The sequence below is a fragment of the Elusimicrobiota bacterium genome (assembly GCA_026388075.1).
GTDB lineage: Bacteria > Elusimicrobiota > Endomicrobiia > Endomicrobiales > JAPLKN01 > JAPLKN01.
On the sequence record JAPLKN010000074.1, the window covers coordinates 1 to 57,671 of the forward strand.

At 38.8% G+C, this 57,671-nt stretch carries 35 protein-coding genes and 1 tRNA gene (1 of these 36 running past the window's edge); 5 read left to right on the top strand and 31 right to left on the bottom strand.

The annotated features are described in order from the left end of the window. Both NT145_04255 and NT145_04260 read right to left on the bottom strand, forming a co-directional pair. A partial coding sequence (locus NT145_04255; GenBank protein MCX5781902.1) for a hypothetical protein occupies window positions 1-3,420 on the bottom strand: 3,420 nt, incomplete at its 3' end. Then, the gene (locus NT145_04260; protein ID MCX5781903.1) at window positions 3,401-19,381 is read right to left on the bottom strand and encodes a hypothetical protein; all 15,981 of its coding nucleotides are present in this window, start codon (window positions 19,379-19,381) and stop codon (window positions 3,401-3,403) included. The genes NT145_04260 and NT145_04255, both read right to left, overlap by 20 nt. Window positions 19,382-19,884: 503 nt before the next feature. Here NT145_04260 and NT145_04265 point away from each other — a divergent pair. The 4 genes from NT145_04265 to NT145_04280 all read left to right on the top strand — a co-directional run bounded on the left by NT145_04265 (window position 19,885) and on the right by NT145_04280 (window position 26,596). Next, the gene (locus NT145_04265; protein ID MCX5781904.1) at window positions 19,885-20,535 is read left to right on the top strand and encodes a TetR/AcrR family transcriptional regulator; all 651 of its coding nucleotides are present in this window, start codon (window positions 19,885-19,887) and stop codon (window positions 20,533-20,535) included. A gap of 245 nt (window positions 20,536-20,780) precedes the next feature. Then, window positions 20,781-22,121 (top strand): TolC family protein, encoded by a 1,341-nt coding sequence (locus tag NT145_04270; GenBank protein ID MCX5781905.1) that lies wholly within the window; start codon window positions 20,781-20,783, stop codon window positions 22,119-22,121. Window positions 22,122-22,333: 212 nt separating this feature from the next. Next, complete coding sequence (locus NT145_04275) at window positions 22,334-23,236, top strand: efflux RND transporter periplasmic adaptor subunit (protein MCX5781906.1); 903 nt, start codon at window positions 22,334-22,336, stop codon at window positions 23,234-23,236. Window positions 23,237-23,446: 210 nt separating this feature from the next. Next, window positions 23,447-26,596 carry an efflux RND transporter permease subunit gene (locus tag NT145_04280; protein MCX5781907.1) on the top strand — a complete coding sequence of 1,050 codons (3,150 nt, stop codon included), beginning with the start codon at window positions 23,447-23,449 and terminating at the stop codon, window positions 26,594-26,596. A 130-nt stretch (window positions 26,597-26,726) separates the two neighbouring features. On the opposite strand, the gene rlmD is transcribed toward NT145_04280, so the two are convergent. The 6 genes from rlmD to NT145_04310 all read right to left on the bottom strand — a co-directional run bounded on the left by rlmD (window position 26,727) and on the right by NT145_04310 (window position 31,405). Continuing rightward, on the bottom strand, window positions 26,727-28,076 hold the full coding sequence (gene rlmD / locus NT145_04285) for a 23S rRNA (uracil(1939)-C(5))-methyltransferase RlmD (GenBank protein MCX5781908.1): 1,350 nt from the start codon (window positions 28,074-28,076) through the stop codon (window positions 26,727-26,729). Window positions 28,077-28,098: 22 nt separating this feature from the next. Continuing rightward, complete coding sequence (locus tag NT145_04290) at window positions 28,099-28,959, bottom strand: deoxyribonuclease IV (GenBank protein MCX5781909.1); 861 nt, start codon at window positions 28,957-28,959, stop codon at window positions 28,099-28,101. A gap of 18 nt (window positions 28,960-28,977) precedes the next feature. Further along, window positions 28,978-29,064 (bottom strand) — tRNA-Leu (locus tag NT145_04295). A gap of 383 nt (window positions 29,065-29,447) precedes the next feature. Continuing rightward, the gene (locus NT145_04300) at window positions 29,448-30,152 is read right to left on the bottom strand and encodes a polysaccharide deacetylase family protein (GenBank protein MCX5781910.1); all 705 of its coding nucleotides are present in this window, start codon (window positions 30,150-30,152) and stop codon (window positions 29,448-29,450) included. Beyond that, a complete protein-coding gene (locus NT145_04305) occupies window positions 30,153-30,743 on the bottom strand; it encodes a hypothetical protein (GenBank protein MCX5781911.1) in 591 nt (196 codons plus the stop codon). It lies immediately after the preceding gene. Then, window positions 30,716-31,405, bottom strand: a complete 690-nt coding sequence (locus NT145_04310; protein MCX5781912.1) for a hypothetical protein — start codon at window positions 31,403-31,405, stop codon at window positions 30,716-30,718. The genes NT145_04305 and NT145_04310 overlap by 28 nt, the downstream gene beginning before the upstream one ends. A gap of 511 nt (window positions 31,406-31,916) precedes the next feature. Here NT145_04310 and NT145_04315 point away from each other — a divergent pair. After that, window positions 31,917-32,438 carry a DJ-1/PfpI family protein gene (locus tag NT145_04315; GenBank protein ID MCX5781913.1) on the top strand — a complete coding sequence of 174 codons (522 nt, stop codon included), beginning with the start codon at window positions 31,917-31,919 and terminating at the stop codon, window positions 32,436-32,438. 362 nt (window positions 32,439-32,800) lie between these two features. Here NT145_04315 and NT145_04320 read toward each other — a convergent pair whose 3' ends face one another. From NT145_04320 to NT145_04430, 23 genes are all read right to left on the bottom strand, one after another. Further along, a complete protein-coding gene (locus NT145_04320) occupies window positions 32,801-34,867 on the bottom strand; it encodes a Na/Pi cotransporter family protein (protein ID MCX5781914.1) in 2,067 nt (688 codons plus the stop codon). Window position 34,868: 1 nt separating this feature from the next. Continuing rightward, window positions 34,869-35,273, bottom strand: coding sequence for a cytidine deaminase (gene cdd, locus NT145_04325; GenBank protein MCX5781915.1), 405 nt, complete (start codon window positions 35,271-35,273; stop codon window positions 34,869-34,871). A gap of 115 nt (window positions 35,274-35,388) precedes the next feature. Continuing rightward, complete coding sequence (locus NT145_04330) at window positions 35,389-36,300, bottom strand: PfkB family carbohydrate kinase (protein ID MCX5781916.1); 912 nt, start codon at window positions 36,298-36,300, stop codon at window positions 35,389-35,391. A gap of 109 nt (window positions 36,301-36,409) precedes the next feature. Then, the gene (mtnP, locus tag NT145_04335; protein ID MCX5781917.1) at window positions 36,410-37,285 is read right to left on the bottom strand and encodes an S-methyl-5'-thioadenosine phosphorylase; all 876 of its coding nucleotides are present in this window, start codon (window positions 37,283-37,285) and stop codon (window positions 36,410-36,412) included. Between the two features lie 14 nt (window positions 37,286-37,299). Further along, on the bottom strand, window positions 37,300-39,417 hold the full coding sequence (recJ, locus tag NT145_04340) for a single-stranded-DNA-specific exonuclease RecJ (GenBank protein ID MCX5781918.1): 2,118 nt from the start codon (window positions 39,415-39,417) through the stop codon (window positions 37,300-37,302). Further along, on the bottom strand, window positions 39,414-40,724 hold the full coding sequence (locus NT145_04345; protein ID MCX5781919.1) for a thymidine phosphorylase: 1,311 nt from the start codon (window positions 40,722-40,724) through the stop codon (window positions 39,414-39,416). The genes recJ and NT145_04345 overlap by 4 nt, the downstream gene beginning before the upstream one ends. 187 nt (window positions 40,725-40,911) lie before the next feature. Continuing rightward, complete coding sequence (locus NT145_04350) at window positions 40,912-41,775, bottom strand: purine-nucleoside phosphorylase (protein ID MCX5781920.1); 864 nt, start codon at window positions 41,773-41,775, stop codon at window positions 40,912-40,914. Window positions 41,776-41,795: 20 nt separating this feature from the next. Beyond that, window positions 41,796-42,989 carry a phosphopentomutase gene (locus tag NT145_04355; protein MCX5781921.1) on the bottom strand — a complete coding sequence of 398 codons (1,194 nt, stop codon included), beginning with the start codon at window positions 42,987-42,989 and terminating at the stop codon, window positions 41,796-41,798. Window positions 42,990-43,008: 19 nt separating this feature from the next. Beyond that, window positions 43,009-43,959, bottom strand: coding sequence for a transketolase family protein (locus tag NT145_04360; GenBank protein ID MCX5781922.1), 951 nt, complete (start codon window positions 43,957-43,959; stop codon window positions 43,009-43,011). Window positions 43,960-43,976: 17 nt separating this feature from the next. Further along, the gene (locus NT145_04365) at window positions 43,977-44,792 is read right to left on the bottom strand and encodes a transketolase (protein ID MCX5781923.1); all 816 of its coding nucleotides are present in this window, start codon (window positions 44,790-44,792) and stop codon (window positions 43,977-43,979) included. A gap of 197 nt (window positions 44,793-44,989) precedes the next feature. Beyond that, a complete protein-coding gene (locus NT145_04370) occupies window positions 44,990-47,926 on the bottom strand; it encodes a GAF domain-containing protein (GenBank protein ID MCX5781924.1) in 2,937 nt (978 codons plus the stop codon). A gap of 78 nt (window positions 47,927-48,004) precedes the next feature. After that, complete coding sequence (dnaA, locus tag NT145_04375) at window positions 48,005-49,789, bottom strand: chromosomal replication initiator protein DnaA (protein ID MCX5781925.1); 1,785 nt, start codon at window positions 49,787-49,789, stop codon at window positions 48,005-48,007. A gap of 17 nt (window positions 49,790-49,806) precedes the next feature. Further along, window positions 49,807-50,469: a deoxyribose-phosphate aldolase gene (gene deoC, locus NT145_04380; GenBank protein ID MCX5781926.1), complete on the bottom strand. Its 663-nt coding sequence runs from the start codon at window positions 50,467-50,469 to the stop codon at window positions 49,807-49,809. 31 nt (window positions 50,470-50,500) lie between these two features. Further along, a complete protein-coding gene (rpiB, locus tag NT145_04385; protein MCX5781927.1) occupies window positions 50,501-50,953 on the bottom strand; it encodes a ribose 5-phosphate isomerase B in 453 nt (150 codons plus the stop codon). Between the two features lie 7 nt (window positions 50,954-50,960). Continuing rightward, on the bottom strand, window positions 50,961-51,542 hold the full coding sequence (locus NT145_04390) for a phosphate propanoyltransferase (protein ID MCX5781928.1): 582 nt from the start codon (window positions 51,540-51,542) through the stop codon (window positions 50,961-50,963). Window positions 51,543-51,659: 117 nt separating this feature from the next. Beyond that, a complete protein-coding gene (tpiA, locus tag NT145_04395; protein ID MCX5781929.1) occupies window positions 51,660-52,418 on the bottom strand; it encodes a triose-phosphate isomerase in 759 nt (252 codons plus the stop codon). 39 nt (window positions 52,419-52,457) lie between these two features. Next, entirely contained in the window at window positions 52,458-53,294 is an 837-nt protein-coding gene (locus tag NT145_04400; GenBank protein MCX5781930.1) for an FRG domain-containing protein, read from the bottom strand. 132 nt (window positions 53,295-53,426) lie between these two features. After that, the gene (locus NT145_04405; GenBank protein MCX5781931.1) at window positions 53,427-54,434 is read right to left on the bottom strand and encodes a site-specific DNA-methyltransferase; all 1,008 of its coding nucleotides are present in this window, start codon (window positions 54,432-54,434) and stop codon (window positions 53,427-53,429) included. Further along, window positions 54,435-55,304 (bottom strand): hypothetical protein, encoded by an 870-nt coding sequence (locus NT145_04410; protein ID MCX5781932.1) that lies wholly within the window; start codon window positions 55,302-55,304, stop codon window positions 54,435-54,437. 270 nt (window positions 55,305-55,574) lie between these two features. Then, window positions 55,575-56,039 (bottom strand): 2-amino-4-hydroxy-6-hydroxymethyldihydropteridine diphosphokinase, encoded by a 465-nt coding sequence (folK, locus tag NT145_04415; protein MCX5781933.1) that lies wholly within the window; start codon window positions 56,037-56,039, stop codon window positions 55,575-55,577. Beyond that, on the bottom strand, window positions 56,033-57,190 hold the full coding sequence (locus tag NT145_04420; protein MCX5781934.1) for an LL-diaminopimelate aminotransferase: 1,158 nt from the start codon (window positions 57,188-57,190) through the stop codon (window positions 56,033-56,035). The genes folK and NT145_04420 overlap by 7 nt, the downstream gene beginning before the upstream one ends. Before the next feature lie 27 nt (window positions 57,191-57,217). Continuing rightward, a complete protein-coding gene (locus NT145_04425) occupies window positions 57,218-57,580 on the bottom strand; it encodes a hypothetical protein (protein ID MCX5781935.1) in 363 nt (120 codons plus the stop codon). Between the two features lie 11 nt (window positions 57,581-57,591). Then, window positions 57,592-57,671, bottom strand: the final stretch of a protein-coding gene (locus NT145_04430; GenBank protein ID MCX5781936.1) for a fumarylacetoacetate hydrolase family protein. Its footprint extends 673 nt past the window's final position; only the last 80 of its 753 coding nucleotides appear in the window; its start codon lies off the right edge, out of view — the gene reads right to left on this strand; its stop codon occupies window positions 57,592-57,594.

Sequence of the window (57,671 nt, forward strand, 5' to 3'; positions counted from 1 at the left end):
ATTATTTACAAAATTATAATCATAACTTACCGATACTTGCGTCTTTTGCAGGCTCCCGTCCCAGCTATAGCTATTACCGTTAATAGTTGAGCTTGTATCGTAGAAGTAATTTTCTTTCATTACAATTCCCGCAGTATTAACAGTACCATCAATTTTGGCAGGAGTTGTAATTTTTGTTTTTAAAACCGTTTGTCCGTATTCAGAAGCACCCCCGTAAACATTTCTTTCTAGTACATTTTTTGAGGAATCATTATCATACGTAATGTTTATACCGATCTTTTGCAGGCTTCCGTCCCAGTTAATAATGTTCCAGGGATGAGCTATACTTCCATCACTGCCGTTACCATCAAGATCGCCCGAACTGCCGGTCTCCGTAAAAGTAGTGCCATAACCATAGACTTCAGTCCTGTTTTGAGAGTTATCGGTATAATTAACTTCAATCCCATTAACTAGAACGCTAAACTGAAGGCCTTCATGACGCAGCTGTCTTAAAACAAGCTGATGATACGAAGCCAGGAGCGTCGCATCGCAATAAGTATAAATTTCTCTATACGATTTTGATTGATTGCCGTTAATACTATAATACAAAACGTCCATCTGAGTTTTTTGCAGGCTCCCATCTGATGCCCTTGTATATAAATAAGTTTCAATCCTGTTTTCCGAGTTGTCTCCTCCCGAACCTATAAATACCATCTGACTTTCTTTTATCTCGCCGCTAAAAGTACCGTAATTATAAGTTTCAGTGCCGTTTTGTATTCTGTTAAAATCATAATTTTTTGTCACCTTCCATGTCTGCCAACTGCCATCCGCCACTTTTACATATTGATGGGCCTCAGTTCTATCCTGGCTATGGTCAGCTTTATGAGAAACATCCAGATCAAAACCTTGGTAAACCATCGATGTCATAAGAGCTGAGTTGTATATTGTCATATCGCTTTCATAAGTAAAAGTTTTCGTATAGCTTTTTGCATAATCAATTGAATATTGAACATGAGCGGTTTCCATTTTTAGACTGCCGTCCGATTGGCGGTCAAAGGTGTAGGTCTCTGTCCTATCGTTTGAATTATCGTACAAACCATCATATACCAAATCCGTCTGAACAAGTTCGCCTGAGGTTAAACCATAGAAATCATAAATATAAGTTTCGTTATAATCCTTAATCCAGTTTAGGTTATACCGCACTGAGGACCCTGTTTTCTTTAGGCTGCCGTCCGACTGGCGATCATATGTGTAGGTCTCTGTCCTCGCATCTGAATGGTCAGTAACACCGTCACTAAACTTCGTAGTTATTTCAACACTGCCATGCACAAGGCCGTATATAAAACTTTCATTGAAATCCTTTTGGGAAGTTAATGTATATCTGGTTTGAACTCCCGTCTTTTGCAGGCTCCCGTCCCAGAGAAATAGAAGTTCACCTGTTACTCCGTTACTGTTTATGTCCTGCGCAGCACCTTCCTTAACTGTCCTTGAATATGTATAGGTTTCAGTCCTGTCATTTGAATTATCGGAAGTGCCGTCAAATGACATTACTGTCTGAACAAGCTCGCTTGAAACCAAGCCATAAGTGTAATTCTCAATATAATTTTTGCCCCAATCAACAATATAATTGACAGAATTTCTTGTTTTCTTCAAACTGCCGTCGTCCTGGCTTGAATATAAATAAGTTTCAGTCCTGTTTTCCGATTGGTCAGAAGTTAGGCTGATATGTTTGCTTTTCTTTACGACTAGCTCGCCGGATATCATCACGTAACCGTAGAATTCTGTATAACTTTTTTGTAGTATCGCAGGTAAAGAAATATAAAATTTTATCGCGCTATATTCCACAGGATTACCGTTAACAACCTTTACATACAAGTCAGGTCCGGAGGCGGAATAACCGTTAGCGGCGGTAGCAAGCTCATAACTGCCGGTATTATTTAAATCGCCGCTGCCTTTATAGACATAATCCGCACCAGTAGCAGAATCAATAAGCTTATATGCACCTGCCCCGTCAGAAACAGTAGTGGCTCCCATAAAACCAAAGTTTTTAATTGTTTGCACACTCATTGTGTCATTGAAATTGCTGCCTCCTTGTGAAAACCAAAAGTTTATACTCTGATTTTGTGAAATCGTATAAACTACCGAGACTTGAGTCTTTTGAAGGCTGCCGTCCCAGGTTATTAATTCATTCTGACTCGCATTCCCGTTTAGATCTCCGGTAGTCGCATTTTCCCGCAATGACCTTGCATACGTATAGGTTTCCAGCCTATCCTGTGAATGGTCAGAAAATAGCCCGACATATTCCATCCGGCTTTCTTTTACCTCACCAGAAAACGTACTGTAACTATAAGTTTCAATCCCGCTTTTTTCAATCGTGTAAATATAATCTTTCCTTATTGTATACTTTCTCCAGCTTCCGTCCGCCACTTGAATATATGTATATATTTCATTTCGGTCCTGGCTGTGCTCGGCTAGATGCAATGCATCCTGGTTCAAACCCGCAATATCCATCTCAAGAACTTGAACAGTTCCATAGAGGTATATATTTGTTGAATATATAAGGGTTTTTCTATAATTCTTGCTGTAATCTTCTGTATAACGAACTTCCGTTATGGTTGATTTTAAAGTTCCGTCCACTTGTCTGGCATATTGATAAGTTTCTGTCCTATCTTCAGATTTGTTAACTAAACTTGTTCCGCTATGAGTCATCTCTGATATAACAATTTCACCGGAAATAATTGAATATTTGTAGTTTTCAATGTAATCCCTGTGATTTGCAAATGATTCCTGAAAATATACAGGCGAATATATTTGGCCCGCTTTTGTATAAGTTCCGTCTCCATTGTTTATATAATTGTTGGCTAGAGTCGCAAGGACAAAAGAATTGCTCTCAAACACATAATCTATGCCATTTGAATTGACAATTTTATACCCGTTAGCCGTTGGAATAGTAGTTATTCCTGATAAGATATAGGATTGAATTGTCTGCAGATTTATAGGAGTGCTTACTACTTGCGAAGAATTCGAAATACAAGAAAATATGTTGCTAGAATAATCAAGCGGATAAGCTACCGAGACTCGTGTTTTTTGCAGGCTTCCGTCCCATGAAGCAATAATATTGCCGTTTGAATCTTTAATGTTTGTGCCAAATGTATAATCTTCTCTAACCGGGATTCCAACAGTTGCAGTTCCGCCATTGTTCATCTGATAGATAATTTTTGTTATTAGAACTGATTTACCGTACTCAGCAAGTCCTCCGTAAATACTTACTTCTAAAGTATTTTTTGCGGCGTCATTATCATAAGTAATTTTAATACCGATCTTTTTTAAACTCCCGTCCCAGGCATAGGTTGTAACTCCGTCATTTAAATTTATCCCGTAAGTATAAATTCCCGTTCTGTCTTGAGAATGATCGATAAAACTAGTGCCTGGAATGCACACTGCCGTCCGTAGACAGCTGCCTGGTATAAGTATAAATTTCAATTCTGTCATCTGATTGATCCGGATTCGCATATCCAGCAATTATTTGGGCCTTGTTAACCATACTCTTTTGAATAACCTGGCCTAACGAAGCGTTGTATTCATATGTATATTTCTCAATTCGGCTTTGTGTTTTGTCAAATTGATTAATAAAATCATCAAATACAGTAGATATTTTTTTAAGACTGCCACCCCATACAAAAGCATCCCAAGGAATAGCTGATCCATCGCTGCCGTTACCGTTTAAGTCGCCGGTAATGGCATCTTCCTGCAGTGATCTTGCATACGTATAGGTCTCAGATCTAACATAGGAACTATTAGCGCCTAGTCCGCAGTGGACCATTTTTGTCTGTACAACGTCTCCTGATATAAAATTATAATAATATACTTCGTAATAATTCTTATCAGTTAGGCCAGGGTTGGGAGTAATACCGTTTAAATTTACATATGTTACATCAGTTCTTGTTCTTTGAAGAGAACTGTCCGCTCCGGTTTGCCAATCGTAAGTGTAGGTTTCTGTCCAACACTGGGATTGATCCCAATATTGAGTCGCGTTAATTGTGTATTGGTTAATATGTGTCTTATTTAGCTGAACTAGCTGACCGTAATATGTACCACCGCTACTGCTAAGACCGTATGTATAACTTTCAGTATAATTATCTGCAATATTATAATGTGTTGCGCCGACTGAATAATCGCAATTCACTGAAGCTTTCTGAATTGATCCGTCTTCCGCTGTTAAATATGAATAAGTTTCGGTACGGCTCTCTGATTTATCGGTTACGCCGTCGTGAACCATTGTAACTAGCTTAATATTGCCTTGCCTAATGCCGTAAATATTGCTTTCATCATAATTTTTCTGGGAATTTAGCGTATATCTGACTTGAATCCCGGTTTTCTGAAGGCTCCCGTCCCAAGTAAAAGTAGTACCGGCTGAAGAAACGCTATTTGCATGGGAATATGTCTCAAACCTGTCTTGCGAATGGTCAGAAATTCCGATATGCTTTTTTATATATTCAACAATTTCTCCGCTTTGATTTTGATACGCTATTGTTTCCGTATAACTTCTCGGGTCAGGGTCCAAACTTTTTATGGGATTAACATTAAAAAACATTGCGCTGTATGTCTTATTATCTTTAGTATAGTATGCTGTACCTAAAGAACTATAGCCATTATCTGCTGTGGCAAGTTCATAACTATTTACATCATCAATAGGGCCACTTCCTTTGTACACATAGTTATAAAGCTGATTATTATAACTACCTCTAAGCACATATGAGTTCCATGCACTCTCATAAACCGAGACCGCACCCTTATTAATAAAATATTCAATTGTTTTCGCAGTAATTGTTCCATTTATAGCTTGTTGTGCATATATTCCCGTAAAATTATTGTTTTGTTGCAAGTATGGCGGAATAGAATAGCTAACAGAAACACCAACCTTTTGCAGGCTCCCGTCCCAAGAGTAAGTATCATTTGTGTCTCCGTCATTATTCAAGTCTCCGGAAGTATTTTCATCAACGGATCTTCCATAAACATATCGTTCAATCCTGTCTTCTGAAGTGTCATTATAGCTAATGCCACCTACATCAAAGGAAAGACCTGTATGAATCATTGCAGTCATAACAAGCTGGTGATAGTTATTCCCGGCAGAGTCAAAAGTATCGAACAAATACTGTTCTCTATAATTGTTGGCAACGTTTACATCATAAATAACGTCAGTTTGGGTTTTTTGCAGGCTGCCGTCCGCCTGCCTTGTATAAGAAAAAGTCTCTGTCCTGTTTGATTGATATTGAGAATAATCGAAATATACTACTTGACTTTCCTTTATCTCGCCGTAAAACTTGGCATAGCTGTAGGTTTCTCTGCTATTTAGTGCTGTAGTATATAAATAATTTTTTTCTATCGTATTAATTTTCCAACTACCGTCTGCCACCTGTGTATATGTATAGGTTTCAACCCTGTCTTGACTGTGGTCCGCTATGTGTGCCCCATCCTGATCAATGCCGGCATATATTACGTTTGCTTCAAGTTCAAAAGTAGATCCGTATGTGTATGCGTCACTTATATAGCTAAAGCTTTTTCTATAACTTTTGTTATAATCGGTTGTGTAGTGAACCTGCAAGATTTGAATCTTTAAACTGCCGTCAAACAGCCTTACATATTGATAATTTTCTATTCTGTCTTCGGATTTATCAACCGAACCGATATGCTCCATTTTTATCAGAGAAGTTTCTCCGGATACTAGATCATAGGAGTAATTTTCAATATAACTTTTCGGGTCCGGCAATATTGGATTTACAAAGTAAATCACGCCGTGTAATGTAGAATCCGAAATCCTCATATATAACCTTTCTGGTTCAGGACCAACATCTACATACCCGTTGGCTAGGGTTGCGGCTTCATAACTGCTAGGGTCTTCAAAAGCACCGCTGCCTTTATATACATATGGAACACCGGAAGCAGAATCAACAAGTTTTTGATAAAATCCTGCTGCAGCACCGCTGGCAGTAGCGCCCCGGCTAGCCAGGACTTGAATCGCTTCTCCTGGCATTGTTCCATCAATTTGGCCAGTGCCAAAACTAAAGCTATTGCTCTGATAAAAACCTGGAATGCCATAAGTTACTGAAACACTTATCTTTTGCAGGCTTCCATCCCATTCAGCAATAATATTGCCGTTTGAATCTCTAATATCTGTTCCGTACGTATAATCCTGTCTTTCAGAGTTTCCGCTGGCATTAATTGTCCCGTCAGAATTTAGGGGTGTGGTAATTTTGGTTTTTAGAACAGCTTGACCAAACTCAGCAAGCCCTCCGTAAACATCCGTTTCTTGGATGTTCTTTGAAGAATTATTATCATATGTAATCTTAATTGCGGTTCTTTTCAAACTCCCATCCCAGTAGCTGGTAGTAACTCCGTCAGAACAATTTGTACCGTATGTATAATCTTCTGTCCTATTTTGCGAGCCGTCAACAGAATTTGTATGCCTCAACTGTGTCATTACAAGCTGGCCCGGTTGTAAATCATAGAAATAGCTTTCTGTATAATTCTTAGCTGAAATTAAACTTTCCAAAGGATTGGAAAAAAATACCTGGCTATATCTTATTTGATAGGAGGTTTGAATGCCGGAAGGATAATAATATCCTGTCTTCCAGTAACGTCCGTTGCTTACATTAGCATTATAACCATTGGCTGCAGTCGCAAGCTCGTAACCCTTACCGTTCCATACATAATCAATATCAGTAGCTGAATCAATAAGCCTATAACCTTCAACTATACTTGCATTAATAGACCCTCTATAATAAACCGTAGTTGCTCCCTTTGCGATAAGGCTTTGAAGTGTTTCCCCGGACATTGTTCCGCTGTATTGATTATTATAAGTATCGTAATCGCAACCGAAATAAATAAAAGAATAATTATCCTTTTGATACGTATTATAAGTTACGGAAGCCTTAGTCTTTTGTAAACTTCCGTCGTCCGCTTGCCTTTCGTATTCATAAACTTCTGTCCTATCGTTTGACCTGTCTACATTTATGTTATTAGGATCATTAACATTGCCGGAATAGGGAAGTTGTTTATAGATCAAGCTTCTTTGCACAACATCACCTATCGAATTATCATATTCATATGTATATTTTTCAATACGACTTTGCGCTTTATTAAACACATAATCAAAAACGGTCTGAGTCTTTTGCACACTGCCGTCCCAATTAAAAGTATCATTTGTATCTCCGTCATTGTTAAAGTCGCCTATGACTCTAAAAGCTTCAAGAGTTGTTGCCGTATTATAAGTGAATTGAACCGCAGGCCCATTAAATGTCAGGGAAATTTGGAATGCGTTGTCTGACTTATTTATAATATAGTATGTATAATTGCTGTGTATTCCTTCAGGCGTGAACACCCCGCTGAACTTCACCAAATCTCCGTTACTAAAATTGTGTTCAGTCATATTTATAACATTATTTACTCCGGAACTGACCGTGCAACTGCCTTCGTCTTTAAATTCAGAAATATTCGTTCCATAAGTATATGTCTCAATCCTTTCATCCGAACGGTTAATAACAGATCCTTCATGCATCATGGCTTCTAAAACCTGTTTTCCTGCTTCCATGCCATAACCAAATACTTCGTAATAATTTTTATCACTAAGCTCAAAATTATTTGTTCTGTTCGAGTCCCTATTAATATATGTTACGTCAGTTCTTGTTTTCTCAAGTTTCCCGTTCCATGAATAATAATGATAAAAGACGGAATTGTCATTACTAATTGTTGAAGATGTACCGTAAGTATAATTTTCTCTCCAGCACTGTGTCTGGTCAGAATATGTAGTTCCATTAATAACGTACTCGTTTATATGTGTTTTGCTGGTCATTACCAGCTGATTGTAATTAATACCTCCGGCATTAAGACCGTATGTGTAGCTTTCAATATAATTCTTTGCGGTATTATAATGAGCGCCATTAGCCGAATAATCAACAGTTAATGAATCCTTTTGTATTGAACCGTCATCAGCAACCCTTGTATATGTATAGCTCTCGGTTCTGCTTTCTGATTTATCCGTAACTCCGTCGTGAATCATAGAAATCAATTCAAGGCTTCCCTGCTGTATTCCCCAGACATAGTTTTCTTCATAATCTTTATTGTAATTTATTGTGTATCCTACCTGTGTTCCAGTCTTTTGAAGGCTTTCGTCCCATGTTGACGCCCCTACACTTCTTCCATATGAATAGGTCTCAATCCTGTCCTGCGAATGGTCAACAAGCCCTGTATGCTGCATCTTATATTGTGTTAATGTCCCGGATTGATTCTTGTAAGCTATAACTTGCGTATAATTCTTTGCGTTTGGAGGAAGTTTTGTTAAACCGTGGTCAAAATATATAGGGCTGGATGTTAATTGGCCAGCATGCTGATCGTAGTAATAACTGGTTGCAAGTTCGTAGTTATTCGGATCATAATAATCGCCGCTTCCTTTATAAACATATTCTAGCCCCGAAGCAGGATCAATAAGTCTATAATGTTTGCCATTATAACCATTTGCATCATATACAATAGCTGCTCCCATTAAGATAAGCGCCTGTATCACAAGCCCTGACATTGTTTCGGATTTGGGGCTATTGTATGTAAAATCAAACTCATCGGTTTGGTAAAAGTCTGCAAGGTTAGAATAATTTACTGAAACTCTGGTCCTTTGAAGGCTTCCGTTCCAGTTATAGGGAGTAGTAGTACCATCGCTTTCGGTGATAGTGGCACTCGTCCCGTATTCGTATTCTTCCTGATAGCATTGCGATTTGTCCGAATAATCTATACCGCCGATCGTGTATTTGCTTATGTGCGCTTTTGATAACTGCACCAACTGGCCGTAATCTGTAGTTCCATCCGCGCTCTTTAATCCATAAGTATAATACTCAACGTAGTTATTGGCTACATCGTAACTTACTCCGTTTACTGAATAATCAACTGAAGCTGATCCTTTTTGTATTGTTCCATCCGCCGCTGTTATATAGGTATAGTTTTCAGTCCGGCTTTCTGATTTATCCGTTACCCCGTCGTGAACCATTGTTATTTGTTCAACATCACCCTGGCGAATCCCATAGATATAACTTTCATCGTAGTCTTTCTGCGAATAGGTTATATGCCTTACTTCAACATTCGTTTTTTGTAAACTTCCGTCCCAGGCATAAGGCGTTCCGCCTATATTCAGGCTTGTCGCATAATTGTATGTTTCTATCCTGTCTTCAGAAGTGTCTCCGCCGTTTGTCCCGATATGTTTCTTTTTGTACTCCACTACTTGCCCGTTTTGGTTTTGGTAAGCCGTTGTTTCCGTATAGTTCTTGTAATCCGAAAATAAATATTCTACCGATACTTCCGTTTTCTTAAGTGTGCCGTCCCAAGAGTAAGTATCAGTTGTATCTCCGTCATTGTTCAGGTCACCGGAAATAGCCTCATTTACCGAAGTGCCATAAGTATAATTTTCTATCCTGTCGTTTGAAGTGTCTGTATCCGTAACCACTCCTTCAGTATAAGAAAGTCCGTTATGTACCATTAAAGTCATAACAAGCTGGTGATATGTAGATAACTGTACCGGATTGCAATATGTATAGGTTTCGTTATACGATTTCGCAGGCTCCTGCAAATAACTTGCTTCTGTCTCGATCCTCTGCAAACTGCCGTCTATCTGCCTTTCGTATTGGTAGGTTTCTGTCCTGTCCTGCGAACGATCGCTAGACAGCCCCTCATACACTATCTGGCTTTCTTTTGTCTCGCCGTAAAAACTTGCATAGCTGTATGTTTCTCTGACACTTTGCGTTGTGACCTTTGTAAAAGATCTATCAATTGTATATGTTTTCCAACTGCCATCAGCAGCTTGCGTATATGTATAGTCTTCAATCCTGTCTTTACTGTGATCGGCAATATACAAGGTATTGTCTTTCAAATAACCGTCCAGCCCCTGATAAGTTATTCTTGTTTCCAGCGCAGAACCGTAAGTGTTTACATCCCAGTACACAACTGACTTTGTATAACTCTTGCTGTAATCGGTTAAATAATATACTGCTGAATTATTAATTTTTAGACTGCCGTCAGTTACTCTTTCATAGCCGTATATCTCTACCCTATTTTCTGATTTGTCCACCGAATTATAGTGTTCCATTCCCGTCATTACGATCTCGCTATCCTCAATCTGATACGCATAATGTTCATCGTAATTCCTTGAGTCTGCTGCGCCATAACTTACCGACGTCTGAATCTTTTGCAGACTCCCGTCCCAACTCAAATTAACAGGCGCTCCGCCTATAGATAAAGGTGAGCTAGAATCCAGTGTTATGTTAAACGAATTTCCATATGTGTAGTCTTCCCTTTTAATTGATGCGCTCGTATTTACCGAACCGTCATAATTTAACGGCGTAGTTATCTTTGCCATCAAAACTACTCGTCCATATTCAACAAGTCCGCCGTAAACTTCTGTTTCCTGAACATTCTTTGATGCGTCATTGTCATATACAGTGATGGTTTCTACCTTCTTTAAACTTCCATCCCAACTATAGTCAGTGGTCCCATCAAAATAGTCTGTTCCGTATATGTAAGTTTCCGTTCTGTTTTGGGAATTATCGGTATAGATTTCGGTGCCAACTGTAAAAGATAACCCCTGATGGCGCAGTTGAGTCATAACAAGCTCTCCGTAATTAGTGACAATATTTCCGCCGCCATCCCTAATTCCGATGTCAAAAGTGTATTGTTCTTCGTAGTTTCTTGCAATATTAAATGAATAAAATACTTTTGTATTTGTCTTTTGAATACTTCCGTCTTCTTCACTGGTGTACCCATAAAACTCTATTCTGTCGTTTGACCTGTCTACATTCGTATTGTTGGAATCGTTTACATCGCCTGAATACGGCAATCCAGAATATACCATGCTCCTTTGAACAACACTGTCCAGCGTATTATCATATTCGTAAACAGTGTTTTCAATATGGTTTTGTGATTTGTTAAATGTGTAATCAAATACTGTCTGTATTCTTTGCAAACTGCCGTCCCAAATTATTGAATCATTGGTGGTCCCGTTTCCATTTAGATCGGTAGAATATTCTTGTATTGATGTGGCATATCCATATGTTTCTAGCCTGTCTTTAGAATGATCCTGTGTTCCGGTATACTTCATTTTATATTCAACTACTTTGCCGTTAATATTCTGATATGCTATATCCATACTATAGTTTTTAGGATCATCAGGTATGGTTGTTAAAGGATGGTCAAGATATACGGTTTCGCCCGCCTTATTAAACCAATGTCTTATCAGCCAAAAAATATCAGCAAGTGTGTAATTGTCAGGATTATTTATATCTGTTCCGTTATCTTTATACACATAAGTCATTCCTGATGCAGGATCTATAAGTTTATATTTGCCTGTAGTGCTGTCATATACCGCTGTCGCTCCTTTTGCAAGCAGTGCAAGAATTGCTGAACCCTCCATTGTCCCGTGTGCTGTGTATATAAGTCTATGGCTCCCAAAAGTGCCACTCCAATACTCAAAATAAAAATTGTTGTCCTGGTAAAAATACGGCAAATTGGAATATCTTACCGATACTTTAGTCCTTTGAAGGCTTCCGTCCCAATAATAGGTAGTAGTTGTGCCGTCATTTTCTGTAATAGTGGCACTTGTCCCGTATTCATATTCTTCCTGATAGTTCTGCGATGCGTCTACCTGGCCGTTAAGCTCATACGTGCTTATGTGGGTTTTGGTTAGCATTACCAACTGCCCGTAATCTATTGTTCTGTCTACATTCTTAAGCCCCCAAGTGTAATATTCAACATAATTCTTTGAAACATTGTAATTTACACCATTTACCGAGTAATCTACCGACATCATCGCTTTCTGCACCGAACCGTCTTCAGCATTCAAATAATATGTGTAACTTTCTGTACGGCTTTCTGAATCATCATATATCCCGTCGTGAACCAATACCGCAAGTTCCGTATCCCCCTGAACTATCTTGTAAGTGTATGTTTCATCGTAGTCTTTTTGCGAACTTACAGCATATCTAACTTGCTGTTCGACCTTTTGTAAACTGCCGTCCCAGGTGGCAGCTCCCGCACTTCTTGCGTATGAATAGGTTTCAATCCTGTCGTTTGAATTGTCGTTAGTACCAATATATTTTTTCTGCTTTTCCACTGCTATCCCTTCTATAGTCTGGTAGGCTGTTTTTTCTATGTAATTTTTTTGACTTGAAGCTGTATAGACGCAAGATGTTTGCGTTTTTCTAAGGCTTCCATCCCAAGAGTAAGTATCAGTTGTATCTCCGTCACCGTTCATGTCGCCCGAAACAATCTCATCAACTAAATTCCCGTAGGTATAGTGTTCTGTCTTGTCTTCCGAAGTGTCTGTAACTATGTTTCCGTTACCGTCTGTATATTGAAGCCCGATATGGCTCATCTCGGTCATCACTAATTGGTGATAGGCTGCAAGCTCTGCAAAATCACAATATGTATATGTTTCTTGATAATTCCTTTGGTCAGTTGATCCGTAATTTACTGTGGTCTGGGTTTTCTGCAGGCTTCCGTCTGTCTGTCTTTCATATTGGTAGGTTTCGGTCCTGTCTTGTGAATGATCGTACGATAAACTTGTATAATTAATCTCGCTTTCCCTTATTTCGCCATAAAATGTGTCATAGCGGTAAGTTTCTAAAACGTTTTTAGCATTTGTTCTTGTAAATAACTTTTCAACCGTCCAAATCTTCCAGCTCCCGTCTACCGCCCGGCTATAATTATAGTTTTCTGTCCTGTCTGCAGTATGATCTGCAGTATAAAAAGTGCCGTCCGATAAGTACCAATCTAAACCGCTATATCCTGCAGATGTTTGAAGCGCGGCGCCCCATCTTGTCATGTCTTTTTCATATGCAAATGTCTTCGTGTAGCATTTGTTATAGTCCTGTAAATATAACACCTGCATCGCTAAAACTTTTAATGTCCCATCTGCCTGTCTTACAGCATCACTTGGATTTTGCGAACCCGTCTGATTGTAATGATATAACTCAGCCCGGTTTTCTGAAGCATCCATTAAATTTATGTGCGCCATACCGCCTAAAACTATCTCGCCGCTGGCTACCTGGTAACCGTAATGCTCAGTGTAGTTCCTTGCATCATTTGTGCCGTATGTAACAGTACTTTGCGTTTTCTGCAGGCTCCCGTCCCAAATAAGGTTGTATTCTCCGCCTATGAATAATCTGCTTAATGTAGGATCTAAAACTAAACTAAAAGTATTTCCGTAGCTGTAATCCTCTCTTGTAGGCGGATCGTTTAAGTTTATCGTCCCGTCATAATTTAAGTGTTCGGTTATTTTTGTCTTTAATACTGTCTGGCCGAATTCTTGGTATCCCCCGTATATATCTATTTCGTGAACATTCTTCGTCGGATTGTTGTCATACATTATCAATGTGTCTATCTTTCTTAAACTGCCGTCCCACGCATATGTAATAGCACCGTCACTTGAACTCGTGTCGTAGTCGTAACTTTCTGTCCTGTCCTGCGAATGGTCTGCCGAAAATCCGTTTGTAGCACTGTCTAACCCCTGATGACGCATCTCGTTCATTACTAATTGTCCGTTTTGCCAATCATAAGTATAAGTGTTTATTTCTTCGTAATCCCTCATAGCAAATAATAAATAATTTACTCTAATGTCCGTCTTTTGGATACTGCCGTCCGTCTTCCTTTCATATTCATAAACTTCTATCCTGTCGTTTGACCTGTCTACATTCGTATTATTGGGGTCGTTTACATCACCTGCGTACGGTATCGCGCTATATATCATCATGCTTTGAACTACGTCACCTAACGTATTATCAAATTCGTAAATGTAGCCCTCTATTCTGCTTTGCGTCTTGTTATATGTGTAATCAAATATAACTTGCGTTTTCTTTAAGCTGTTGTCCCAACTGTATGTAACACTGTTATATATCACGCTTCTGCTATATGTGTAAGTTTCGATCCTGTCCTGCGATGTGTTTGTCCCTCTTCCGGTATGCGTCATTGAATTTTGAACGTTTTCACCATACTGTAATTCGTATGTGTAATACTCATCATAACTTCTTTCCGTAAGCAACGTATTTTCAGTACTGTCCAAATTGATATATGTGTAATGCAGCCCTGTCTTTTGAAGGCTACCATCACCCGCTAATGATCTGCTATAATCGTATTCTTCCTTCCAGCACTGCGATTGGTCTATCAAACCATTAAGTAAGAATGTTGTTATGTGATCCTTCCCGGTCTGTACAAACTGGCCTTCAACTACACCGTAGTAATAATTCTCTATGTAGTTTTTGGCTACGTTGTAACTAATCCCGTTTGCCGAATAGTCTACCGCCGTCATAAGCTTTTGCAGTGTTCCGTTAGCTGATCTGAAATAAGTGTAGCTTTCAGTCCTTGTTTCCGAATTGTCTATTACGCCATCATGCACCATCTGGACTAATGATAACTCCCCGTCATCTAAACTGTACACATAGCTTTCATTGTAATCTTTCTGCGTATTTAATAAATACTGCACACGTAATCCTGTCTTTATTAAACTGCCGTCTGCTTGCCTTTGATCAAATAAATATGTTTCGGTCCTGTCGTTTGAATGATCATATACTCCGCTATATATCATTGATGTCTGAAGCATTACGCCGTGTACTATCTCATAACCATAGATTTCAGAATAGTTTTTCCCTATATCTAAAACATAACTTACATCTAACCTTTGTTTCCTTAATGTCCCGTCACTAAAAATATCGTAAGTTATCCCTTCAATTCTGTCCTGCGAATCGTCATAAATATAATTATATACCCTTGAATATTCTTGCCAGTTCTGATATCCGTCAAGCCTGAAATAGTTTTGCGTTAAATCGTAATCTTTGTTGGTGTTAACGCTGTACCTCACTTGCGTTCCTGTCCTTAACACCCCCTCACCACCGGTAAAAGGTACTCTTGTGTAAGTGTACGTTTCAACGCGGTCTTTGGACATATCCGTTACGCCTATACCGGGAACTCCTCCGCCGCCGCCGCCGGGAATTATCGTTTGATAAGTAAAACTTCTCTGCACCATCTGGCCTACAGTGTTATCCGCCTCAAATGCGTATATCTCAGCGTGGCTTTCTAACACGTTGCCGCTTTCAGAAGTGTATTCTATGTCGCTCCTGATTTTCCTTAACACGTCATCGTAATATCTCATGTAGGTATAACTTTCTGTCCTGTCCTGGCTGTGATCCGTGTATCCGTAATAACTCATCGTCTTGATTACCACATCACTATAACTGCTTACATCAAATGTCTGGGTTATTTTATAACTCTTGGCGGTATTTATTGTGTACTTAACGTCTGTAATTGTGTTTTGTATGCTGTTATCTGATTGGGTTTGGTATGTGTAGGTCTCTACCCTGTCTTTTGAATGGTCGTTATATCCTGTTACGGTCTTTTTAGTAATTCTGTTTATCGAATCATCCCAGAAATTGTTAAATGTGTATTTTTCTACGTACCCGTCGTTTACCCCTGCGCCAAGTAGTATGTAGTCGTATATATCCCCGTTTACGTTTACTTGGTAAGTGTGTTCAACACCGTCCTGGTCAGTTATTACTTCAAGACCGCCTGAATTCTTTACAAAAAATTGGTTTGCGCGATAAGTTATTACCGTATTTGTTGTGTTTGTTGACTTAAAACTCTTTCCGCCAGCCGTAAAGCTTTTGTTTAATCCGATTGTAAGTTGAGCTTTTTCACTGTAAAACGACGCTGAAGACAGTGCTGATAATATGTTGTCGTCACTATATCCGTAAATTGTTCCTTTAAAATACCAGCCGTCAATATCATCGTATTCGTTTGCGTTTATGGCTTCCCCAACTGCATACTGAAACGACGCCTGGCTGTTTATCTGCGCCTGGCTCTGCCTGCCGCCTGCACTCGGGTTTGCAAAGTATACGTTGTCCGTGTAAGCTATTCCGTCAGTCACCTTAAACTTGCCTTGCTCTAAACTTAACTTTGCGCCTGAATAAATCCTGTAATCAGTCCCTTTAAACTTTATTACTATGTCTTGCGTTGTTACTAAATCGCCGTCGTTGTCTATCTCAAATCTTGCCAGGTTTGTTTCACTGTATTCTTTTCCTAAAGGCCCTGTCATCTTTTGTTCTGAAAGAAGATATATCTGGCCGTATGCGTTTTCTAATCCTTTAAATATGCTGATCTTGTCCCCATCATTGAAACTTAACGTAAAACTGCCTTGCGTGGTTGATATCAGCCGTTTGCCCGATCTTTCCCTCACTGAAAACTTTGATTCACCTGCCCAGTAATAGTCGTCTTTTAGTTTTATTGATTCAGTGTTTTTCCCGTTAGATATGTAGCCATCACCTGTCACCTTGAATGTAAATCCTCGTTTTATGTCAAACTTGCCGAAAAATGTTCCGGTGTCTTGGTTTGACGTCATTGTAAACGTGCCGTGCGCCCTTGCTACTGCTGTAAGCAATGTCACCGTATCACTGGGGTTTGCCTGATACACTGTCTGAAAATTTAAACTTACTTCATCGCCTGATATTGATTCAAATAGGTTTTCGGATACATCATATCCTGTAGCAATTTTTTTGAGGTCTTCTTTTGATATGTATGCTTGCGCGTCCTGGCTTCCTTTATACCATTGCCCGTAGTTAGTTACTAAACTGCCTGATTTTACATTGACTGCTATATCATCTATGTAAATTTTAGAACCTGCCAACGCTCTTGTTCCTACGCCTGTTACTGCCCAGCGGCCTGCCCTTAAAGATATCACTGCTTCAGGGCCTGATACACCGTATCTGTTCCAGTCTTCGGTTATTATCCCTTTGGTCCTTACCTTATTGTGATAAAAATAGCCTATCTCGTCCTGCACTGTTGCGTAAATCTTGTCGGTTAATACCGTTATCGTTCCATCGTATTCCATACGAACGTTTATTGTCTGGTCAGGATCAAATGTTATTCCTTCACGCGTTTTTAATTTCAGGTCAGTCGTATTAAAACTAAAATACAATGTCTTTAAATTGTCATCATATGATATGTTCGTTATCCCGGGCGCTTTACTTAAAAATGTTAAACTTGATAACCTCTGCGGAGGAAGTGTTACCTGGACGCTGTTTATGTACGTCATTATGTTTTGCCCAAATACCATCTTCGCCATTACGCCTTGATAGTCCACTTCGTTCCAGGTTGTCATGTCTTTGTTGAACGTAGAATCTTGAATTGCATAATTTATTATTGAATTTGATAAATTCAAGCTTTTCAGTGCGTTAAATACTATTTGGTATGTTACGCTTGTCCAGGTGTTTATGTCAGTTGAAATGCCGATAAGGTTATTGTATGTCTGCTGGATGTGTGTTACGAGGTTTGAATATCCGGTTGCAAGAAAGTCTTTTGTGCTTTGTGATATCTGAAATACGCCAGTCATGTTAAGGTTCTGTGTAAGTATGTCTATGTATGTCCCAAGTGATGCAAACTTTTGCCAGCCGGCTGAAAAATTAATAAAGTCCCCAGGATTTAAGCCTTCTAAAAATGTTTTGACTTCTTTTAAGTAGTCTTCACTAAGTTTTGATATTGAAAATAGGTTTATCGGGTTTGCTAGGATCCCTGCAAATACGGCTGCCTGTTTTATTGCTTTTTCTTTAGGATCGGATAGTCTTGGGTCTTTGGTTATGTCTAACATCAAATTAACTACAAACTTTAGTTCGTCTACGAATGAAGTAAATAAGTTCGGATTGTATATTTCTTTGGATATTGTGTTTTGGTTTAGGTTTAATAATGCGTTGTATGTCATATCTTCGTTAATCCGTACAACGCTGTTTGTTATGTCTGCTGAATAGACCTTGTTGTCTATTGGGCTTAAGTACCCTATTTGGCCGTTCCAGTAGACCATTCCTGTTTCAGCGTTGTATGAATACGAGTATGTAGGGAGATATCCCCCTGTCAGGCTTTCTAGGATTGTCTTTGATACTGTTTCTTTGGCAAGACTCGCTGATGTCAGTATTACGCCGCCAAGATTGTTTATCCATTGGCTTTGCGTCATTGTCTTTTGTATGCCGTTACTATCCAAATAATATATTATGTCGTTTACTACTTTTGTAGCTGTCACATAATGGTCTTTCAAATAAAGTATTACTTCCCCTGTCTTTAATGCTTCTTTGAGTCCTTCAATATTTACCTGGAATGCGTTTAAGATCAGGCCGTTCAGTTTTGCTACTGTCTGGATTGCTGACATGCTTGTCACTATCTGGTTTAACGCTTTGCTTTTTACTAAATCAAATGTGCCTGAAAAGATGTCCACCAAAAGCAGTGTTAAGCCAATTGTCGTTTTTTCTAGTGTATCTTTTACACCTAACAAAGTGCTTAGCGATTCTACGGCGCAGTTTATTACTGTCCCTCCGCCGGCAAAAAAATCAGCTAAAAACACATATATAGTTTTTAGCTGGTCTTTTGTTACGTTAGCTGTTATGTTCAGTTGCTCGGATATTGATTTTAAGATTTTGTCGGTTTGATTGCTTATGGTATCACTTGCTGTTTGCGGGTTGACCCCGTTAGAGAATATTCCTATCAATAGTTGCTGGTATATTGAAATAAAATCAGTTTGTAGTTGTATTTCGTTTCCTTGATTGGCAATGTCTTGGGATTCTCTAACGGGGTTGATCAGTTTTTGTAAAAGGTTTAATAGTTCTGGAATGGTTTGAATATTTACAAGTGCTGTTGGGGCTAGTATTGTTTCTTGCGTTGCTTGGGTTATTTCAGTTTGGGTTGTCGGGGTTTCGATTGCAGGTTGTTCAGATGTTTCTTGAATTGGTTCTGTCTGGATTGCGTTTGCGGGATTGGTTAAAGCTTTTGCTTCGGCTGTTGGCGGTGCAGGAATTGTTTGACTTGCCAGCTCTTGCGCCTTTTTCGCTTTTTCTATTTCGTCCTTCGCGCCCTTCTTTATCATCATCACGTCTACGGGCAGATTTTTGTTCTTGAAATATTGCAGGCATGCCTGCTTTAAACCTTCGTTTCCTTCTTTTGAAAACTTGCCGTCGCCTTTCGGGGTGTATGCGCTTTCGCCGTTCCAAAAGCCTATCGGTCGCCAGGACTTTTTGTTTTGCTCTAAAACAGATATTACGCCGTTGGTTTCTACTTTAACTTTGAGTTGCGCTATTGCTGCTGGTGTGTAGGGGATGTTTGGGTTGGATAAAACGTATTCTATTCGCTCTTTGTCTTTCTTTTCTTTTTCGCCGGGTAAGTCAGTACGCGCTGCAAATGCGCTCGGGCCTAATATGTTTGTTATAAAACACACCGTAATTGTTACCGCGATTACTTTGTTTACGTAATACGCGCGTAAATAATTACGCGACATAAATATAATGTATTGACGGCAAAAATAAACCGTTTGCTTGAGAAAATCTTTTATCTTATCCATGATTTTACCCTCGCAAATAATATTCATCGTTCATCAAATAATTCCTTTTATATTCAGTTCACGTTTTCCCTATATATTAATACAAAATAGTTATTAAGAACTTAAAAACAATTTGTGAATTATTTGTGAATTTTCAAATCGTTTTTAGTTATTTTTTGCAATGTTTCAACTAATAAATATATAAGTCATGATACTGGTTTTGTCAACCTTTATTTGCCTTTTTACCTTGCCGTCATTCCGTCCGCCCTGGGCGGACGGAATCCACATTTCTATTAAAGTACAGATTCCCTTTTTCAATGGAATAACGGCAAAAGACTTTATTCATTTGGGGACACAAAACTTAATTCAAGTTTTTGATTAACTTATTTAATAATTAAGTATTGTGTCCCCAAAAAACTCCCCTTCGAGGAATTCCACTTGACAAATTAAAGTTTTTGTATTATATTATTAACGAAATCGTTAAACCTTTTCGTTAAACTATTTAGTTAAAGAATGGAGAAATTATGAATACTAAAGAAAAAATAGTTGCGGCCGCAATTGAAATTTTTGCTGAAAAAGGAAAATACGGTGCCACAATGGATGAAATTGCCAATAAAGCAAATATCAACAAAGCCATGCTTTATTACTTTTTCAATACCAAAGGAAATATCTATAACGAGGCGTTGTCATTTATACTGACAAATATCCACAAAAATAACTTTGCAAATCTTAAACAAAAACTATTTAGAACTGAAAATCCTATAGAAATAATAAAACTTATTGTAAGAAATCATTTGAGAGCATTATCTTCAAATATGAATTTTACCAAAATTCTTATTGAAGCCATGGTTCACAATCCCCTTGAAATTACAAAAACCACCCAAAACATTAAAAACTTAAATTCACAAACAAGTGATGAAGCAGATTTAAGGAAAAGATTTCTTGAACTTTACGCAAAAGGTGTATCTAACGGCAAAGTAAGGGACATCGACCCCGACCAATTGATGATAAGTATTATGGGTATGATATTGATCTATTTTATTTCCAAGCCTATTTCACAGCTGATGCTTAATATTGACGTAAAAAATGAAAAGTCATTCTTGAAGAAAAGAGAAGAAAGCATCATAGACCTTATTCTAAATGGGATCTCTTTGGCAAAAGGCGGCTCAAAATGAATATATTAAATTTATTCTTTTATAATTTATATCGGCACTAACTATTAAAATTGTTAAGAGGTAATATTATGATGAGTACAAGAAGATACATTCCAGTGTTGCTCATAGCCTTTCTGCTGGCTGGTTTACCTGTAACATTTGCTTTCTCTCAGGACATGCAACCCTCGAAGCCGGCGTCAGGTTTAACTTCCGCTGCAAACCCCGTTAGAAAAACCCCTTCGGGGTCAAATTTTAAAAATTTTGAAATGCATCGGAATCAGAAAGTTAATGAAGAAAATCCAGACAGTATGGTTGGTGATAGCCAACCTTTTTCTAACGGGGCAAAAGCCTGGACTATTGAGGATTGCCTGGCGCACGCCATGGAAAATAATCCTTCTGTTCGCTCCGCCCGCAACGGCTTAAAGATCGCATCCGGCAATAATTTGATGGCTTTATCGGAATTCATGCCGCGTGTATCATGGAGCACTGTTTATATACGAAATGATAAAACGATGTTGGGAAGCCTCACTTCTATGCCCGGTTTCGACCTATCTATATTAAGCCCGGCTATATATTCCAATGAATACTATGCATCCAGCCTGTCCGCTGACCTGACACTTTTTTCCTGGAGAATGAAACCTTTGCGCAATACGATGAAAGCTAATTCAAAACTTGCCAGACTGAAACTCGCGTCGGCAGAAAATGATCTGACATTAAACGTCAAGAAGGCGTTTTATACAGCTCTTTATGCAAAACAATTATTGATTATTGCAAAGACTGCGGAGAATGTGGCACGGGAAAATCTGGAGACATCGGAAAGCCTCTATAAGGTAGGAAGAGTCTCTTCTTTCGATGTTTCACGCGCCAGGGTCAACAGGATTAATGCCAAAACCGAGGTTATATCTGCCAAAAATTTTGAAACCGTATCCATTGAAGGACTTAGGATGGTGTTGAGCCTTCCGGCAGGTGAAGAGATGGATATCAAAGGCGAATTTCCGCAAGATGCAAGGGATACTTCGCTTGAGAACGAGATCAGCGCGGCTTTAAAACGCCGCCCTGAATTAAATATCGCAAAGGAAGCCGAAGCTCTGCAGGTTTCATCTAAGGAACTTGCGCGAGCCGGTTTTTTACCAACCGTTTTTGCGGGATTTGCTTATTCATGGGAAGGCCTCGATCTTACAGCGGATATGGATAAATATTACACGAGTTGGACGGCAAAGGCAGGTATTTTGATCCCTATTTTTGACGGGTTATTTTCAATAGGCCGTTTTCGGGCTCAAAAGGCAGGACTTGAACAAGCCAGAGAACAAGTGCAGGGAGCTTCAGACGGGGTTATAATGGAAGTCCGTCAGTCCTATTATTCCCTTGTTAATGCAAGAGAAAGTCTCCAGGCCCAGAAAGAAAATGTAGAAACTGCAGCTGAAAACCTGAAGATAGCCCAGGAACGTTATAAAACGGGACTTCTGTCTTTGCTTGAGTTGAAAGATGCGGAGTTATCGCTCATAGGAGCCAGCACCCAGCGTATAAAAGTGCTTTATGACTATAATATATCCATGACTTCGCTTGACAGGGCGGTTGGTTTACCTTCTGATGGAGAGCGCCCCTAGTCGGATATAAATGGTGGTGTCAAAAGAAAGATAAATAAGAATAGGAAAACAATTTCAAAAATCAAGAATCAAAACTGTTGTGTCTGCCAAGGCAGACTGATTCCAATAAGTCGCCAAAGGCGACACCTAAATTTTTCCGCCCAAGGCGGATCTGCCTAGGGCACGAGATTTTTAATCTTTGATATTTGATTTAATAAGCCGAGGAGGATTCAATGAGTGTAAAGAAAAAAATATTTTACGGGATACTGGTGTTGATGGCAGCTATATTGCTGCTCAAAATAGCGCCGCGCTTTTTTTCCGAAGGAAAGAACGGCAAGAAAAGTATTGAGGCTGTGCCCGTAACCGTAGCAGAAGTAAAAAAGGTTTTAATTGAGGAAGAAATGCAGTTGACAGGAGATGTCCGCGGCTTAAACGAGGCCAGGCTTTACCCGAAAGTTCCGGGAAGGCTCCTACGCAAAATAAAAGATGCGGGCGATATAGTGAAAAAGGATGAAGTTGTGGCATTAATAGACCGCGACGAGCCTGGTTTAAAATTTAAGGCGGCAGAAGTTACTTCCTCTCTTGGCGGAGTTCTTACCAGATATTTTCTTGACCTCGGGCAAAATGTTAATGCGGCTACCCCGGTTTGCGAAGTGGCGGTAATTTCCCCTATAAAAATTATGGTGCGTATTACGGAAAGGGATTTTCCGCGTGTGCACATAGGAATGACGGCACGTTTTACCTGCGACCCTTATCCGGGCGAAACTTTTAATGGCCGCGTTACCAAGATGTCAAATGCTATGGATGAAGCAACAAGATCTGCCGACGTGGAAATAGATGCGGCTAATCCCGGCAATAAACTTAAACCTGGGATGTTCGCCAATGTAAGCATTATAATCAGCTCAAAGCCGAATGCTCTTGCTATACCCAGGGATGCCCTTGCCGCTACCGGAGAAACGAAATATGTTTTCGTCGTGGATTCTTCGGGTAAGGCCAGGAAAAAGAATATTAAAATAGGAATTATCAGGGAAACTGATGCTGAAGTATTGAGCGGCCTTTCAGAAGGTGAAAAGGTGGTAACCCTAGGCTGGTACAATCTAACCGATGGGGCTTCGGTGAGCGTGGTGGAGAAGTAATATTTGCAGTAAATTAAAAATCAAAGATGAAATTTCAAAATTAAGGTATCCCACAAAACGGGATTTGCTTAAATAAGTCCCCCCTGCTTTGTTTGCACAAAGCAAACAAGGGGGGACACTAAAATTTTGATTCTTGATATTTAACTTTTGAATTTTTTCTTTAGTGAAGGCTGCTTTTAACATTATGGCTAGAAAAATGAGAGGAATACTATGAAGCATAAAACAGTTAAGATATTGGCTTTGCCGAAATTCGCGGTGGAGCACCCGGTCGCCATAGCCATGCTGTATACCGGGCTTTTGGTTTTGGCTATCTCGGCATTTTTCAGAATGGGTTTGGACCTGTTCCCGGATGTGAGTTATCCGGTCATGAGCATTATCACAACCTATCAGGGTGCCGGTACCGAAGAGGTGGAAGAAAAAATAACCAAGATGATAGAATCTCAGACCGCTATCGTAAGGCATCTTAAGGAAGTAACTTCAATTTCAAGGGAAGGTCTCTCGGTAGTCATGCTTCAGTTTGAATGGGGCACGAACCTGGATAATTCAGCCAACGATGTCCGCGACCGTCTGGGTGTTATAAGAAGACAGCTACCTACGGGGGCGGAAGACCCGGTTATCATGCGCATAGATATGAAAGATATCCCGATACTTATCATGGGAGTAACCTCGAGCGAATCCTATTCCAAAATTTACAACATACTGGATACGGATGTCTCCAATATGATCAAGCGCGTGCCCGGCGTAGGCAATGTCATGGTGATGGGCGGCCGGGCAAGGCAGATAAACATTGACGTGGACAGGCGGCGTCTGGAAGCTTACGGCATAACCCTTTCTGATGTCAGGCGTGCGGTTGCCGCCAACAATATTATGCAGGCAGCAGGCAATATCCAAATAGGAATTACAGATTATATGCTGCGCGTGCCAGGAGAGTTTAATTCTCCGCAGGAGATAGCAGATTCAGTCGTTGGCATTTCCCGCGGCCAGGCCATAAAAATAAAGGATGTAGCTGATGTCCGCGACAGTCATCCTCAGGAAACGTCAAAAGTGATGTTCAACGGAGAACCGGGTGCCGTGATAATGGTGCAGAAGCGAAGTGAAGCCAACAGCATCGCCGTGGCAGACGGAGTGAAGAAAGCACTGCCTGAGATACATAAGCGTATCCCGAAAGATATAAAAATATCGCCGCTTATGGATACTTCTCAAGAAATCAGGCGTACACTTGGCAGCCTTTCAGAAACGCTTTATGTGGCTGGTTTTCTTATCCTTGGCGTAATACTTTTCTTTTTAAGAAGGGTGCGGCCTGCCGCTATAGTGTTTACCTCAATACCGATATCGCTTTTAGATTCTTTCCTCGTACAGTATCTGGCCGGATATACTATAAATATGATCTCGCTATTGGCTCTGACAATAGCCATCGGCCTGGTGGTGGACGATGCCCTGGTTGTTATGGAAAACCAGATACGCCGTCAGGAAGAATTGGGCGAAGACTCTAAAACTGCGGCCGTTAATGCAACCTCTGAGGTGGGCAGAGCGGTTACCGTGGCAACCTTTACCTCTTGCGTAGTTTTTCTTCCGATGCTGTTTGCAGGAGGCATGGCAGGTGTAATGTTCAAGCCTTTATCTATAGTTATTATAGTAACATTGCTCTTATCTCTTTTTGATTCGCTTACATTGAACCCTATGTTATCTTCGCTTTTTCTAAGAGCTGAGTCCCAAACCCGGGAAGGGAGATTTAGCCGGGTCTTTCACCATTTTGATAAAGCTTTCTCTGCTTTGGAAAATAAGTATAAAAGCCTTATATCATGGGTGCTGGAAAATCCCAAAAAGCTTGTGGCCGCTTCGGCTTCAATTTTTTTGGCAAGCCTTTTGATAGTTCCGTTCATTTCTTCGGAGTTCATGCCTGAGGAGGACGAAGGCCGGTTGCAGGTTACACTTGAACTTCCGGTCGGTACCCGAGTTGAAACCACGCATAAAGTTATGGAAAAGACTGAAGAAGCGTTCAGGGCAATTATCCCGCCCGAATGGATAAAGGGCATGTTCTGGAGAGACGGCACCAATCCTCAAAGCAGTATGGGCGCGGCAATGGGCCAGAAACAGGGATCCAATGTAGGAATGTTTGCGGCAATGTTGGTGAGCAAAGACAAGCGTAAACTTAGCGTGTCCCAGATCAATAACAAGCTCCGCGAGAAGGTTTCAAAGATACCCGGTGTTACAAGAATGACATTCTCCACCGGCGGCATGACCGCAAACCTTATGAGTTCTACCAAACCGATGGTTCTAAATATCTTTGGCTATGACCTTGAAGCTTCTTACGCGCTCGCTGAAAGAATAAAGAACATGATGGAGAAAGAAATAAAAGGTTTCAAAGATGTTACCATCTCGCTTGATATTACGCGGCCTGAGTATCACGTAGTTATTGACCGCGCTAAAGCAGGGGCTCTCGGCATACCTGTTCAGACAATAGCCGATACAGTGAGCCTCGCCTTCAGCCAGCAGAGAAGCGGAGTATACCGCGAAATGGGCAGCGAGTACGATATAACGATACGTCTGCGCGATGAAGACCGCAAGTCCGAGCCTGATCTGGAAAATCTTTTTGTAAGAACTAACGCGGGTGATACGGTAAGTCTTTCAAACCTCGCACGGTTTGAGAAAAAACCCGGCCCCCTTCAGATAGACCGCGAGGCTCAGCAGCGTATAATCAGAGTTGAGGCAAATATAGAAGGCAATGATCTCGGCGGTATGACCGCGAAACTTGAGAAACGCCTCGCCCTGATACCTTTGCCGGCCGGGATCTCGCTGAGTATGGGCGGCTCGGTAAAAGAGCAGAGGGAATCCTTTTTGTCACTGCTTTTCGCGCTGCTGATCGGAATAATGCTTGTGTATATGGTAATGGCGGCACAGTTTGGATCACTGATTATACCGCTTATCATTATGTTTTCACTGCCGTTCGGTTTTGTGGGTGCCATCTGGGTATTTGTGCTCACGGGCTATAGTTTGAGCATAACTACATTTATCGGCGTTATAATGATGGTCGGGCTTGTGGTAAAACAGGCAGTAGTCTACCTGGATTATGCGTTGCAATTAGTTGATGATAAATGGAACATTAAAGAAGCATTAAAAGAAGCCGGAAGAGTAAGGCTTCGCCCGATATTAATGACGGTAAGCGCCATGGTGTTTGGTTTTACGCCTATGGCTCTTTCCACCAAGCAGGGTTCCGAATTCTGGCAGCCTTTGGGACTTACGATCATAGGCGGGCTTGTTGTTTCAACGCTTGTAACCCTGGTGCTTATCCCGGCGGCTTACTACCTCATTTTCCGCAACCGGCAAGCTGCACCGACTGCAGAACCGCAACTAAAATGATTAACTAAAATAGTTTTTTTTAAGCGGTACCAAATAATTCGGGGACACGTACTTAATTATTTATATAAATCTTTAGCTTACTTTAGACTTGTTACGTTTCCACCTCGTAGGTGGAAACGGTGCAAAATAATTAAGTACGTGTCCCCGAATTATTAAGAGATACAACCATCTCAACATGGTAAGTCTGCGGAAACATATCTACGGGAATAATTTTTTCTATTTTAAATTTATTCCCTTCAATAAGCAAATTAAGATCTCTTGCTAAAGTAGACGGATTGCATGAAACATATACGATTTTTTTAAAATCCCCGGTTAATATAAATGAAATAACTTTTTGCGTCAAACCTGATCTTGGGGGATCAACAACGATAGAGTCATATTTTTGGGGATCGCATTCCTTTATCCATTTTTCTACCCGCATTGACATAAACGAACTGTTCACTATTTTATTTTTTTCTGCATTAATACTTGCATTTCTAATTGCTTCTTCGTTTCCGTCAACACCCAAAACTTCACTTACATAAGGCGCAAGAATAATGGCAATTGTGCCTGTCCCGCAATAAAGATCTAAAACAGAATCTTTTTTGTCGGGATCAAAACAATCAATTACCTTATCGTAAAGTTTTTCACAAGCCGATGTGTTAGTCTGGAAAAAAGAAAACGGTGAAATTAAAAATGAATATAACCGGTTTTTAATTTTTAATCTTTCCTCAATTTCATTTTTCCCGCTTAACAATATAGTCCTTTCAGACAAAACAGCGTCCGAAACCCCCGAGTTAATTGTCCAATAGAAACTGGTTATTTTATTTTTCAAACTCTGTACAAGTTCATAAAAAATACTTTCGGAAATATGATTATTTGAATTTGTAACTATGTTTACAAGAATTTCTCCGCTATTTTGAGCTTTTCTTAAAACTAAATGCCTGTAAAATCCGTTATGTGTTTTTTTGTTATACACAGTAAGTTTTGACTTGTTTGCAAAAGCAGTAATAGTTTCAGATAAATCAAGAAAATCCTCGTCCGCTATATAGCACGGCGGAATAGACAGATACTTGTCAAATTCACCCTTTTGATGAAGGCCTAAAGATACGATTCCATCCTTGTCAAAAAAACTGAATTCCATTTTGTTCCTATACCCCCACTGATTTGGACTAGGCACAATAGGATGAATATCGGTTTTAAAAGGCGAAAGAAGTTCATTCACGTATGTTTGTTTTATTTTCAGCTGATTTTCATAAGATGTATGCTGGAAACTGCATCCTCCGCATTTCCCAAACGAGGGACATTTAGACGAAATCCTAATATCCGAAGATTTTATTATTTTTCCAATATATGCTTCTTTAAATGTTTTTTTATTTTTTGTAATTTTAACGTCCAATCTTTCTCCCGGGAGCCCGCCTTCAGTAAAAACAGCAATACCATCCCCCCCTCTTCCTAAAGATCTTCCGGGATATACAATTTTTTCTACAACTATTTCCATTTTAAATCCCCGCCTATACAACCTACGAGGTTGTATGGCCTTTTCTTAATCTGAAAAGAATTGACAGGTTCCTTTTGTCAGCCCTCAAAGAATCCTTTGGTGTCTCCAAAATCCCCGCCTCAACTTCATTTTTTACTTTTTTTATCAAATATTTGAATCCTTCCAGCCCGATATGACCTTTTCCTAAATGGTGATGACGGTCTTTCTGGCTTCCTAAATGCGCCATTGAATCGTTGAAATGAATTACCTTCATATATTTAAGTCCGATTATTGAATTAAATTTTTCAAGGATATCATTAATACATTCCTTATCGGATAAATCATACCCTGCGCCGAAGGCATGTGCTGTATCAAAACAAACTCCGATACGATTTCTATTTTTTATTCCTTTGATCATTTGAGAAATTTCAATAAAATCTTTTCCTATTCTCCTTCCTCCGCCGGCAACATTTTCTAAAAGGAGTATTGTTTTCCCTTTGACCTTATTAAGCACCTTATTTATTCCGTTTGTTATTCTTTTTATACCATTTTCACGAGTTGCCCCTTCGGAATATGCTCCAGGATGAATAACTAAATAATCGGCTGCAATTTTTTCGCAAAACGATAAATCTTCTTCTAAAGAATTTAGTGAAAGTTTGTATAGTTTAGACTTTGATGTTGCAAGATTTGGTAAATACGGGGTATGAACAACTAAAGGATAGATTTTTTTTACATTTCTTAAACTTTTAAATTCATCTATATCTTTTTGGGAAGAAAAACCGTGCTTCCACATCCTTGGGCTTCTTGTGAAAATCTGGACAGCCTCGCATCCGATTCTCTCTGCCTCAAATATTGCATTTTTCAGGCCGTTTCTTATAGAACAATGAACTCCAAAACGAATCATTTTTGTATTTTTTTAGGATGCCGAGGGAGGGAATCGAACCCTCACGCCACCCAAAGTGACTCGAGATTTTGAGTCTCGCGCGTCTGCCAGTTCCGCCACCTCGGCGATAATAACAGTTACCAGTGACCAGTTATTAGTTACCAGTAACAACAAAAACAAAACTAAAAATCAAGGAACAGACGCCGAAGGCGGATTGTGAAGTTTATCCAGCACACTGTAATGTGCTGGGCCACCTCGGCAATTTAACTACGGTTATGAGTAATGAGTATTTAGTTATGAGAAAAACAAAAATCTAACAAAAATCAAGGAACAGACGCCGAAGGCGGATTGTGAAGTTTATCCAGCACATTACACAGTGCTGGGCCACCTCGGCAAAAAGTAATTATTGAGGCAAGTTTAGTTTTGATGGGCGAAAATAATTTTATAATAATATAAATATATTTTCAATGTTTTTTACTTTAGAGCTTCTCAATAATAACTCGTAATATTTATTCCTTTCTCTCAAATCCAAACATTTCACTGATATTGACTATTTTATACCCCTGCTTTTGAATTCCTTCAATTATTTCGGGCAAGGACTCAACCGTAGTTTCGTGTTTACCGCCCCCGTCATGCATTAAAAATATAGCGCCGGGCATTAAGTGTTTTAGGTATTGCTGCACCATTTCTTCCTTGGACATTTTTTTCCAGTCACAGCCGAATGTCCAGCTGATGATTTTATAATTTTTTTCTCTTGCCGCATCCTTAACCCATTGTCTTACAAATCCGTACGGCATGCGAAGTAAAACCGGCTTGAATTTTAAAATTTTTTCTATCGTTTGTTCGGCTTTTTCAATTTCTCTTGCAAGAATTTCTTTTTTATCTTCTTTTTCATATTTCCAAAAGTTTGGATGGCTATAAGAATGACTCCCAATTTCAAAGCCGCCTTCCAATACTTTACGAGCTATTAAAGGTCGTTTTTCTATCTGAGAGGCTTCCATAAAAAAAGTCGCTTTTATGTTGTACTTTGCAAGGATTTCAAGGATTGGTTCTGTATAAAGCCCGGGGCCGTCATCAAAAGTCAACGCGACAAGCTTTTTGCCGGCAGATCCTTTTCCGTAGAAAATATTATTTTCTGAACTGTTTAACGGAATTGAAAGAAATATTATTGAAAAGAAAAGACAAAATGTTCGGAAAGAATTTTTTGTAAGCATTTAGAAACGGAAAGTTGAAACTAAAAAGATTAGTGTCCCGGATGCAACTAAGGGTATCCAAAAGTTATCGCTAATGGGCCAGGGGATCAATTCAATTAGAGTGGCAATAACCGCTCCCAAAATCGCTATCGGCCATTCCAGAAAAAATAATCCGCATATCAGGCATACAATAAAACAAGCGATGCTTCCTTCATAAGTTTTATCTTTTGTGATTTTATGTTTTCCGAAAGCCCTTCCAATCAAAGCCGCAGAAGTATCTCCGAATGCCAGATACATAAAACTCGCCATGACAATATTTCTATCGCCGAAAAATAAAAGTATTGTAAAAAATGAGCCTGCCAAAGTAAAAGCCATTCCTGATATTTTATCTGTTTCATGCCCCCTATGCACGCCGCCGAGAAGGCTTAAAAGCCAATAATTAAACCTTGTATGCTTAAGCCTGACTATTTCAAATAAAAAAACTAAAATAATAGTTACGCCCAATCCCACAAGCATAAATGTTACCGGAGTAACCCAGTACAAGATAATGTAGATTAGAGTTAATAGATGAAATAATTTTCTTTTTATTTCGTCTGCTGGAAAGAAATCCATAATTGGTTCCCAAAAATGTATAACGTCTGCCAGATTGTTAAAATACCTTTTGCGCTGTCATTCAAATAACTTTTCAAATTAATTTGGTCAGGCAAAACGATTTTAAAAACGAATGATAAAACGATGCAATTCACTATCAAAACAAAAATTAGCGAAAAAAATACTCCGAACTGTTTTAAATCGCTTTGCCCTTGAGATATAGCATAGTAAGTCAGGCTAATATGAAAAGCGATAGTAAAACCTATAGCAAAAAGAAAGTATAAATTAAAAGCTTCTAAATTCCAAAATCTTGAAAGTATCCAATAGATTGCTATCAATATTACGGTATAAATTGGAATAAAATATGGAGAAAGAGCTATAAAAAGGGTCGTTTTGGTAAGACTAACGCTTCCGCCGCCGGTTGAAACCTTAAAACTTTTTATTTTTGCGCCGCTTAAAAGACCAAAAATTGCATGAGTTAATTCGTGACCAAAAACATATGTTTGCAAAGGTTTTGAGAAAATAACCTGAAATATAAAATAGCCAAATAGTCCTATCCAAAAAGGAACAGTATCTATGGATACTTTTGCCAGCAATTCTACGGATATTTTTAAGAATTCAACAATAAAAGAAAGCGCAACAGGAATAAGCAGAATTGAAAAAATTATTCTTAAATACTTCATTTATTTTCTGCCGCAATGAACTTATCTTTTTTTAATAAACAGATTGATTTTTCAAAATAATATTTGTTTTTAATATCCCGATTTTTAGAATTTAATTTTAGCAACTTCATTAAATAAAGTCAAATTGACTTGCTTTTAGATATTGTTATCCGCCTTCGCACCGTCCGCCAATGGCGGAGGCAGGGAAAACTATCCCGCCTTGGCGGCATAAGTCCATAGATAAATGCGAAGAAGGAACCCCCTGCTTAGTTTTGCCCTGTGAAATGCAAAGCATTTCCAGGACATGAGTCCTTGAAATCGCAAACGCGATTTCTAGGGGCCAAGCAAAACTAGGGGGTGTGCTTCGGTGCCGCGCCTGCCGGCGGGCAGGGATTCCGCCCGCTTCGCAGCGAGGCGAGCCTAAGAAATAAAAGATATTATGGTCTTAAGACCATAGAGCTTCATCTAATCAAATTGTTAAAAGACTAATTTTTTTGTATTCTACTCTTAAGATATTCCAAGAGGTGATATCATGAAAGAAAAAAAAGTTCTATTTGTTGTTGCCCAAACAAATTTTCGTGATGAAGAGTATTTTGACCCGAAAAACATTCTTGAACAAGCCGGAATACTAACAACTACCGCAAGCATATCCAAGGGAGAAGCAACAAGCGTTTTCGGCAAAACAATTCCAGTTGAAATTTCTATCAGTGATTTAAATCCTGATGATTATTCTGCGGTTATTTTTGTCGGCGGAGCAGGATCTAAAGTCTATTTTGAAAATCCGACGGCTCATAAGATTGCGCAAGAAATGCTGAACAGCGGAAAAATCGTTGCGGCAATATGCATTGCCCCGACTACTATTGCTAAAGCAGGAATTCTAAAAGGCAAAAAAGCGACTTCGTTTTCGTCCGCTAAAAATGATCTTATAGCTTCAGGGGCAATTTTTACGGGTAAATCAGTAGAAAAAGACGGGAATATTATTACTGCGGACGGCCCGGATTCAGCAAAAGAATTCGGAAAAGAAATCCTGAAGGCTTTGCAGGGAAGTACATAAGCCTTCAGCTTTTAGCTAACAACTTTTGGTTCTTAATGTAGAATCTAAGAACCGTATTTACAGTTTTTCCCCATTGAGCCGCTTATGAGTCGAGCATTTCTTCAGGAAGTTTTCGGTTTTTCGTGTCTGAGCCCCATCTTGGCAGAAGCCGAGGGGGCGAGTTGAAAAACCGCCTGAGAAATGTGAGCGAATGGCTCACGGGGTGCATTTCTTTTGACTACTTTTCTTTAGGCAAGTAAAGAAAAGTAATCCAGGGGTGCAGGGGCGGGAAAGCCCCGCGATTTTTCCCTGTTTTGTAAACAGATTATCAAAGTAATACATTCTTAACTGAGAGCTGACGACTGATAGCTGAAAGCTGTTTCTCATATTCTCCCCAAAAGAGTCGTAGAGATATCTGAAATATAAGAATTTATCCTTTTGAATTGGTCAATCAGGTCCAGATGGACGCTGGATGTTTCAAGCGACTCCTTTAAACCCGCATTTATTCTGTCAATATGCCTTTTACGCAGTTCTGCCGAAAAGCCGTTAATTTCAGCTTTTGCTTCACTAATAATCTTTGCATTTTCCAAATCATTCTGATCTAAAGCACCGATCACCGCTTCAAAATTTTTTAAAACTCTTGAATGCAGTTCCACTATGTCTTTCCAACCTTCATCTGAAAACCAAAGCTCATTCTTTATTTTCTTTCGCGCCAAGGGCATAATATTTTTATCAATAATATCTCCGATTGCTTCAAAATCAGCAGTAATATATAGAAGCTGTGTCTCTTTTAAAGATTGTTCTTCATTCAAAACAGTATTCTGCCCTATTTTTGCAAGATATTGCACAATGGAATTTCTGAGTATATCAACCTTAAAATCCTTCAAAGAAACTGTCTCGCTTAAATTTACGTCCAGCGTTTCAAATACTTTCAAGGATTCCGCGTACATTTCACTGGAAATTTTTCCTTCTCTGACTATTTCTTTTTTGGCCTGTCCAAGAGCTAAGGAAGGATTTTCCAAAAGCCCTTCATCTATATAAATTGGCCCGAAAGCTTTTTCTTTTTCTGCGGAAGGAAAAATCGTCAATAAAGTTTTGTTTACCAACGGTAAAATGGGCAGGAAAATAACAGCATTAAATACGGAAAGCATAGTATGCCCCATAGCAATTTGCCTTGCCGTGTCAGATGTCAGAAAAACATTTTGAGTGAATTGTTTTACGAAATAAATCCAGGCAGGTTCTCCTTTATAAACAATTACTGTTAAAAAAGGATAAACTAAAATTAACCCCGCCATCTGATGAATAACATGCCATATAGCTACCCTTTTACCTTCCCGGCTTCTTCCGATAGAACTTAATAAAGCCGTTATGCAAGTTCCCGCCTGTGCTCCCAAATTAATCGGAATGGCCTGATTAAGCGTAATTACTCCCGCTATTGCCATAGCGATTACAATACCTGCAGTAGCGCCGCTTGAATGTATAATAATCGTAAAGACAAAACCTATCAAAATTCCGATAAGAGGATTTTCCACTTTTTTCATAATTTCTATAAAAGCATCATTTTGTCCAACAGGAAGCATTGAGTCAGCCATAATCTTCATTCCCAGAAACAAAATTCCAAATCCCAAAACTGCATTTCCTATTTTTTTCCATTTCTTATTCCTGGAGAAAAAAGATATATAGAATCCGACCCCGGCTAAAATAACGGAAAATTCTGATATTTTAAAGGCAATCAGCTGGGCTGTTATTGTTGAGCCAATCTCTGCCCCCATAGTGACCGCTATACTTTGATAAAATGTCATTACTCCGGCGCTAACCAAGCTCACCTCAAGAAACGTAGTAGCTGAACTGGATTGATTAAATAATGTCACAAAAAAACCGGTGCCAATCCCTTTCCAGGGCGATTTGGTAAGTTTAATTAAAATGTTCCTTAAATTCGGCCCGCTGATTTTTTGAAGGGCATCGTTTAGATAAAACATTCCAAAAAGAAATATTCCAAGCCCTCCGACTATCCCTAGGAACAGAATCAATATCCACATTTTGGAACGAGAAGCTACCGTAAATATCGCCGGATCTCCGAGAGAATCTCTTGTGGCAGCTGTTATAATGATGTTTCCTTTGCTCTTTCGGCCCAGATTAAGCCTGTTTGAAGCATATCCTTGAGAATCAGTAATAGAAACCGGACTGCTTAAAAAAGATTCTTCCTTTGAAAGTTTCTCGGAAGGAGATTCTCCGGCTTCATTGACTATAGAAAAAATTACAGGAACACCCGAAACGGGCTTATCGTTTTCAGAAAGCACCTGAACAACAAAATCCTTTTTCAGCACACTGCCGGCAACACCTGTCTGTTTGTCGCCGGAAACCATTTTGATTTTCTGCCAGGCAAAAACAGGAGACATAATAAGGATATTTGTTGTTAACAAAATAAAAACAAATTTAGCTCTATTCATTTTAATTATTTTTTCGTTTATTTAATTTGAAGGAATTAGGCAATAGTTGCGGCAATTTTATCATTTTAAATTTAGCCCTGTTGTTTCCCAAAATAATGTCAATATCTTTGTTAAATTCGGACATTACTTGCAGGCAAGCCCCGCACGGATAACAAAAATCTTTAGAGTCTGGGATTACAGCAATTGCCTTGAATTTTTTTTCGCCCTCGCTCAAAGCTTTAAAAATAGCAACTCTTTCGGCGCATATGGCCAGCCCATAGGATGCGTTTTCAATATTGGTTCCGGTGTATATTTTATTTTCATTGATCATTAAAGCCGCCCCGACCCTAAACCTTGAGTACGGCGAATAGGATTTTTTCATTGCGTTCTTTGCCGCATCAACCAATTTCTTATAAATATTTTTCATTGCCGCCGCCTTTTTATCCCGTCATTAGTTTACCCCGTTAGAAATTTTAGCTGGCTTAGACATACGGTTAAGCCCTGCTTGAATCAACGTTTCAACCAACAATTTCTAACGGGGTTTATTGCAGAACTTCAAAATGTGTCAATTCTTTAAAATTCTGAAATCTTTTCATGATCTGGGATTTATTTAATGATTTTAGCCTGTTAAGACTGAAATCTTCCACATTAAACGAAGCCATAACACTGCCGAAAACGATTGCTCTTCTCATATTTACGTCACTGGGATTTTTGCAGCCCGCAATGTAACCCATAAAACCGCCGGCAAAAGAATCCCCGGCCCCCGTAGGATCAAAAATTATTTCAAGAGGATAGGCAGGAGCAGAAAATATCTGTTTGTGATTGAAAAACAGAGCGCCGTATTCCCCTCGTTTTACTACGAGAGACTTAGGTCCGAATGAGGAAATTATACGCGCTGCTTTTACGAGATTATTTTCTGATGCGAGTTGCCGAGCTTCAGCCTCATTTATAATCAGTATATCCACATATTTTAAAACTTTTATTAATGCTTTTCTTTTGCGCTCTATCCAGAAATTCATCGTATCGCAGGCAACAAGCTTTGGTTTTTCAACCTGTTTTAAAACCTCTAACTGAAGCTCGGGATCAATATTTCCCAAAAAAACAAATTCACTTTTTCTATAGTTTCTGGGTATTTCGGGCCTAAAATGAGCAAATACATTAAGCTGAGTATCTAAGGTAATTGCCCTGTTTAAGTCGTAAGTATATTCTCCTTTCCATCGAAATGTTTTGCCTGAAACTTTTTTAAGGCCTTCCGTATTAACTTTATGCTTTTGAAGTAACTTGATATGTTGTTCAGGAAAATCTTTTCCGACAACGGCCACTAGATTTACTTTAGTAAAATAAGAAGCTGAAATTGAAAAATAAGTTCCTGATCCGCCTAAAGCTTGTTTTACTTCGCCAAAAGGAGTTTTTACTGAATCAAGCGCAACCGAACCGACTACTAAGATGCTCACGAGACCTCCCAAAAACAGTGATAAGGGGTAAGTGGTAAGGATTAAGTTAAAGGCTTAAAAATACCATGTTGTTAACTTATCACTTATCCCTTACCACTTATCCCTGCCGTCATTTAATGTATTTCCCGACAATCAATTTTATTTTTCCCAAAGTTTTTCTGTTTATCTTATCGGGATTTGTAAAAATTGCGTTTTTAAGCGCTTTTGAACACTCACATTCCCTTTTTCTTTCCGCTAATTTAGGTAAAAGATATTTTATGAGTTTTTTGCTGTTAGAAACATTGGCTGATAAATTACTGATTACTGTTTCTATTGTTACCTCTTCCCCTTCTTTCCAGACATCATAATCGGTTACTAGGCCAACCGTTACATAACATATCTCAGCTTCGCGGGCGAGTTTTGCTTCAGGAAGAGCCGTCATTCCAACAACACTGAAACCCATCCTGCGGTTTACTTCTGATTCGGCCTTTGTGGAAAACTGCGGGCCCTCCATGCATATATATGTTCCGCCGAAATGATGTTTTATCCCCAGTTCCATTACTGCCTTGTGAACGGCATCTCTGGTTTCGTTGCAGAAAGGATTTGCAAATGCAATATGCCCTACTATTCCTTCCCCAAAAAAAGTTGAAGGGCGGGATTTCGTCCTGTCATAAATCTGGTCCGGGATCAATAGATCTCTCGGTTTAACATCTTCTCTTAAAGAACCGCAGGCAGATATAGAAATTATCTGTTCTACCCCGATAGATTTTAAAGCGTAAATATTGGCCCTGGAATTAACTTCAGTAGGCAATATCCTGTGTCCGACGCCGTGCCTGGGAAGAAAAGCGCACCTGACACCCGAAATAGTTCCCACTTTGATTATATCTGATGGTTCGCCAAACGGAGTACTGACTTTTATATCTTCAAGATTTTCTGTTCCTTCGATCTCGTAAAGACCGCTTCCACCAATTACCGCTATTTTTACAGGCCCTAATTCCCTCGCCATCAGATCCTCCTAAATTATACGGTGACGCTTGGTTTAATATCTAATATTTTCATCTGCAGCTTTTTTTTGTCCTGCCAGTTATTTATTTCAAGATTAAAAGCAATATCAATAATACCGAACTTGTTAAGCTCCTGCGTTAAATGCCCGAGATTCCATCCGATAGCGTCTATCTGAGACATTTTTTTGTTGCCCATTTTAAGTTTTAGGTGGTTTCCGTTACTGCCGACTTTTGAATGCTCGGATATATTCATATCCGATATGCTGAAAACGGGATGAGGATTGCCGGCACCGAATGGTTCCAGACAGGATAATTCGTCCAAAAAATTAAAACTGATATTTTCCGGTTCAAGTTCAGAATCAATTGCAAGCTGAGGCAATACATTTTTCTCTAAACTTTCTTTGACTACCTTTCTAAAGCCGCTGGTAAACTCATCTATTTTTTCTGTTTTAACGCTAAATCCCGCTGCTTGGCTATGGCCGCCGTATCTTATAAGGATATCCGACAACTTGCCCAGAGCAGAGACAATGTCAAATCCTGGAATTGAACGGCAGGAACCCACCGATTCTTCTTTGTTAACCAGTATTACAACTGCAGGTTTTCCGTATTTTTGCACTATTAGCGATGCGATCAAACCGAGAATACCCTGCCCAAGATTTTCTTCTTTGACTATTAAGATAGCATCCTCATCCGGATTGCATTGATTAAGCAAAGATTCCATTAATCTTTCTGAATTTTCTGCCTGAAGATTTTTTCTTTCAGAATTCAGCTTCAATATTTCATCAAGCAATTTTTTAGCTTTTTGATCGCTATCCGCTAAAAGCAGCTCTAAAGAAAGATAAGCTTTTCCCATCCTGCCGGCAGCATTCAGCACTGGAGTTATGTCCCAGGAAACCGATTTTGCGGAAATATGTTCTTCGGTCTTTCTGGCGCATTTTTCTATTAATGCCTGAATACCCTTTTTCTTTGAATGCAAAATGTTCCTTAATCCGTGCTTTACAATGGTCCTATTTTCATCAATAAGAGGCACTAGGTCTGCAATAGTGCCTAAAGCCATGACATCCAGATAATTTTCCCTGAAATATTTCATCCTTAAATCATCAAGCCGGTCCAATCTTAAGAATATTTCATATTTTAATCTTGGCTTATTAAATTCGTCGTTTCCCTTTAAAACTATTTTTAACGATTCTGAAATACTATCTAGTGATCCGGATCTGCTATTCAAATATTTTTCTTCTAGCTCCTTTAATTCGACGAATTCATTTTCAAACATTACGCCAAAAATATTTTTTATTAATTCTTTTTCTTTATCCGCATCACATGCAACTATCAAACCTGAGCCGATGAATCCTAATGCCTTTTTAAATGCTTCATTCCTGAATAAAGGAAGTCCGATTTTTTCAATAAGCCTTTCAGTGATTGTGTGGTTTCTTGATTTTATTAAAGATATCTTTTCGTGATCTGCATCGATAAAGATAAGATCCTTATTGTAATATTTCCCGAAAGAATACATTACCGCCTCGGAAAGTTTAAAGGAAACTGAACATCCCGCAAGCCCGGGAAAAGGATATTTGGAATCCGCTCTTTTGGGATCTATTACCGCATAAGCATTCGGAATGCCGGAAGGATGGACTTCATGATGATCGCAGACAATCGTATCAACTTTCAAATTTTTGGCATAAGAAATTTCATCAAAAGAAGATATGCCGCAGTCAACGGTAATAATTAGACCGGTATTTTCTTTTGCATATTCTTCAATTATTTCTTTTTTAAGACCGTAACCTTCGTCTTTGGGAATATACCAATATACATCCCCGCCTAAAGACTTGATAGTCGTATAAAGTATGTAGACAGACGTAACCCCGTCCACATCGCTGTCACCGTAAACCAGAATTTTCTCTTTTTTGTCTATAGCAGTCCTTATCCTTGAAACCGCTTTATCCATATCAGGCAAAAGAAACGGATTATTGAGATTTTCTATTTCAGGAAAAAGAAATATTTTTGCTTCATCTACCGATTTAATCCCTCTATTTGCCAAGATCTTTGCGCAAGCCAATGAAATATTAAGCGTATGAGAAATTTCGCCAACAATATTATTATTAGGAGACTGCAATATCCAGTTTAAGTTATTCATAAAGTCTCTAACTTCTCATAAATTAAGGACAGTTTTTTTGGTGTTGTTTTTGTTATTTTTATAGACTCAGTAAATTTCAGTTTTGCCTCTTCAATACTTGCTCCATTATCAAAACAGAAAGTTGCCAAAGGTTCCTTTCTGCTAATCCGTTCTCCTTGCTTTTTCTTTAACACTATACCTGCACCGTGATTAATGGTGTCTTCTTTGGTCAGCCTCCCCGCGCCTAATAGATTCGCTGCATCGCCAACAAGTTTAGTGTCTGCATACTCCACAAAACCTTCTTCAACGGACAGTATTTCAAGAGTTTTTTGCGCTTTGGGAAGTATTTTTTCAGGATTATCAACTGCACCGGTATCTCCACTCTGATATTCTATTATTTCTTTGAATTTCATTAAAGCCTTGCCGTTTTTAAGATTATTCTCAAGCAATGTTTTTGATTTTTTTGTATTTTTTTCGCCGGCAATAAAAAGCATTCGGCTTGAAATTTCTATGATGAGATTAACTAAGTCTTTTGGACCCTCGCCTTTCATTATATCAATTGCCTGTTTTACTTCAAGGGAGTTGCCAACCGCATATCCCAACGGCTGGTTCATATCGGTAATGAGAGCTATTGCTTTTTTCCCGAAGCTTTTTGAAATGCCGATCATTTCTTTCGCCAATCTTTTAGCCATCGTTTTTTCTTTCATAAAAGCGCCTGAGCCGGTTTTTACATCTAAAACAAGGCCGTCACAGCCTTCGGCCAGTTTTTTAGACATTATGCTTGATGCGATTAACGGTATAGAATCAACAGTGGCGGTTACATCTCTCAGCGCATACATTTTTTTGTCAGCCGGGGCAATTTTATCTGTTTGTCCGGCCATGGCAACACCAATTTTTTTTAACTGATGAATAAATTCTTCTTTTGATAGATTTACCCGGAACCCCGGGATTGATTCCAGTTTATCTAAAGTTCCCCCGGTATGGCCTAAAGATCTCCCGGACATCATCGGGACAATCACGCCGCAGGAAGCCGCCAACGGAGCAATAACCAAAGACGTTCCGTCGCCGACCCCCCCTGTTGAATGCTTATCAATTTTTACTCCTTCAATGCCGGATAAATCCATTGTTTCGCCGGACTCAAGCATCGCTTTTGTTAAAAAACCGGTTTCCACAGATGTAAAACCATTAATAAAAGCAGCCATAAGAAAAGCCGACATCTGATAATCAGGTATTTTTCCGGCAGTGTAGGAAGATATTACATATTTTATTTCTTCAAAGGTAAGTTTTTGAGAATTGCGTTTTTTATGTAAGATATCTGAAATCAGCATTTTACCCCGTTAGAAACAGTAAAACTATCGTAAACTTCCAAAACTACGAAAAGCTATATTCATTGTATTTCTCTATTCATCACTTTTTCCTAACGTTTGGCTGTTTCTAACGGGGTGAATCCCATCCGAAACAGTAAAACTATCGTAAACTTCCAAAACTACGAAAAGCTATATTCATTGTATTTTCCTATTCATCACTTTTTATTAACGTTCGGCTGTTTCTAACGGGGTAAATACAATCAACCAAACCAAAAATAATATCTGATATTTTGCCGGCCGCATTTTGGGCATTTTTTAAAACCTCTGAATGCGTTATTGCAGTATTTTGAAGGCCGGCAGCATAGTTTGAAACATATGATATGGCACAAACCTTTATATTAAGTTTCTTGGCAATCACGGCTTCGGGAACCACTGACATACCTATAACGTCCCCTCCCAGTTTAGAAAATGCTTTGACCTCAGCCGGAGTTTCGTATGTAGGCCCGCTTACGGCAAAATAAGTGCCTTCTTTTACACTTATATTTTTTATCTTTGCCAGACTTTTTGCTTTCGCATTAAGATCATTGTCATAGCAATCAGTTAAATCTAAAAATTTTATAATAGATTCTTCTTCAAATGAAGATCTCAATACGTTTTCACCCATAAAATTTATATGATCTTTGATAATAACAAGATCTCCCTTTTTAATATTTTTCTTCATACTTCCTACTGCGGAAGTGATTAAAAGATATTCAACGCCCAGCATTTTTAAAAGACGTACGGGATAACATATTTCATCAAACGAATAACCTTCGTAATAATGATTCCGCCCGTTTAAAACGGCAATCTCATTTTGCTTATATCTGCCCAAAAGAAGCTGTCCGATATGCCCTTCCACTTTAGAAGGTAAAAAATTGGGCAATGAAGAATAACTGAATTCAGCATCAACATCAATTTTTTTTGCCGTATTGCTTAAGCCTGAACCGAGAATAATGCCGATTTTAGGGCTTATATTTGTTTTTTGCTTGATAAAATATCTTGTGTTTTCTAACTTTGTCTGTAAGTTTTCCATAATTAATATTTTCTTAAAGATTATGATAACAAAAGATTTTTAAAGCTTTTACCGTTTTCCATCTGATTAAAACTGAATATATCCGCTATAGTTTGCGCAATGTCAGACATGGAGGCACGCGCCCCGAGGTTTATCCCGCTCTTAATTTTTTTCCCATAAATCATGAGAGGCACATACTCCCTTGTATGATCTGTATGGACTGTGTATGTAGGATCGCAGCCGTGATCTGCCGTTATTATCAAAAGATCTTCCTGTTTCATTTTTTCAATTAAGGACGGCAAAAACTTATCAAATTCTTCCAGCCCGCGCGCGTACGATTTTACATCCCGTCTGTGCCCCCACAACATATCGAAATCCAATAGATTTGTAAATACAAGAGACTTTGAATCAGGAAGAGGCCGGATATTTTGAGAAACGGCATCCATTGTCATTGCCATTCCTTCACTATTATTTCGAGCCAGCATTGACTGCGTAATACCCTGTCCGTTAAAAATATCTTTGATTTTTCCTATTGCAACTACGCTTCCGCCGTTTTCTTTAACTTTATCAAGTATCGTCTTTTTTACAGGAGGCAATGAAAAATCCTTGCGGTTTTCAGTCCGAACAAAACTGCCGGGTTCGCCTATGAAAGGCCTCGCAATTACCCTGCTGACATTATGATCGCCCGTAAGCATTTTTCGGGCGATTTTACATATTGAATACAGTTTTTCTAATCCGAAATATTTTTCATGCGCAGCTATTTGAAAAACTGAATCAGCCGAAGTATAAATGATGGGATAACCGCTTTTGATGTGTTTTTCGCCCAATTGCTTGATAATTTCAGTTCCCGAAGCGGCAAAATTCCCTAGAGTTTTAGTACCGATCTTTTTTTCAAATGTTTTTATTAACTCTTTAGGAAATCCGTTGGGATATGTAGGAAACGGTTTATCTAAGATTATTCCCGCTATTTCCCAATGCCCCACTGTAGTATCTTTCCCGGGAGACAAACAAGCCATTTTTCCGTACGATCCTGAAAGAACTTCTGGTTTTGTCAGACTTGAAGAAATAATATTGTATAAACCGAGGTTTGCCATGTTCGGTAAAGAGTAATCTTTTCCCATGTTGCTGAAAATATGGCCAAGCGTATCGGCACCGGTATCGCCATATTTTTCTGCGTCCGGCAATGCTCCGGCTCCCACGCTGTCCAAGACCACTAAGATTACTCTATTGATCATTAGCCTTTTATAATCCAACCTATCTTTTTCTTTTTATTACTTTTTCTGCCGCATTGGCTATATCAACATCTTTAAGATGAAAATGGCTCATAAGCTCTGAAGGACTTCCGGATTCTCCAAAAGTATCTTGAATTCCTATCATTTCAACCGGAACCGGATTATTTTTAACTAATACTTCGGCCACCGCCGACCCGAAACCACCCAAAACCTGGTGTTCTTCAGCCGTTACTATCGCGCCGCATTCCTTTGCCGCTTTAATTATGGCTGATTCATCGATGGGCTTTACAGTATGGATATTTATTACCCCTACAGAAATTCCTTTTTTAGCAAGTAATTCCGCCGCCATAAGAGATTCGTAAACAAGAGTACCGCAAGCCAAAATAGCGACATCAGTGCCTTCTTTCAAGGTTTCTGCCCGGCCAATTTTAAACGGCGCGCTCTCCTTAGTAATGATTGGAACCGCCTCTCTTCCAAACCTGATATAGACAGGGCCTGAAATTTTTGCGGCTTCAAAAGTAGCTTTTTTTGTTTCATTCAAATCGCACGGAACGATTACCGTCATCCTCGGCAGGCAACGCATTATAGAAATTTCTTCAAGCGCCTGATGCGTAGGGCCGTCGGGGCCCACCATAATTCCTGAGTGTGAACCGCCAATTTTTACGTTAAGATTTGAATAGCAGATTGTTGTTCTTATCTGTTCCCAAGGCCTGCCTGAAGCAAAAACACCGTAAGTTACCGCAAAAGGTATCCATCCCCTTACTGCAAGGCCAGCCGCCATGCCTAAAAGATTTTGTTCAGCCACGCCGACATTAATAAACCTTTCCGGAAAAGCTTCCTGAAAAGTATTTATTGCCACGGACCCTGCTGTATCCGCACCTAAAACAAATATTTTCGGATTTTCTTTTCCAAGCTCAACGAGGGCTTCGCCGAAACCGTAACGAGTTGCCTTTTTGCCGTAAACTTCAACCATTTATTATTCCTCCGATTTTAAATGCTGATCTCATTTAATGCTTTTTCCATAAGTTCTTTTGAAGGCGCTTTCCCGTGCCAGTCAACAATATTTTCCATAAAAGACACGCCTTTGCCTTTTATTGTGTTCGCAATTATCAATGTAGGTTTTCCTTTCGTTTTTAAAGCTTTGTCATAAGCTTTAAAAATCTCTTTAAAATTATGCCCGTCAATTTCTATCACATTCCATTTAAACGCCCTGTATTTTTCTGCCAATGGTTCAATGCTCATTATGTCTTCAACTTTTCCGTCTATTTGAAGTTTATTGCTGTCAATTATCCCGCAGAGATTGTCAAGATTACGGTCTCCCGCCGCCATAACCGCTTCCCAGATAGACCCTTCCTGCTGCTCGCCGTCACCCATAAGAACAAAAACTCTGTTATTTTTTTTCTCGGCTTTAAGCCCCAAAGCTATGCCTGCCCCGATAGATAGTCCGTATCCTAAAGAGCCGGTTGATACCTCTACCCCCGGCAGCATTTTATCTTTTGCAGGATGGCCCTGAAGACGGCTACCGATTTTGCGCAGAGAACAAAGCTCGTCCGATTTTAAACACTCCAATTGCGCAAGCACAGAATATAAAACCGGGCAGACATGCCCTTTTGACAAAATAAAATAATCTCTTTCGGGATCTAAAGGATTTTTAGGATCAAATTTCATAACTCCGAAATATAGAGCCACAACAAGCTCAACAGATGAAAGGCTTCCTCCCGGATGTCCGGAACCGGCTTCGGTTAGCATAGTTATTATGTCCCGCCTAACCTTTTTTGCAATATTTTTCAGTTTTTCTAAATCCATTGTTCCTCCGCGCCCCGATTTATCGGGGCGACGTCTCGCCCGTCCAGCTCATTTAGAGCGGACGAGGCGGACCCGCTTCAATTGTCGTGGCCTCGCTCCGCCCTTATGGGCGAGGCGGGCATGCCTCAACGAATTATGCTGGGTTCGTCTTACTTTTTTATAACATACAAGGTAAACAATTATCTTTCTTTAAAGATTTAGGCAACTTCGTTATATGACGGAATTGTAAACAAAAATTTTGAACCCCTGCCGGTATCGCTTTCAACCCAAAAGTTTCCTTTATGAAGCTCAATCAACACCTTGCAGAGCGCAAGGCTAACCGGCACCAGCCTGGATAAAATTGAATCGTTCGGATAAAATTTGTCAAATATCCTGTAATGCTCGCTTTTGGGAATGCCTATCCCGTTGCTGGAAATCCCGAATAAAACATTTTCTCCCTGAACGGAACCGGAAATTTCCACTATCCCTCCGTCAAGGGCAAGCTTGGAACAATTAAGCAAAAGATTACTAAATATCTTAATAACTTCATCTTTATCAGCAGAAATTGCGGGCAAAGAAGCCGGAATATTTAATCTTAAATCAAGCCTTTTCGGTTCAACTTCGGAATAAAATGTTTCTCTGGCTTTTTCTATTATTTCGTTTATTTTTATCGGCTTTAAATTCAGTTTAGATTGCCCTGATTCAAATTTTGTGATCTCAATAAAATTTGTTACAAGCATTCCCAGCTTTTCCATAGACTGATAAGATATTTTTAGAAATTTTTCCTGTTGTGGATTAATTACTCCTGCTCTTCCGCTCAAAACAGTTTTAACAAAGCCTTCTGTGGCAAGCAGGGGAACGCTTATATCATTTGAAATCATTGCAATGAATTCGTTTTTAGCCTGGTTAAGCCTCTCAAGCTCGCCATAAGCTTTTTTTATGGAATCGTAGAGGTTTGCATTATCAATAATTACCGCGGCCTGAGTAAGAACGAGGTCAGCAAGTTTTAGACTATCCACATTATAATAATTCCCTTCCTTCTTTCCTATAATGAAAATTCCAATCGTTCCGCTTTCCGCTTTTAGAGGCACAATTATTAATGAATTCATCCCCTGAAACAAATTTTCCTGCTTTTTTATGCGGGCGTCCTCTTGAGTATTTTTGCTTAAAAAAGCTTCTCCCGAAAGAAATGTTTTTAAGATTATGCTGTTTTCATCATCAACTGATATTCCGTGCAATATATTCAAGTTATTTTTATCAAAATAAATATCTTGAGGTATGAATTTTTTATTTTTTTCATCGTACATTAAAAGCTGGGTCAAATCAGCTTCAAAAGCCTTTTTTATCGTTGTAATAACTTTTTCAAATATTTTTAAAGAAACCGGTTCGCTGGATATCGTGCTGGAAATATCTTTAAATACCGTTAGATCATGCACAGTATTTGCAAGTTCCTTGTTTAATTTTATGCTTTCAACAGAACCGGCTATTCTGTCGGCAAGAAGCTCCATTAGGCTTACATCTTCCTGAATAAAGCTTCCCCCGATTTTATTTCCAACCGCAAAAATCCCAAGGGGTTTTTGGGATGGATTAATCAAGGGTGTAAGAATTATTGAGTTTAAGTTTATAATTCCATTAAGAAAACTAAGCGAATTATTGGACTGGGAAGGATTGTTCGACATATAACTTTTCCCTTCTTTGATTGTTGAATCCATGATATCAAATTCATTTATTTTTAAGCTTCGCGCTATTTTTTCGTCACTAATGCCGAAAAAAGGAATGGAAGGCATTAAACTTTCCGTTTGTTCTTGATACAAGAAAAAACCGGCGTACTCCACAGACAGCATGCTTTTCACTTTCTCGCTAACCATTGCAAATATATCTTTAATATCGCTGGTAACAGCAGCAAGAATTACTATATCGGAAAGGGCTTTCATATTGTTTGCTTTATTTATCAAGCGCGAATTGGTATTAAGAAGTTCTTTTGTAACAATAGAGATTTCCATTTCAAGCCGCCGGTTCAAAGTATTGATCTTGTTAAAAAGCTCAAAATTCTGAAGCGCGGTAAACAAATATTCGGAAAATGTGGAAAATATTTCCATTTTTTCTTTTGTAAAATATCCTTTTTCTTTGTTTGAGACATTCAAAATACCGAGACACCTGCCTTCGCCGATTATTGGAATATATACAAAAGATTCTATGCCTTCTTCACCCATAGCGTCTTTTACATATTTAGAATCACATTCTTTGATGTCGTTAAAAATTATTGTTTCTCTGCTTGAAAAAGCCTTTCCGATAAAACCTTCATTTTCTTTCAGCTTTATACTATCTAAAAAATCAGTAAAAAAGCCGCTTTGCGCGCGTATTTTGAAAAACCCGTCATCTCCAAGCGTTACAATTGCACATGAAACACCTTCGAATTTGCCTGTGATAAGTCCTATGACTCTGTTGAATATTTCATTTAGCTCGGTATTAGATTTAAGCGTTTTTGAAATGGAAAAAAGCAAATTAAGCAGCGCGTTTGTATTTGCGTATTTTTCTTTTATTGAATTAAGTTTAGCGGAAAGAGTTTTCCAGCGGGCGCTGGTAACTTTAAATTTGAAGTTTGCAATTTCTTTATTATCTGTATTTTCAAAAAAGTCAGTAAACTTTGAAATAAATCCGATTAGACTTTTACGAAAATACAGGTACGGAATATAGGATATAAGAATAGCCCATAGGATAAAAAAACCTAAAGTAAAATAAAGATTTTTTCCGCCGGTCAGAACCCTTAAGATATGCTCGTATCCCGGCCCAATTTCAAACCATCCGATTATTGAGTCGGCAGTTTTAATTTGAAATTTGACCGTTATAAATTCAAGGAGTTCATCCGGCGCAAATTTCCTTAGTTCAGAGAGCTTTTCGCCTTTTGAATTGATTACTAGAACAGAATTTACCCGGTTTCTTATAAAAAATTTATTTGCAATACCTCTTATTTCATTTTTAGGTTTTTCTTCTTTCATTAAACTTGCTAAATCCGTAACTACAGGATAGACTACGTATTCAAAATGTTTCTTAAGAACAAGTTTAAGGAAAAAATTGCCGCTGAAAAAGAAAACAGCGGTAATGCATAGAAAAATTACAAAAAAAACAATAATATTTTTAGAAAAATATCTCATTTATTTGCAGTCAAAAACAACAAAATAACCCCGTACTAAATACGAGGTTTAATTTTTATCGATAAAACGATAAAATGCTCATCCTCTTTTCCGCACCAATGTAATATCTAATGCTAAATGCAGATATCTGGAATCTTTGGTCAAATCTTCCCATTGAATCAGCTGAAGCGCGATTTTTTCTCCGTTCAGCAAAGTCATAAGCAAATCGCCGAATTCCCCCGCTTCGGAAACAGAAGCTGTCGGAGGACCCAAAACAACGGCTATATCGATTTTTTTTATTTTGCAGGTTTCAGCAAAAAAAGCATATTTCATCTTTGGACCGAAAGTATAAGTTTGTTCAAAAGCGCTTTCAAGTTTGAATTTTAGTTTATGTTTCCGAATAATAGAATTAAATTGCTCTTTCACGGTCAGAAGTTCTTTCATCTTTCCTTCAGGATAGAAAAATGCCGCTTTTACCGTATCAACCACAACTTCGGTTTCAGGAGTGTAAAAAGAAGTCGTTTTACTTGCCTTTTCGCCAAACGCTTTTCCTCTATCTCTTATAGGAATTCCTGGTCTGGGAGGTATATAAGGGGGTACATTTGGTTTAAAAGGTTCTTGAGGCGGCGGTACCGGACTTTCAGGTTTAGTTTCCGTGGCAGATTCAGTTTCTTCAGAAGAAATTTGAGCTTGTTCCTGAGCTTCCGGAGAAACCATATCTGACATAAGGCTTTTAACAATATCTAATGTTATTGCCTGCTGTATTAAAGAAGCGTAGGCGCTGATTCTTTTTAAGAAACCCTCAAGTTCACGAACATTAGATTTTAGAGTTGAGGCAATGTAATAAAGTATATTGTCGTCAAGATCAATGTTGTTTAGTATCATTTTCTTTTTCAATATAGCTAGACGGGTTTCAAGGCTGGGAGGCTTTATATCCGCTATAAGTCCCCATTCAAACCGGCTCCTAAGCCTGTCTTCAAGTGTATTAAGCTTTTTAGGATGGCGGTCCGATGTAAGAATAATCTGTTTTCCCGCTTGATGCAGGGAATTAAATACATGGAAAAACTCTTCTTGGGTAGATTCGGATTCAGACAAAAACTGAACGTCATCCACCAGAAACGAATCTATATTTTTATAGTTTTCCCGCATTTCTTGAAGTTTGCCCGTTCGTATTCCTTCAATAACTTCGCTCATAAATTTTTCGGCCGTCACATACATTATCGTATAGTCTTCGCTATTTTGAAGCACATAATGCCCGACTGCCTGCATCAAATGCGTTTTTCCAAGGCCAACCCCTCCATAAATAAAAAAAGGATTATAAACTTTACCAGGCCCGTCAGAAACCGCTCTTGCTGCCGCCGCTGTAAACCTGGAATTAGGGCCTATAACAAACTGTTCAAATGTGTAAAGGGGATTAAGCCTCAGCGAATTTTCCGCAAAAGGGCCCGAGCGTTTTATCGCTTTTTTTTCGGTAGTTTTGGCAGGTTCGGTTTTCTTTTCCGGTATTTCTTGAGTTTCTTCAGGAGTTTCTTTATTAGTTTCCGATGAGTCTTCTGAAATAATGCCCTCAGCAGAGACCCCTTCTTCTTGGGTCTCTTTTTGTCCGGAAATATCCTCTTTTTGCTCAGTTTTTACCAATTTTCCCTCGCCAAACCTGGTTTTAAGAAGGGTTTCTATCTTTTCAAGAAGGTCGTCTTCCACTCCGTAAAGATAAACAGTATAGGTATAATCTTCATCCTCCGAAAGAAACGGTCCGCCAATACTTAAAGGAATTTCTTTTAAAAGGTCATCAAACTCGTCTTCATTCAAAGAAATTTTTAAAAGCCACCTCTTTTCGTCTTTTTCAGACGGGGAATGCGCTAAATACCATTTTTTATGTGCCATTTTTCAACCCTCAAAATTTATTTCCCTGATATAATCTGAATTGCTCGGGATGTCCCTATTCTAGTTGCCCCGGCCAAAATCATTTTTATCGCTTCACAATATTTGGCAATTCCGCCCGAAGCTTTTATTCCGGGATAATTACCTACGGTTTTTTTCATCAGTTTTACTGCTTTTATGCTTGCTCCTTTTGAAGAAAATCCTGTTGATGTTTTTACAAAATCAACCCCGGCTTTTTTGGTGATTTTGCATAATTTCATTATTTCGTTTCTGTTGAGATAACTGGTTTCAAGAATAATTTTAAGTATTTTTCCTTTGGAAATCCGCCTTAAATATCGGATTTCTTTGGTCGCATATTCATAATCATTTGATTTGATTTTTCCGATATTAATAACTGCGTCTAATTCATCCGCCCCGTCTTTAATGGCTTCCTTTGCTTCAAAAACTTTTACTTTCGTTGCGGAAGTTCCTAGCGGGAAACCGATAACAGTGCAAACTTTAACCAGAGAATTTTTTAAAAGCTTCGCGCAGAATTTTACCCAGCACGGATTTACACAAACTGATTTAAAACCAAATTTATCCGCTTGTTTACATATGGTCTTAATCTGGTTCTGAGAAGCGTCGGCCTTCAAAAGAGTATAGTCAATAAAATGAGCAAGATCCTGCGGACGTATTTTTTTCATTAGAAACAGTCAATATGCTGCATCATCATGCTCATTTGCAGCAGTTTTTTTCAATTTCGCTGATTTGTTGAATTCTATTTATATGCCTTTTTTCAGTGCTGTGAGGAGTATCAATCCAGATTTTTATCCACTTTATCAAGTCTTTTGTATCGGCAAAACGGCCGGGCAAACAAATAATATTTGCCATGTTATGCTTTGAAATTAAGGAAGCTATTTCATCTGCCCAGCAACAAGCTGCTCTAACACCTTTAAATTTGTTTGCAGCTATAGACATGCCTACCCCGGTGCCGCAAATGAGTATTCCCCTTTCGGCATCTCCCTTGGAAACAGCGTCAGCAACTTTTTTCGCTATAGGAGTATAGTCGCAGCTTTCCGCGCAGTCGCATCCAAAATCCAAAACGGAATATTTCTCCTTTTTCAAAAAATCCAAGATCAAAGCCTTGTGTGCGTACCCCGCGTGATCACAACCAAATATAATTTTCATAATTTTTTTACAAAATATAAACAGAATCTCCGTTTTTTAATCCTGCCGAATTTGCTTCGTCAGTATCTAAATGGCATTCCAATGACATTTTGTCGCTTACTCTTGATACAACGTTATCAAAAATAAGACCCCGGTCCCCCGGACATTTTATCTTTATAACCTGATTATTGCTTACTCCTAAACGTTTTGCATCGGTTGTTGTCATATGCACATGCCGTTTTGCAATTATGCACCCTTCTTTTAAGTCTATCTCGCCTTTAGGTCCAATAATTTTTAGAGGTGCTGAGCCGGCAATATTCCCGGAAATTCTTAGCGGGGCATCTATTCCCAGATTTATGCTGTCGGTTACAGAAATTTCCACCTGAGTTGCGCTCCGAACCGGCCCTAAAATTCTGACATTTTCAAGTTGTCTTTTTTTCCCGACAATTGTTACAGTTTCTTGGCAAGAATGTTCTCCGGGCTGCATTAAATCTTTCAGTTTTGTAAGCTTATATCCCTTGCCGAAAAGTATTTCAAGGTCAGACGAACTAAGATGCACATGCCTATTTGAAACATTTGCTAATATTTTTCTATTTTCAGCGTTGTCCATTTTACCCCGTTAGAAATAGCCTAACTTCTGTTAATATATTAATTATTGAAAAATTTATATACAATATCTTTAGTTGATGATTCTTCTTATAATCTAACTATTTCTAACGGGGTAAACTTATGCATATTTTATTATTTTGGTGAATGAATCAATTTCTAAGCTTGCGCCGCCGACAAGTCCGCCGTCAATATTTGGCTGTTTCATAAGCTCGGAAATGTTATCGGGCTTCATTGAACCGCCGTATAAAATTCTGATGCTTTCCGACGCCTCGTTTCCATACATATTTCCGTACAGTTTGCGTATATAAGCATGCACTTCCTCAGCCTGCTGGGGAGTAGCCGTTTTTCCTGTACCTATTGCCCAAACAGGCTCATAGGCAATCACCAATATTTTTGACTGATCGGAATTTAATCCTGCCAAACCGTTTTTAACTTGTCTTTCTATAACCTGCATTGTAATGTTTTTTTCTCTTTCAGAAAGACTTTCTCCAACACATACAATAGGTATAAGCCCGGCAGAAAATGCTGATTTCATTTTTTTGTTCACAGATTCGTCAGTTTCGCCGAAATATTGTCTTCGTTCGGAATGCCCAATTATCACGTATTTACAACCAGCATCAACCAGCATATTTGGAGCTATCTCTCCCGTAAAAGCTCCTTTTGCTTCCCAGAAAAGATTTTGAGCACCAAGTTTTATATTTGAATCCTTTATGTTTTGAGAAACCGCGTATAACGAAGTAAACGGAGGGCAAACCAAAATTTCTCTATCTGAAACACTTGAACAACTTTTTTTCAGACCGTTGACCAATTCCAAAGCCTCAGGAATCGTTTTAAACATTTTCCAGTTGCCTGCCAACAAAGGTTTTCGTTTTCCCATTATTTTCCCCTTTATGCCACCCGCCACTTCGGCGGACTGCTATTCCTTCCTATGTTTAAATGCCAAAGATTTCAGTAATGATTCTTCCGAATGCATTAAACTGAAATGATTAATGTTGTGTTCATAAAGATACGTCAATGCTGGTATTCTCTGGGACCGCGGGATGATTATTTTGACGAAGTTATCGCTTCCATCTTCCCTAAAAAAGTGTTCATAATCGTAGATTACATGTTCCTTTTCTAGCGAGTCGTAGATATAAGCCAGAGTATACCATGCCTGCTGTAGATAATGGCGCTCATGCGTTCTAGTATCAGGCCCCCCTATAATACGAATTTGTGGCCTACTGGATGGACTATTATCCAATTCTATTCCCGGATTTGGTAGAGGTTCAATATAAGCATATATTGCTACGCAGTCAGCCTCTTTTTGTTCCTCAAACGCAAAAAAGGCTGCTACGTACGGTGATGCACTCCAGTCAAGTAAAGGGGATGGGAATCCGTTGTGACGCATATATATCCAGAATTCGAGAAATGGTATTTTGATGATTGATTCAGGATGTCGTGTTGTAAAAACTTTATTGTATTCGGTTTTCCATTCTTTGTCATTTGGTAAATTCCAATTAAATTTCGTAAATGACTCAATTTCTGATGAGCACCTTTGTAAAAATCCTGCATACTCGCACACACTCCAGGGATTATTCGGAGAATATCTTTCTAGTGTGGTTGAAAGCTTGTATTTGCCATCTGCCAAGCCGCGGTAAAATACGAGGTGTTCATTTTGATAGTCCCCGGCTGGAGTGAAACCATATTTATTTTTGATGTATTTGATCTTATCATTAAACTCATCCCAAATCTTGATTGTTATTTCTTCGAGCATATCTTTCTCCTGAATTCTTTCCACGGTTTATGGAACGCTTCTAGTTTCGGTACGTAGTTTTATTAACTCTGCCTTTTTTTGTAAATTTATTAAAACTTTTCTTTTTTCTGGGCACCACAAGGTCGCTTATGGTTATGGAATCTTTTTCTTTTTTGTCTTATTAGACTTGCATTTTGTTGAATACTTGTTCGTTCGTTTTTCAGCAATAAAAGAATGAGAACCAATATTTTTATATTCGAATAAACCGACTTGGTTCAAATATTTCTTTATCCTTTGATTCGCCAATTCAACATATTCCTTTTTAATATCATACCCGATATAGTGTCTGCTACCTTTTAAGGCGGCAAGGCAAGCCGTTCCTGCTCCGCAAAAAGGGTCCAATACTACATCATTTTTAAAAGTGTACATTTGTATCAATCTATGAGGTAATTCTTCCGGGAAAGGGGCGGGATGCCCGATGCTCCTTGCAGAAACAGCAGGAAAAGTCCATACACTTTTGGTCCATTCGATAAATTTTTCCTTTGGAATTGTGTCTTCCTTCTTATCCTTTTTTCGTGAAAATGATTCTTTAGAAAAAACCAAAATGTATTCGTGAATATCTCGCAGCACTGGATTTGCTGCCGACTTCCAACTTCCCCAAGCTGTTGAGGGACTTGCGCTTGAGGCTTTATTCCAAATAATTTCCCCCCTCATCAAATAGCCGATATCTAGCATGTCTTCAATAATATAGGTATGAAGTGGTATATAAGGTTTCCTTCCTAAATTTGCAACATTAATACAGGCTCTGCCACCGGGAACAAGTTTATTATATGTTTCTTTAAAAACCTTTTTCAGTAAACTCCGATACTCATTTAAGGATAAATCCTCGTCATATTCTTTTTGCACATTATATGGTGGTGAAGTAACCATCAGATGAATACTACTATCAGGTATATCATTCATTATTTCACTCGATTTACAGTAAATTTTATCTATTTTTTCAGATGGTATAGCATTTTCTTCAAAGTTCCCATCAAAAACAGGTCTCTTGTCTGCATAAAGTTTGCTGTTGTAAAACTTTGAAGAATCATGGTTAATTCTCCCAGGAGTTCCAAAAGAGCTTGTTTTTGTACCATTGCGGCGAACAATAGTATTTTCCATTTATTTAGTCTCCTTGATAAGTTCTAAAAATTTTTCAGCCTTTTTTTCGTATGAAGATTCTTTATTTGAAAGTTCTATAATCTGCCCAAGTTCTTTTTTGCTTTTCATGCTTGAAAAAAAGTTCATTTCTGTAGATAACAGGGAATTAATAGTTTCCTTTAATTCTTCAAATTTATCAAGACGATTAAAACCACCCTTTTTTGTCCTTTTAATATTTTCTCCGTTATCATCTAGCGGACTAGGATTAACAGACCAAAAACCTTGAACTATACCCGCAGTCTTTAAGTGATCAACTTTTTCATAATAACTTTGAGTTATTGGAGTATTACCAATTATAATGATCGGAATTCTTGATGCTTTAAAGCTTGAAACGCGGATATTAATGCTCTTGCCTATACCCTTTAGCATTGAATCAGATCTTAGAAGTCCCGGATTTCCCGTATGAGTACTATAATCACCTAAGCAAGTTAGATTTTTTTTCTTTAGTTCCCAGTTCCATACGATAGACATTTTAACTTCAAATATTGCCAAGATATCCTCAGGTTTTTGTTCTATTTTTTTATTCCGAGAAATAACAACATCTGCCGGAGACATATCAGTCAAAGCTAATTCTTCACATTTTGCCCCTTGAACTGCAAATAGTTTTTTGTCAGAAATAGTCTCTCGAATTAGGTCGGCTGTCCATTTTTCAGTAAATTTACCAATTAGAGAATTACGGCTTTGCAGGGTTGATTTAGCTCCTTCGTAATTTTTAGGCCAATACGCTAAATATCTTTTATCATCAGAAAAATAAAAAAGTTGTTCGGGAGAAGCAAATTTAAAAGAGTCTTCAAAAAATTTCTTTTCCACTTCCTTTGACCATAGTTGCATTGTTAATCCCATCCTTTTAAGCGGTGCCCGTGCCTGGATTTACTTATTTGTTTTCTTCAATTATTTTGAGAAAATCATCGGAAGTTTCCTGGTACCACCCCAACTTGAGGTGCCAAATTGGCACTTCAAGTGAAACTCCCCCATCTGAAGATGGTACCTTCTTTTCATGTTACGCATACCTTTCCATTCACCCTCACCTGCCCTTCGGGCTTCCTCTCCCCTCGAGGGAAAGGGATGGGGTGAGGGGCTCAATAGGGTCTAATAAATTTTTCAGCGGACCCTGATTAGTTTGTTTTTAAGTTCCGTTACTGTTTCTTTCAAAACCGGATGTACGAGCCTCGGTGCAATTTCGGCCAGAGGATCAAGCACAAAACTACGGTTTTGAATTTCTTTGTGAGGAACATTCAGATTTTTTGCTTTTAAAACTTTATTTCCGCAGAAAAGAATATCGAGATCAATAATTCGGGGGCCCCATCTTTGAGTTTTTTTCCTTCCCAGGATGGCCTCAATATCTTTTAATGTTTTAAGCAACTTCAACGGCGAAAGATCAGTATTTACCTTTAAAACGTAGTTAACAAATTTTCTTTGTTTCGGGCCGATCGGTTTTGTCAGATATAAAGAAGATTTCTCAAGAACTTTAAAATGACTGTTTTTAAGAATAAGCTTTACCGCTTTCAAAATGTTTTTTTTTCTATCTCCGATATTTGAGCCGAGCCCTATATATGCAACTACCATTTTATTTTTTCAAGCCGATGCAAAGCTTCTTTAATCCTTGGAACTTCAACCGTTAGCGCAAATCTTACATATCCCTCGCCCGACGGCCCAAGGCCGTTACCTGGTGTGCATATTATACCCGCTTCATCTAATAGCTTTGAAACAGTCTGAGCAGAAGAATATCCTTTTGGCACTTTAGCCCAGACATAAAAAGTCGCTTCCGGTTTTCTTACGTTCCATCCGAGTTTATTTAAGCCGTCAACCAGGGCATCTTTTCTGTCCCCATATATTCTTCGCATCACCTGTACGCAGTCCTGCGGACCCGTTAAAGCAGTTATTGCTGCCTCTTGTATGGCCTGAAATACTCCCGAATCATAGTTATCTTTAACTGTCGCAAGGCCATTGACTATATCTTTATTACCGCATATCCAGCCTATGCGCCAACCGGTCATATTGTATGTTTTAGAAAGAGAATGAAATTCAACCCCCACCTCTTTTGCGCCGGGAATTTCAAGAAAACTTGTAGGTTTTTTATCGTAATAAAGCTCTGAATAGGCTGCATCATGCGCAACGATAATATTATATTTTGAAGCAAAGGAAACGACCTTCTTATAAAATTCCGGGGGAGCCATAACGGCTGTCGGGTTGTTTGGATAATTAATAAAAATTATTTTCGCTTTTTTTCTTATGTTTTCAGGTATTGCGTCCAGATCGGGAAGGAAATTGTTTTTTTCCAAAAGCGGCATAAAATGGGGCACGCTGTCAGAAAATATCGTTCCGGTGTTATAAACAGGATAACCCGGCTCAGGTATCAGCACTACATCTCCAGGATTTACAAAAGCAAGATGAAAATGGCCTATGCCTTCTTTTGAACCGATTAATGGATATATTTCGTTTTCGGGATTTAAATCTACATTGAACCTATTTTTGTACCATTTAGCGATAGCTTCACGAAACCTCTTAAGCCCGGACCCAAAAGGATAATGATGGTTTTCAGGTTTCGCTATAGCTTCCTGCGCGGCTTTTACAATATGTTCTGGCGTAAAATAATCAGGGTCACCCACTCCCAACGAAATTATGTCCACGCCTTTTTCTATAGCCGCTTTTTTCTTTTTATCTATTTCAACGAAAAGATACGGAGGAAGTTTTTTCAGTTTGTCGCTGTATTCAATGCGCATTCTTTTCTCCCAAATTCCTATCTACTTTCCAGTCTCTTCTGCTTGTTTAAATACGTGCCAAATTCCCAAAATAACCAGTATGAGAAAACAAAAAGTAACTACATTTGTAATCCATCCTTCAAATACTCCCATTTCGTACGGATATCCGACATATCCGAAATTTTCTGCTGTTTTTGAAGTGAATAAAATCTGCAGAAACGGGACTACTTTTGACTGTATTCCTCCCCCAAACACGAGCAAAGCCCATAGAAGCCAAAATATTAGGCTCATACCGAAAAGAATGATCACTATCATTGCACCGAGGTGCAAAGGATCATAACGAGAAATTTCAAGGTTTTCTTCGTCAGAAAAAAAATCCAGTATTTCGTTAAGTATTTTTTTCATTTCTCTATTAATCAGGCGACCGAATTTGCTAACTCGCCAATTTTTTGAATCTTTATCTTTACTTTATCCCCTCTTACCAAAGGGCCAACAC

Coding starts and splice junctions, on each gene's coding strand:
- NT145_04260 (MCX5781903.1), bottom strand. CDS start 19,381: ATGGATAAGATAAAAGATTTTCTCAAGCAAACGGTTTATTTTTGCCGT.
- NT145_04265 (MCX5781904.1), top strand. CDS start 19,885: ATGAATACTAAAGAAAAAATAGTTGCGGCCGCAATTGAAATTTTTGCT.
- NT145_04270 (MCX5781905.1), top strand. CDS start 20,781: ATGCATCGGAATCAGAAAGTTAATGAAGAAAATCCAGACAGTATGGTT.
- NT145_04275 (MCX5781906.1), top strand. CDS start 22,334: ATGAGTGTAAAGAAAAAAATATTTTACGGGATACTGGTGTTGATGGCA.
- NT145_04280 (MCX5781907.1), top strand. CDS start 23,447: ATGAAGCATAAAACAGTTAAGATATTGGCTTTGCCGAAATTCGCGGTG.
- rlmD (MCX5781908.1), bottom strand. CDS start 28,076: ATGGAAATAGTTGTAGAAAAAATTGTATATCCCGGAAGATCTTTAGGA.
- NT145_04290 (MCX5781909.1), bottom strand. CDS start 28,959: ATGATTCGTTTTGGAGTTCATTGTTCTATAAGAAACGGCCTGAAAAAT.
- NT145_04300 (MCX5781910.1), bottom strand. CDS start 30,152: ATGCTTACAAAAAATTCTTTCCGAACATTTTGTCTTTTCTTTTCAATA.
- NT145_04305 (MCX5781911.1), bottom strand. CDS start 30,743: ATGGATTTCTTTCCAGCAGACGAAATAAAAAGAAAATTATTTCATCTA.
- NT145_04310 (MCX5781912.1), bottom strand. CDS start 31,405: ATGAAGTATTTAAGAATAATTTTTTCAATTCTGCTTATTCCTGTTGCG.
- NT145_04315 (MCX5781913.1), top strand. CDS start 31,917: ATGAAAGAAAAAAAAGTTCTATTTGTTGTTGCCCAAACAAATTTTCGT.
- NT145_04320 (MCX5781914.1), bottom strand. CDS start 34,867: ATGAATAGAGCTAAATTTGTTTTTATTTTGTTAACAACAAATATCCTT.
- cdd (MCX5781915.1), bottom strand. CDS start 35,273: ATGAAAAATATTTATAAGAAATTGGTTGATGCGGCAAAGAACGCAATG.
- mtnP (MCX5781917.1), bottom strand. CDS start 37,285: ATGGCGAGGGAATTAGGGCCTGTAAAAATAGCGGTAATTGGTGGAAGC.
- recJ (MCX5781918.1), bottom strand. CDS start 39,417: ATGAATAACTTAAACTGGATATTGCAGTCTCCTAATAATAATATTGTT.
- NT145_04345 (MCX5781919.1), bottom strand. CDS start 40,724: ATGCTGATTTCAGATATCTTACATAAAAAACGCAATTCTCAAAAACTT.
- NT145_04350 (MCX5781920.1), bottom strand. CDS start 41,775: ATGGAAAACTTACAGACAAAGTTAGAAAACACAAGATATTTTATCAAG.
- NT145_04355 (MCX5781921.1), bottom strand. CDS start 42,989: ATGATCAATAGAGTAATCTTAGTGGTCTTGGACAGCGTGGGAGCCGGA.
- NT145_04360 (MCX5781922.1), bottom strand. CDS start 43,959: ATGGTTGAAGTTTACGGCAAAAAGGCAACTCGTTACGGTTTCGGCGAA.
- NT145_04365 (MCX5781923.1), bottom strand. CDS start 44,792: ATGGATTTAGAAAAACTGAAAAATATTGCAAAAAAGGTTAGGCGGGAC.
- NT145_04370 (MCX5781924.1), bottom strand. CDS start 47,926: ATGAGATATTTTTCTAAAAATATTATTGTTTTTTTTGTAATTTTTCTA.
- dnaA (MCX5781925.1), bottom strand. CDS start 49,789: ATGGCACATAAAAAATGGTATTTAGCGCATTCCCCGTCTGAAAAAGAC.
- deoC (MCX5781926.1), bottom strand. CDS start 50,469: ATGAAAAAAATACGTCCGCAGGATCTTGCTCATTTTATTGACTATACT.
- rpiB (MCX5781927.1), bottom strand. CDS start 50,953: ATGAAAATTATATTTGGTTGTGATCACGCGGGGTACGCACACAAGGCT.
- NT145_04390 (MCX5781928.1), bottom strand. CDS start 51,542: ATGGACAACGCTGAAAATAGAAAAATATTAGCAAATGTTTCAAATAGG.
- tpiA (MCX5781929.1), bottom strand. CDS start 52,418: ATGGGAAAACGAAAACCTTTGTTGGCAGGCAACTGGAAAATGTTTAAA.
- NT145_04400 (MCX5781930.1), bottom strand. CDS start 53,294: ATGCTCGAAGAAATAACAATCAAGATTTGGGATGAGTTTAATGATAAG.
- NT145_04405 (MCX5781931.1), bottom strand. CDS start 54,434: ATGGAAAATACTATTGTTCGCCGCAATGGTACAAAAACAAGCTCTTTT.
- NT145_04410 (MCX5781932.1), bottom strand. CDS start 55,304: ATGCAACTATGGTCAAAGGAAGTGGAAAAGAAATTTTTTGAAGACTCT.
- folK (MCX5781933.1), bottom strand. CDS start 56,039: ATGGTAGTTGCATATATAGGGCTCGGCTCAAATATCGGAGATAGAAAA.
- NT145_04425 (MCX5781935.1), bottom strand. CDS start 57,580: ATGAAAAAAATACTTAACGAAATACTGGATTTTTTTTCTGACGAAGAA.